Raw genomic sequence first — 57671 nt, 5'->3', positions numbered from 1 at the left:
TGGAATATTGCTGTCCACATCAAGGTCGAAGGTAAGTCCTTTTTCCTCAGCGCCTCGCTGAACCATGTTTACAAGGTCATTCAAAAGAGATACAAAGTTGTAGTCCACCTCTATGATTTCCATCTTGCCAGCTTCTATCTTAGAAAAATCAAGAATATCATTGATGATTCCAAGAAGGGTGTTTCCTGCGGTCCTGATGTTCTCAGCATAGGTTAGGGTCTCTTCTTCATGGCTGTCCCTTAGAATCATTTCATTCATGCCTATAATGGCATTCATAGGAGTTCTGATGTCATGGGACATAGTGGACAGGAATAAGGATTTGGCTTCATTGGCCTGATTTGCTGCTTTTGCTGTAACAGAGAGTTCCCTGTTGTAACTCATAAGTACAAAAATATTGAAATGAAGCAGAATCATAAGACCCACAGATACAATTCCTAAGAGGATCCAGTCGATGGACCTGTTAACCGTTAGCTCTTTTGCCGGAATATAGGCCACCAGGAACCAGGAATCCAGACCGCTCAAAGGAGTATATGCTATTATGCTGTCCTCACTCTTGGAATTACGGATATGCATGGAACCAACGCCTGTGCGGATAGTATCTATTACCTTGCTGTATTCCTGAGTGGACATGGGGTTGTAGGATTTGAAATACTCAAATAAATTGCTGTTTTTAAGGGACTTGCCGTGGATCATGTAGTCTCCATCCCAGTCTATGATGGATAACTCCACATTTTCATACTCACCCTTTAGGAAAACCAGCTTTTGCTCAAGGCGGCTTACAGGCACAACGCGGATAATAAGCCCACCTCGCATAGCCCCAGTCTCATCATCCATGACCTTTACGTTGTTAAGAAAGGCTATGGACTGAACGCCATTAAGCGGGTTGGTATAAGCCCTTGTCAGGTTTACCACACCGTCGACGTTACTGATTTCAAGATTGTCAAAAATAGATATGTGGGAATAATTAACAGAATAATCCGACGGATCTGTAGCGCTGGCTGTTGTTGAAATGCCAGACATGGAGCCGTCATCAATATAGATAAGATGTCCTGATATTTCGGGAGAAATCTTGGCTTTTCGAATATAGGATATGGCCTCTTCAACGGTCATTGGAGTTCCAGTCTCCGCAGACCTGTTGATATAGTTAGCCCAGATATCGCACAGATGCTGCTCATCCTCCAGATAGTTGGCGATGATCTGCTCTGTTGTAGTTGTCATTTTCTCAAAAGACGCAATCGAAGAACTGTTTGATTCTGACGCTCTATCGTTGGCATATTTAACGATAATGAAGAGAATCAAACCTATTATCAAAACATTAATGATGATAATATATCTTTTCTTCAATCTGTATCCCCTGTAAATCCTAATGGTTGTAAACGCATGTATATGTTGTCTTGCGTTTACAAAGTCACATATTAATACAGATTAATTTTACCATTTTACGTACATTTATATTGTAAAAAAAGTATAAATGCTTTATCTTTTTATGGCGATCGCCGTGAATTCTCCAGGAAGCATCTCGTTTTCCCAGGATGGATGCTCATCAAATCTCTCTAGAGTGAAGCCATTTCCTATGATGGAATTGATGATCTCGCTGATAGTGTACTTTCTGTAATGGCACTTTGGAATCTGCTTGCGGATCTCTTCGTCGTAGAACCTTGCATGGGCCATTTCGCCTTCAAATATGTCAGTGGAGAAATAGCTCATTGTGGGCTGCTGCAGGCCAAGTGCATCTGAGATCTTGGTGAAAGGGTGGAAATCGCTGCAGATCATCTTTCCGCCTGGTTTAAGAAGGCTGTTCATTACTTTCATAAAGGCGTTTATGTCGTGGAAATAATGCAGGATTCCGCCTTCCATGAATACTACGTCAAAGAAGCCTTTATACTTGTTCATGTCGATTTCTAAGACATCGCATACTTCGTAGCCTATTTTGACCCCTGCTGCCTCTGCAGTCTCTACAGCATACTTCTTGTTCTCTTCTGAAATGTCGAAGACTGTAACTTCTGCGCCAAGAAGTGCCAGCGGAACCGCTTTTTTACCACATGATCCGCAGATATTGGCTACTTTTACTCCCTCGTAAGAATCAAAGTACTGTGCATATTGCTTGAGCATCTTTTCAGGATTTTCCTTGTCCTTCATAGCTCTTTCTGCAGGAGTTCCTGCTGTCCTTACCCAGAAATCATATGCGTCAAATTCCCAGGCCTTCTTGTGTCCTAAACTGTATTCGTTCATGCTATTCCCCTTAAATTATCAAGCTCGTGCTTGTTCTTTTCGTTCAAAATCCTGACAAATTGTTTCTTTCTTGCCCTTGGAAATATAGTAAATGTTGCCGTAAAACTCCTTATGATCTCCGTCACAAAGAATATAGCTATCATCCGTCATATAGTAGAAATCATAGGTGTTTGACAGTTCCAGCTTATCTTCTGCGATATCTCCCATGTCATAATGAGAAAATACAGTAATATCCACGCATCCAAGGCCCTTGTATATCTGCTGTTGATCATAACCATTACTTTTTGGACAAAGAACTGTCTTTCCTAAATTCAGGGTGCCAGCACTAACTCCCATTAACACCCCTCTATGCTCTCGTAACACTTTATCCAAGCCATACTCACAGATTGAATGATATTCTGTAGGAGTGTCTCCTCCAGAAATCCACACAAAATCTGCCTCTCGGACGGTCCTCTGAGCTTCTTCATGACTCATACGACCATCCACCACTGCCATAGTCTTAAACTCAAATCCTGCTTCCACAAACTTATTATAGAAAACCTTGGCGAACTTATCTGTCAGCTCGTAAGACTCAAAATATGATGCAATTATCACAAAGCAATCGCGCTTTTTTATAACTCGTCGAAGCATTTCTACAGTTCTTTTATCAAATGGGCCTTCATACATACTGGCCAGAATATAAGTTGGGGTTGGTACTGTTATTTCTATTCCAACAACGCCGTACTTCTCAATCTGCTCTTTCGAGTAGTACTTAAGCATATCGTCAGGATCAGCCTCTTCATTTTCCTTGTAGCCTATGGATAACTTGTCGTGATTTTTGTACAGCTCTGTAAAGTCAGTATATTTATAGAGATTTTTAACACTGCAGGTTATCTTTTCTTTTGTAGTTGTATTTGTAAACTCAATAATATCGTCAATTTTAATAGCTGCTCTTTTTTCGTCATTTAGACGCATCTCGATTGTTTTCCAGCCTTCTTTGATTGCGCAAAAAGAGTCATCCCATAAATTCATGTAGTGTGTCATTTTATGCCTCCCTTTTTATGAGATTATATTGTTTTTAATCCGTTTTTCCTTATGTCGTTTAGTTCTTCTGCAGTTAAGCAGCCGCACTGATAAAGACGCATGTATTCTTTTGAAACATCTGAATCAAAGATTAGAACATCATCAGAGTTTATTGTTACGTCTACACCGCTACGGTATAGCTTTGCTATAGGGTGTGATTTTAGCTCTTTTACCCTTCCAAGAAGGAAATTGCTGGAAGGTGTGATGTTGAGTCTGATGTGATTATCTACAAGAAACTGTATTACAGAGGGATCATCAGCTGCTGCAATGCCGTGCTGAATTTCATCAAGCTCAAGGATTTCTACTGCGCGGCGCACATCCTCTGCTGTGCCCCACTCACCAACGTGAGCCTTTAACCTAAGACCTTCTGCTTTGGCGCGCCTGTAGATGGACTTGAAATTCTCTATTGGCTGCGCCAGTTCATCTCCATATAGATCAATTGAATAGAAGGCTTTGCATCCCCAGAAATGTGACAGGCAATCCTCCAAGTAATCTATGTCGCAATGTCTGGACATTCCTATCTGTAATCGGAGCTCAATCTCGGGAGCAATCTCTTTATGAGAAGTTTCAAATGCATTCACAAGTTCATCTATGTTTCCATGAAAAAACTCACCAAGTCCCCAAACGTCTTCGCCAATTTCGAGAATGGTAACACCATCTTCTTTTACCTGCTCAAATGCAGCATTTATGAGCATTCTGCGGCCTTCGCTTGAGTTAAAGTAGTCACCTATATTCTGAGCATTCCAGGCGTGCATTTCATCCATGGAACTAAGAGGCCTAGTGATTGGATTAATTTCTTTTCCCGTGCATTCTCTTAAATATCGCCTGCTGCCACCAAGTACAAAGTGGTTGTGAAGATCTGCCTTGGGCACCCTGCGCAGGGCTTCAAGGTCACCATTAATTAGTGCTGAATTCATTACAGAACTCTCATAATTCATGTATATATTCAATCTCCTCAAGTTTTCCTGTGGAATGATTTCTTTTTCCAGAAGGTGTAAATCCGTTTCTCAAATACAAACGCTCTGCACCATGATTGTTCTCCAAAATCCATAGGGTTGGCGTCAAACCAAGTTTCTGAATCTTTGATACGGCATACTCAAGCAATTGTGTTCTATATCATAATGCCATAACATATATCTGACATGGATTCCATTCATCCCATAGTGTTGGGAACACTTCGAACTCTTTAAAGCCTAGTGATTGATAAAACCTGTTTGTGGCATCATAATCCTCATACCTGCCCATCTGCACAGTTTTAACCTGCATGAATGTGTATCCACGCTGTCTTGCCACTTCCTTAGCCTGCTCAAATAGTTTTCTGCCTACGCCTTTTCTGTGGTAATCCTTGAGCACACCCATGACACAAAGTTCGACTGTTTCTTTTCCTGTCTCTTTAAGGCATAAGAATCCTACTGGCTTATCCAGATCATATGCTGCAAAAAGAGGCTGGTCTGCACTTTCTTTTATGTACTTCTCTCTGGATTCTTCTATGCCAAACCAATCAGGAAGGGCTTCAAGGATAGTGCGGACGATAGTCTGCTTTTCAGTTGCGTCGTGGACGTTGGTAAATCTTATGCTACCATGCTCATGCTTATTGTCGTTGCATTCATCTTCAAAATTGATATTAGAATCATTATCAAAGCGATATATAAGATTATAGCTGTCAGGAGCATCCTCATCGATGTAGCCTGTATCCACAAACCCTGCCTTTTCGTAGACATGGATTGCCTGAGCATCATCCATTTTAACGCAAACTTCTACATTGTCGTATTTGTGTTCATCTTTGAGCTCATTGAGAATTAGATCCAGCGCTTTAGATCCATATCCTTTTCCCTGGAAATCCTTATCGATCATAAACTGCTGAAGGTCGTAGCACGCTGGCTCCTCATCCATATCTTTTACCAGAGCAAGCCCTACAAGCTTATCATCCGCTACAATTCCGATTACCTTTGCGCGTGAAGTGCGATAAGCATATCCTCTTGCAATGATCCCAATGTTACTAGCAAGATAGTTCTTTTGACTCTCATCAACGGATAGTCTTGCAAACTCTATCCAGTTATCTTCGTTTATATCAATTAAGCTGACCATTTTTATCCCCTGTTTTTTATGAATCAATTCTCGTTAGCGCTCAATATGTCTGCAAAATTACCTTTTAAAAAGTGCCTGTAATCCGGATGATCCACTGCATTTTCGTATTCATGCAGAATTGTATTTCTAATCCATTCCTGCATCTTCTCAGATATTTCATTGTATCTTGTGATTGCGATAAGTCCTTTTTCTTCCGCCTCAAGAATAGCAGTATAGGCATCTGTGACAAACTCTACATTAGAAACTTTTACAGAAGTGCTACTCGATGCCGCATTGGGAATCATGATCTCAAATCCAGAATCAGTAATATTTTCAGCACTGTAAATATATCCTGAAACTCCCTTATACGTTTTTTCAAGCGCATTTGGATAATACTCATGAAGTTGTTGAATTCCATCCTTGTTAAACCCGTATGGTCCCCATTTCTTCCATATACCGCCATATGAAAAACCTGTTTCTTTACAGTATTTCTCGATTGCATTACTAAGATATACTAACGTGTTTTCTCTTTTGGTTGAAAAATAAACCAGCGGAATATGGTGGTCTGATTCTCTAGGTTCTAATTGTGTTATACCCCCAACTGGGGAAGCATGGTAATACATGGCACCTCCCAAAATCACGGTCGTTTCCCAATTATATACTCCACTATTTATCCTCCCATTGAGTTATCGTTCTCGATCTTGACAGCCTCGGTCTCTACCCATGCTGGCTTAAAGCCACTATTTATGGCGATTCTCTGCGAGTGAATGTTGGCAGTTGCTGTGCCGTAGAATGGAACGTCGCCCATATCAATTATCTTGTTCCTTAGAAGTGTCACAAGATATGAACCTATGCCCTTTGATCGATATTCAGGGAGCACATCAATTCCAATCTGCTGCCAGTGTGGCGCATCTTCTGAGCAACCCGCCATTCCCATTATGTTATCTCCGTCCAGGGCAATTACCGCGATTCTATCAGGGCGTACCGGACAAGGCGTAGGATAGGCAATTGCATTCGGAAAACGCTGGTCTCCATAGAATGAATTTATCTCGCTATCATAGAGCCACTTTACCTGAAAGCGCTCTTCATGACAGATTTCGCGGCATGGCAAAAACATATGATGGGTATGGTTCATCTGATAGCCATACTTTTTTACCTCTTCGTCAAGCTTAAGAAGATTGTCAAACTCTAATAACCGATGTGCATCTACATCTTTTACCAAATCCTGCAAAAACTCGTGAAGACACTCATCCGCCATTATGACAGTTCTTTCTCCAAGTGTTGCCATCTGCAGGAACGGTACTCCGGGGCTATAACTCCTTCTACCCTGGTTCAATGCTGACTTCGTGATAATTATCTTCTTTGTACGTATGTCTTCTGGGGCGCAGTTATAATCAATGGATATTTGCTCCAGCAGTCTGTCGTAATATTTTTTGAACATGGTTTTCCCCCGAGTTTAATGCGAATTTACAGTTCTTTTGTGTAGTAATATCTAGCTCCAGCATAAGGATATTCTCGTAGTGAAAACACTTCTTTGTACCCCAGCTTCTTATAAAACTCCGGTGCTTGGAATGAGAATGTATCTACAAAGGCATATTTGCAACCTCGCTTTATCGCCTCTTTTTCTGCGGCTGCGATTAGCTCTTTTCCCATACCATGACCTCGAAGCCCCTCTGCAACAAAGAGATAATGGATGCATAACCAGTTACCAAAAGTATCAGCTACAAGTCCGGCTTGTTTATTTCCATTTTCATCCTCATGATAAATCCCTAAAGGTACATCTTCTGACTTCTCACGTTTGCTAAGGTTGTACTCTTTGAGCATTTTGTAGATTTCTGCTATATCCGTTTCTTTTCCATCATTAGTAATGCGAAACTCCATGATATCTCCCGTTAATATTGTTTTTTACCTATCCTCTTTTAGCAATGCATAATAGCACGCATCTGTTTCTAATTCCTGCGTTCCAATATGATTCATTTTTAATTCCCCGTGCTATTCTTCATTCTTTGCGTAGTTCCATATAAGCATATACCGACGGATCTTCTCCCATGGCAATAACATGTTCAGGCATTTCTTTTTTTACAAAGCCTACTCTCTGATATAAAGCAATTGCTTTTGTATTATCCGGATGTGGATCCACCCACAGTGTTTCTGCTCCATTTTCAAATGCTTCCCTGATAGAGTTTTCAAGCGCCTTAGTTGCAATGCCGCGACCTCTAGCAAACTTTAACAACTTGATATCTAATGACGCACTGCGCGTAGCCTCATCTATTCGATACTGTGTTTCTCCACAATACTTACCATCCTCAAAGATAGAGTAATGATTTTGCTTAGGTTTTGAATTCAGAAATCTATCCAGCCATGTTTGAACAGCTTCTTCTGTTTCGTGTAATCCACCTGGCCAGATATATTTCATAACTTCTTCATCAGCCCAAAGGCTCTGTATATCTTTGATATCAGCATATGTTGATTCTTTTACAACTATCATTGTGTACCCCCATATGTTTCACTAATACGCCAATAGCTTGTCTAGTTCACAAAGAAGTTTTGCTTTCATATCCTCAAGTTCTTCTTTACTTGGCTTATTGTCATCTGAATACATCTTTTCACTTGGATAACACCAAGCAGGGCCTTTGCCATTGTTGCCATAATTCTCTATATCGCCGGCTCTTCTTGGAAACAAATGCCAGTGAATATGTGCACCGCCTTCACCATTTCCTAAGCATTCATAGTTCATCTTCTCTGCTCCGAAGGCGTTCTTGACTGCTTCCGCAACCAGTGTCATTTCGTATAAATGCTTCTCTCTTGTTTCTTTATCAAGATCAAACAGTTCAACAACATGGTCCTTATATAGAAAAAGAGTATATCCTCTAAAATGCTGATAATCCCCGATAACCACATAGCCAGTTTCAAGCTCTTTTACAAGAAATGGGTTCTTCCCGTCTTTGGTTTCTTTGATCCTTTCGCATACACCGCACATATAACTTCCCCTTCAACCGATTAATTATGTATAACGATCCAGCTCATTCTTTATTCCTGCGTAATACCAGTCTACATCAGGTATTGCTCTATTTTATTCTTAATTATATTAGAATTCAACGGCACTTGTGAAGACTCAAATGTTAGAATCATGTTATTTCCTGCATGATAGCCACTCTGTTCATAAAGCGAAATCTTTTTAATGTTCTTATCTGAAATAACAATTGGATTTATTAAGCATCTTCTTCCTTCATTGAACTGTTCGATCACGTTTTCGATAGGCTTGCTTCTTATCAAGCTTTCATAGGAACTTATAATACTCAATTCTTCCTTGGCAATAACCAATACTTTTTGATCGTAATCTCTTTGAGCAAGCTTAATCGCTGTTTTCATTTCACTTTTGGGAATATAAATACCATTGACATCTTGTGATTTTTTTCTCCAATAATACTGGAAGGAGTTTTTTCGTCTTAATACCCGTAGACCGCCTTTAGGTGCTACTAAGACCCCTTGTTCTAACTTTTTGATTATTCTCTCTAGCTCAATCTTATGTTCTTTAATTGCACTACAAACTGCTCGGCTTGTTTCTACTTCCTTACTATCTATCATCAATTCGCGTGGTTCTCCTTTTTCTTACTCATCTGATATTTATGTGTTTCTATTGATGCTCATTCTATGTTTCTATTGATGCTACTTCTAAACACTTCTGAACTAGTAATCATATTAGTTTGTATCTATTTGCATCTTTAATATGCATATATTCAGCTCATATGATTGTTTAAATACCTCTTTCTTTCGCAAAGTGCATATTAACTTGTCATATATAGTTTTTTCGTATGCTTTTACTCTATGATTCATTGATTTGCTTAATCATCCGACAACGATTATGCATATTAATACTTCTTAAAATAGTTCTTTAATATGCTTTTTCCATGAGAACAATCGATACACTGCCTCCACACAGATGTTTAAAGCATACTAACAGGGCTACAAATGTACACTTCATATGCCAAAACCAACTGCTTAGTCAGTACATGTCCAATCTCAATCGAAATAATAGGGTATTATAGCTATTCATGAACTAGATTAGCTATTTCAAAAGAATTCTTGAAAGAAATCTCTAGAATAATACGTGAAATACTATACACATGCTAATAGTATTTGTAAAGGGTCAAAAACAAAAGCCGCAGTAAATGCAATCTCGCATTTACTACGGCTCTATGTATTGTCATTTTATTGTCGCCACACTCCCGCGCACGTCCCAAAGCCCTGTAAATACTGGCTTTGCAGAAATGCTCGTTATCACTCCAGTTCCACAGTTCCTGGTGGCTTACTTGTCAGGTCATACATTACGCGGTTAACACCCTTAACCTCGTTGATTATGCGGCTCATGACTTTCTGAAGGACCTCGAAAGGAATCTCGGAAGATTCAGCTGTCATGAAGTCGATGGTCTCTACTGCGCGAAGGACTACGGCGTAATCATAGGTACGCTCATCGCCCATAACACCTACAGATCTCATGTTAGAAAGGGCTGCAAAGTACTGATCTGGAAGCTTAGTGATAATGCCTTCCTTGTGGGCCTGTGCAAGCTCTGTTCTATAAATGTAGTCTGCATCCTGAACGATTCGAACCTTCTCTGCAGATACCTCTCCGATAATACGGATCCCAAGGCCTGGACCAGGGAATGGCTGACGGAATACGAGATATTCTGGAAGTCCCAGCTCAAGTCCGGCCTTTCTTACTTCATCCTTAAACAGTGAACGAAGTGGCTCGATGATCTCCTTGAAATCAACATAATCAGGAAGTCCACCTACGTTGTGGTGAGACTTGATAACAACTGACTCGCCGCCAAGTCCTGACTCTACAACGTCTGGATAAATTGTTCCCTGAGCAAGGAAGTCAACTGTGCCAATCTTCTTGGCTTCTTCTTCAAATACTCTGATAAACTCTTCACCAATTATCTTACGCTTACGCTCAGGCTCTTCAACGCCCTTAAGCTTAGCATAGTATCTCTCAGCCGCATTGACGCGGATGAAGTTAATATCAAAATTACCGTTAGGACCAAATACGCCCTCAACCTCATCTCCCTCATTCTTACGAAGAAGACCATGGTCTACAAATACGCAGGTGAGCTGCTTACCAATAGCCTTAGCAAGGAGCGCTGCAAGAACAGATGAATCTACGCCGCCAGAAAGAGCAAGAAGCACCTTGCCATCTCCAACCTTTTCTCTGATCTCTTTAATAGTATTCTCAACAAAGGAATCCATTCTCCAGGTTCCGGCTGTCTCACAGATACCGCGAACGAAGTTATGAAGGATTTCCTTACCTTTAGCAGTATGAAGAACTTCTGGATGGAACTGAATTGCATAGAGCTTTTTATCTTCACAAGCAGCTGCAGCAACTGGGCAATCTGCTGTGTGAGCAATGATTTCAAATCCAGGTGCAACCTTGCTGATATAGTCGAAGTGACTCATCCACACGATGGTCTTATCCTCTACTCCTGCAAAAAGAGCTTCCTTTGAACCATCAATAAATGTCTCTGTCTTACCATACTCACGAACAGGAGCTTTCTCAACTTTACCGCCAAGAACATGCATCATGAGCTGAGCGCCATAACACAAACCAAGTACAGGAATACCAAGTTCAAAAAGTTCCTTGGTATAAGTAGGAGCGCCCTCTTCATAACATGAATTAGGACCACCTGTTAAGATGATTCCCTTTGGATTCATCTCCTTGATCTGATCAATTGGTGTGCGATAGGAGTAAATCTCACAATAAACGTTACATTCTCTGACGCGACGCGCAACCAGCTGATTGTACTGTCCGCCAAAGTCGATTACTATGACCTTTTCTTCTGCTGCCATTTAGTACTTCCTTTCATTTATGCTTATATGAACCTTCTAACACAGATAATAGATCTGTAGGTTGCTGGCGAATACTTAATTCCCGTCTTCTGGGTGCTGGCATGAACAATAGTACCATTTCCAATATAGATACCAACATGTCCACCATAATATATTACATCTCCAGGCTGGGCTTCTGAATAGGAAACCTCTCTGCCATAAGAACCCTGCGCCCAGGATGTTCTTGGAACAGATACTCCAAAGGCTTTATATACAGCCATTACAAAACCAGAGCAATCAGCTCCATCTGTAAGGCTCGTTCCACCTGGAACATATGGATTGCCTACAAATCTGCAGGCGTAATTAGCCACATTCTGGCCAGTCAGACTACCTGGAGCAGAAGTGTCCTTAGATCCGCTTCCCGAGGATCCGCCTGAGCTACTCTTTCCTCCAGAGGATCCACCAGAAGTTCCACTGGATGTCTCCGACTGATTTTGCTGCTGTTCCGCTGCCTTGGCTTCCTCAGTGGCCTTCTTGGCCTCATCCACTTCCTTCTGCTTCTGCTCTATTTGCTTCTGCAGGGAAGCAATGCTGGACTGCTGGCTCTTAACCTGGGCTGCATAAACAGCTGCATCCTGCTTAGCCTTTGCAAGCTTAACCTCGTAGTCGCTGTAAGTCGCCTTATATTCTTCAAGGAGTTCCTCCATATAAGCCTGTTCAAGCTCAAGCTCATATTCAGAGGTCTCCAGTTCTCCCTTTTCCTCTTCAAGCTGCTGACCATAAGCCTCCGCTGTCTCCTTGGCGCTTATAAACTCTGCAAGCTTCTGTCTGTCGTACTCGTAAAGCTCTTCAATGTACATTGCCTTATTGAGGGCATCTGAATAACTGGTGGCTGTAAGAAGAATCTGCACATAGGACATATTTCCCTTCTCATACATGAACTTAATACGTTCCACCATGGCAGCATACAGAGTCTCTTCCTCTAGCTTAGCCGCCTCGTATTCAGCATTGGTAACCTCTATCTCGGCTTCTTTGTTAGCTATATCTTCCTTAATCAGCTCGATATCTGCTAAAAGACCTACAAGTTCACTGTTAGTTGCATCAATGGCGTCCTTGGTCTCTCCCTGAGCCTCAGAAATATCATCAATCTGGCTATTGGTTTCGTCAAGCTTGTCCTGACTGTCCTGTTGTTGCTTCTCCAGATCCTTCTTTTGTTTCTCCAGCTCTTTTTCTTCTTCCTCGAGCTTCTTTTGATTTTCCTCTAAATCAGTACTGGTGGTAGCCCATACAGGGTCCACCACCAGTATACTCATTACAAGGGACATAGCTATAGCAACAAAGAAATTTCTTTTTTTCATACCTATCCCCCTTGTCTTAATCATTATTATTGATTGTTACACCATCATTATAGCGTTAAAGCTCACAGTTTCCAACTGTTCTTGGGAATGATTCTACATCTCTGATGTTACCCATACCTGTAAGGTACATTACACATCTCTCAAATCCGAGACCGAATCCTGCGTGACGAACGCTACCATATCTACGAAGATCAAGGTAGAACTGGTACTCGTCCTTCTTCATTCCAAGCTCATCCATACGCTGTTCGAGAAGTGCAAGGTCATCTTCTCTCTGGCTACCACCGATAATCTCTCCAATTCCTGGAACGAGACAGTCAGCAGCTGCAACAGTCTTTCCGTCTGGGTTAAGCTTCATATAGAAAGCTTTGATTTCCTTAGGATAATCTGTTACAAATACAGGCTTCTTGAAAATCTCCTCTGTAAGGTATCTCTCATGCTCTGTCTGAAGATCACAGCCCCATGAAACCTTGTAATCGAACTTGTCATTGTGCTTCTCTAAAAGCTCAATAGCTTCTGTGTATGTGATACGTCCAAACTCGTTGTTAACAACGTTGTGAAGTCTGTCGATAAGACCCTTGTCGATGAACTCGTTGAAGAATGCCATCTCCTCTGGGCAGTGCTCTAATACGTAGTTGATAACATACTTAAGCATTGCTTCTGCTGTATCACAGTCGTCCTTAAGATCTGCGAAGCACATCTCAGGCTCGATCATCCAGAACTCAGCTGCATGTCTTGTAGTGTTAGAGTTCTCAGCTCTGAATGTAGGTCCAAATGTGTAAACATTCTTAAATGCGAAAGCATAAGTCTCAACGTTGAGCTGTCCACTAACTGTAAGGTTAACTGGCTTACCAAAGAAATCCTTGGAGAAGTCAACTGTTCCCTCTTCAGTCTTAGGAACGTTGTTAAGATCAAGTGTTGTAACCTGGAACATTTCTCCAGCACCCTCACAGTCACTTCCTGTGATAAGTGGTGTGTGAACATATACGAAATCTCTCTCCTGGAAGAAAGAGTGAATAGCATAAGCTGCTACTGAACGAACTCTGAATACAGCCTCGAAGGTGTTAGTTCTAGCACGAAGATGTGGAAGAGTTCTAAGATACTCAAGTGAGTGACGCTTAGGCTGAAGTGGATAATCTGGAGTTGAAGCTCCCTCAATCTCTACTGTCTTAGCCTGCATCTCGAAAGGCTGCTTAGCATCTGGTGTTGCAACGATCTGACCAGTTACAATAACAGCAGCACCAACATTTAGCTTACTGATGCTTGCGAAGTTAGCAAGCTCATCTGAATATACTACCTGAAGAGGTTTGAAATAAGTACCATCATTCAACATAATAAATCCGATTGTCTTGGAATCGCGAATGTTTCTGATCCAACCTCCAACAGTCACTTCCTGACCAACATATTTATCCTGTTCTTGAAATAATGCTCTGATATCTGTTAATTCCATATCTCAATCCCCTTTTACTTAATTATTTCTTATTATCAGCCTTCTGTAGCAGGTTCTACTACGTTAGCATTCTCTACAAGGAAGTCCATAACCTTCTGAGCCATAAGACCCTCTTTGTACATCTCACGGTCTGTAATTGTTGCGCTGAACTCTTCAAAAGAGCTATAAGCTGTTGTTCCAGCATTGTCATAGCTCTCTTTAAGGTATGCATCTACATCCTCATCAGTTACAACAATTCCCTCTGCATCTGCGATAGCCTGGAATAATACGTACTGATTAACGATCTCTGTAGTAGCACTCTTTAAATAATCATCAGGTGTTCCTGTGTAGCCTTCATTGTTCATCATCTGATAAACGATATCGCTTGTAGAAATAGGTGTTCCCTGATACTGAGACCACATGCTTGCATAATACTCTAAGCTGTCGTTCTGCTCTACAAGGTATCTATTAAGAAGCTTCTCTGGAACTGGTGTGAAAATAGCGTTTGCTGTAACAGTATCTACAACCATAGTCTCAAGCTGTGATCTGTAGTTGCTCTCTGCATCCTCTGTAAGAGAATTTCTAAGGTAGTCCTTAAGTCCATCGATTGTAGTAACACCCTCGATACCAAAAGAAGCTGCCCACTCATCTGTAGGATCACAGCTCTCTGTGATGCTCTGAACAGTTACAGTAAAGATAACATCCTTACCAGCAAGGTCTGTTGCCTGGTAATCAGCTGGGAATGTAAGGTTAAGATCAACTGTCTCTCCAGCATTAACACCAACAAGTCCACTCTCAAATCCATCTATATAGCTTCCTGATCCAATTGTAAGTGAAGCGCCTGTAGCAGTACCGCCCTCAAAGGCTTCCTGTGTATCAGCATACTTACCAACATAATCAATGATAACTGTGTCACCTTCCTGAACAGGTCTGCCAGTAACATCCTGTGTAGGTGCATTATAGCTAAGTAAATTCTGGAACTCACTCTCCACCTGCTCATCTGTTACAACAGGCTGTGCAAGCTCAATTGTGATTCCCTTGTACTCTCCAAGAGTAACGTAATCTGATGCTGTAATCTCGCTAAGTGTCATTGTCTCAAGATTAGCAAAATCAATTGTAAGTCCGGAAACAGTCTCTGTGCTTGCAGATGCTGTAGCGGCACTTTCATTAGTATTAGAATCAAGCGGACTCTTAAGTGAACATCCAGTCATAGACGCGCATGCCACTGCGCTCATCAGGACCAAAAAAAGCTTTTTCTTCATAGTAACTCTCCTAATTAATAAACATTACAAAACAATATTTCTTATACTACCACACCTTATCATCTTATTAAAGTATTTTATTTGCTTAACTAAACAAAGAATGATACAATATCATTTGTTTTACACAATGTATTTTTATTTGGAGGTCTCATTTTGAAAGTTGGATTGATTATCTTAATAGTCGTAATTGTGCTTCTTACAGCGGCTATTATTGCTATCACTATTTGGGGTAAAAAGAAGCAGAAGCAGATGGACGAACAGCAGGCTCAGCTTGATGCTATGAAGCAGACAATGAGTATGCTCATCATTGATAAAAAGAAAATGAAATTACGCGACGCAGGTCTTCCACAGGCAGTTCTTGATCAGACACCTAAGTATCTTCGTGGAACTAAGCTTCCAATCCTTAAGGTTCGTGTAGGCGCTCGTGTTACTAACCTTATCTGTGATGATAAGATTTTTGATATGGTTCCTGTTAAGAAGGAAGTTAAGGCAACTGTCAGCGGTATCTATGTTACTAAGGTAGAGGGTCTTCACGGTAAGATCCAGGCTCCTGAAGCTAAGAAGGGATTCTTCAAGAACCTCGTTTCAAAGGCTCAGGAAAAGGCTGGCGCCAAGATGATTAAGTAATTTCCATATTAAGACAAAACAAAGCGAAGACATTAATATGTCTTCGCTTCTTTTATTTCTATCATTATCTGAGATTCTGACAAGGCCTGACCATCAAGCTCTAAGATATAGTCAGCACTGATCTCAATCAAATCCTCATCATCACTTTTTTTATATTCAAAAGAACTGGTCTTTACCTTCATCTGAAGTGAACCGTATGGAGTATTGTACTCTGTATTGCACTCCATCTTTTCACCAAAGGAAAGTCTGGACTTATTGTCTCCGCCTCGTACCAGATCCATGCTCCTTTCATCCGATGCAATCAGGAGCTTATTGTGGACCTTAATGCTCTCTCCATCTGTTTCCTGGCTCTCAACATAATCCACAACCCTGATTCCGTCATCTTTTACCTCCATAAGACCTCTGGAGGTTGTTATTATCTTTTCAGGCTCTTCACCCTGTCTGTGGTGAACTCCTGTAACATTTACACTGACGTTTTTCTTCATATTACCTCATTCGCCTGGAGTTATTGGTGCTGATAAAAAGACCTCTTTAGTAATACCACTGTTAACAACGGCCTCGTATCCTTCTTTAGCCTTTTTCTCATCATCGTAGATACCAAAGACTGTTGGTCCGCTGCCTGTCATAAAAGCTCTGATAGCACCGTTCTCCTCCATTATTGACTCAAGCTTTCCAATTTCTTCATATCTTGGAGCAGTTACTCTCTCAAGAACGTTGTCTATCTTATCACACATGTCGTAGAGATTACCATCTTCGATAGCTCTTTTTACACCATCTATATCTGGGTGGTTCTCTATGTCCTTGCTGTCCAGCTCCTTGTAGACCCAGCCAGTTGAAACGTCAATTGGAGGCTTGGCAATAAGAATATGGCAGGAAGGCATTTCTTTAATAGAAGTGAGCTCTTCGCCAATTCCCTCAGCCAGCATTGTTCCGCCAATGATACAGTATGGAATGTCTGCGCCAAGCTTAACTGCCAGTTCACACATGTCCTTTGTAGTGAGATTTAAGCCCCAAAGCTCGTTAAGAGCCTTGTAAGCTGCTGCTCCGTCTGTACTTCCGCCTGCCATTCCGGCTGCCACGGGGATTCTCTTTTCAAGAGTAATGTCTACGCCCTTAGTTACGCCATATTTCTCAGCAAGCTGTCTTGCAACCTTGCAGATAAGGTTGGAATCATCTGTAGGAATGCTTGGGCTTGAAGCCTTAAGTGTTATTTCACCGGTATCATTAGCCTCAAAGGTCAGTGTATCGTAGAGATCAACGTTCTGCATGATCATCTTTACAATGTGGTAGCCGTCTTCTCTTTTCCCTGTTACATCAAGACCAAGGTTTATTTTTGCATAAGCTCTTTTTTCTATCATTTAATCGCTCCATTTTCGAGTTTTTTGATTATTCTCATTCTATGTTCTCACATAAAAGAAAAAAAGTAAAAAATCTATAAATTTTTGTTTTCTGCTATAAAGTTTTTTTAATTAGTGACGATACGAAGATTAGGTAAACTATAGTTTTCGTTTCAGCGCGGTAAATGTAGCTAACCTGTCGCGGAAAAGGAGTTCTATATGGGCGTAAACGGAGTTACCGAGGTTACTAACAACATCGCAACCACCTATGCTTCGAGTGTGAATCCCTCCTCAGTAGAGGAGAAGAAAAAAGACTCTGAAGTATCGGCGAAAGCGGAAGCTGCTGCCGTTTTTGAGAAATCTGATGACAGTCAGAAGACAGCCACTGTTTCTCAAAAAGAAGCTGACAGAACCAAAATCATTAATCAGTTAAAGGCTGATGATGCACTCCGCCAGAAACAACTTTTGGACATAGTCCATAAGATGATGGGCAAGCAGGCCAATGCCTACGGCATCGCTAACACTGATAATGACGATGATTCTATCTGGAAATTCCTTGCAAAAGGCGATTTCACTGTAGATGCAGCTACCAAAGCTCAGGCACAGGAAGACATTGCAGAGGACGGCTACTGGGGCGTTAAACAGACCTCAGAAAGAATTCTGGACTTTGCAAAGGCCCTTGCAGGAGACGATCCGGAGAAGCTTGAGAATATGCGTGAAGCCTTCAAGAAGGGTTATGATCAGGCTCAGAAGACCTGGGGCGGAGAGCTCCCAGAGATTTCTAAGCAAACCTATGACGCAGTCATGAAGGGCTTTGATGAGCTTACCGGAAAGACACAAACTGAATAATTAGTTGCTAGTAATCAAAAAGGAAGAGAGCCAATTCTCTTCCTTTTTTGCATGTAAATGCCAGAATATGCTGTTAATGTCAGATATTATTACACAATTCCTCTGATATCATTGATCTCTTCTACGCCGTATTTGGTCATGTACTCTTCAATGCCCTCAACCACCTTAACTGTGGTATAAGGATCATGGAAGTTCATAGCTCCCACAGCAACTGCTGTAGCACCTGCCATAATGAACTCAATGGCATCCACAGCATTCTGAATACCGCCCATTCCAATAACAGGAATATTGACTGCATGGGAAGCTTCATAAACCATTCTCACAGCAACAGGCTTAATGGCTGGGCCTGACATTCCGCCGGTCTTGTTGGCAAGGGCAAACTGTCTTTTATAAATATCAATCTTCATACCGGTAATGGTATTGATAAGTGAGATCGCATCTGCTCCAGCGGCCTCTGCTGCCTTAGCCATCTCAGAAATGCTGGTAACATTTGGGCTGAGCTTCATGATGATAGGCTGCTTAGCCTTTGCCTTGATCTTGGAAGTAATATCATAGAGCGCATCCTTATTCTGACCAAAGGCAATTGCTCCCTCTTTAACATTAGGACAGGATACGTTAATCTCCAGCATATCCACCTTCTCATCTGAGAGTCTTTCCACAACCTCAAGGTAATCTTCTACACTTTTTCCACAGACATTAACAATAACCTTTGTGTCATAATCTGCTAAAAAAGCTAAATCTCTTTCTACAAACACCTCAACGCCAGGGTTCTGAAGTCCAATGGCGTTAAGCATTCCTCCATAAACCTCTGTAACACGTGGCACAGGATTTCCTGGCCATGGCACATTAGCAACGCCCTTTGTAACAACTGCGCCAAGTCTGTTAAGATCAACAAAATCTGAGTATTCCATTCCTGAACCAAAGGTTCCTGAAGCTGTCATAACCGGGTTCTTAAAGGTAACTCCTGCAATAGTAACTTCTGTATTCATGCCCTTTTCTCCTTTTCTAAATCCTTACATATCAAGATCGTCTGCATCAAATACAGGTCCATCTGTACAAATTCGTGCATTGTGTACCTTGGAATGATGATCTATCTCTTTGGTCTTGGTGATACAGCCAAGGCAGGCTCCAACGCCGCAGGCCATTCTCTCCTCCAGAGAAAGATAAGCCTTAGCTCCAATCTCTTCTGCATAAGCCTTGATTCCTCTAAGCATAGGCATTGGTCCGCAGGCAAATATCACATCGCATTTAACCTGGTCCTGTCTCATGGCATCTATAACGTTACCCTTAACTCCTGCGCTGCCATCCTCAGTTGCCATGTGCATCTGGGCATACTCCTTGAATTCATCAAAAAGAAATCCATCGCTATTCCTATAGCCCATGACTCCGCTAACGCTGTCTGGCTTGTTATCGCCTGTTTCCATGGATAATCTCTTGGCTGTTTCAAGAAGTGGTGGCACACCTATTCCTCCGCCGATAACAACCACATTCTTACCTGCTGCCTTCTCAATCGGAAATCCGTTACCCAAAGGTCCCAGAATCATAATGAAATCACCCGGCTCATAAAGAGCGAACTCTGCAGTTCCGCTTCCTACCACTCTGTATACCAGTCTTATGGCAGATCTTTCCTTATCCACCTCGCAGATACTGATAGGTCTTGGTAAAAGAGTTGACTTATTAACCGGGTACACCCCTACAAACTGTCCGGGCTTAACATCCCCTGCAATTGTTGTTTCAAGCCACATGTCAAATATTCCTTCAGCGATCTGCCTCTGGCTTAAAACCTTTGCTGCTTTTTTCACTTTGTGAGCCATTCGATTTCTCCTTAATCATTTATCTTGATAAACTATTTTGCTCTGGCAAATAGTTGCATATATCTTACCTGGAAAACGCTGTCCAAGGAACGGCGTGTTAGTGGATTTAGAGTAGCTGTTTACAAAATCCCATTCCCCATTTTCATCAAATACCACAAGGTCAGCGCTGCCTCCCTCTTTAATGCGTCCTGCATCAAGTCCATAAACTGAAGCTGGTCCAATAGTCATAGCCTTTATGAGCTGCTCTAGTGTAAGGTGTCCTGGTTTAACAAGCTCCCTTATTCCAAGCGCAAGCGATGTCTCAAGGCCTGTGATTCCACTTGGTGCGTCCTTGATGCCCTTAGCCTTTTCTTCCTTGGAATGAGGCGCATGATCTGTAGCGATCATCTCAATTGTTCCATCCTTAAGTCCCTCAATAATGGCCATTCTGTCACTTTCAAGTCGAAGCGGTGGATTCATCTTGGCAAGAGCGCCGTATCTTAAAACATCCTTTTCTGTAAGGGTGAAATGGTGAGGTGTGGCCTCAGCGTGGACCTTAACTCCCCTTTTCCTAGCCTGTCTTATAAGTTCTACAGACTCCGCTGCACTTATATGCTGAACTACAATGCTGGCTCCGGTCTTTTCTGCAATGTCGATATCTCTTTTAACCATTGATATCTCTGCTTCCCTTGGAGATCCTTCAAGTCCAAGTCTCTCTGCCACTTCGCCTGCGTTGATTCCGTTGTCCTTGATGAACTCTGGATTCTCTTCGTGAAGGCTTATCACCTTATTTCTTTTGGCTGCCTCCACGCAAGCCCTTTCCATCAGGTCCGCATCTGTTATAGGCTTTCCATCATCTGTAAAAAGAACTGCTCCAGCCCCTATAAGTTCATCCATGTCGCACAGAATCTGGCCCTTCATATCCTTAGTCACGTTACCACAGGCGTAGACTCTTATTCCTGTCTCTTTTCCCTTGGCTATAACATCCTTGATGGTTGCAGCGTTGTCCATATGGGGCTCTGTGTTACCCATCATGACAACAGTGGTAAATCCGCCTCTTGCTGCGGCCTTTGCGCCTGTTTCTATATCTTCTTTGTAAGTAAAACCAGGATCTCTAAAATGAACGTGGCAATCCACGAGACCAGGAGCAACGAATTTGCCCTCTGCATCTATGATTTCGTCAAAAGAACTATCATCTTCCCTATCAGAAGAGTCTGAAGGAATAATCTTCTCAATAAGGCTTTCCCCTATGATAAGGTCATATTTCTGATCGTTAGCTGTTTCAGGATCAATGATCCTGGCATTTTTAATTAGCAGCATCGCTCCTCCATCCGAAAATAGATTTATTTTCCTTTATATTTTTATCATTCTTTATTGCCTGTGTAAACGATGTATGTGAAATGCCTATTCCAATTTCATGATAACCATGAGAAAATAGATGGGTAAAATCAAATGAAAAGAGGCAATTACAATGATACGTACAATACTCGCATTTTTATTTGTTGCGATTTTCCTTATTCTCAGCCTTCCAATTCAACTTGTTCTTCTCATAATTGGAAAGTTTAATCCAATGATCAAAAAGAGAGCATCCCTTGCGATTGTGGGCTGGGCATTTAATGTTGTTTCCTTTATCAGTGGTGTTAAGCGCACCGTTATCGGAGAAGAGAATGTTCCAAAGGATACAGCAGTTCTCTATGTTGGTAACCACAGAAGTATTTTTGATATTGTTCTTTGCTACCCAAGAGTTCCAAATCCTACAGGATTTATTGCCAAGAAAGAGGTTCTTAAGGTTCCTCTTCTCAATATTTGGATGATCTACCTTGACTGTCTGTTCCTTGACAGAAAGGACCTTCGTAAGGGAATGGAGATGATCCTCACCGCTATTGATAAGGTTAAAAACGGCATTTCAATCTTTATCTATCCTGAAGGCACCAGAAACAAGACTGATGAGCCTCTTGGCGAGTTCCACAAGGGAAGCTTTAAGATAGCCCAGAAGGCTGGATGTCCTATCGTTCCAGTAGTTGTTAACCACTCAAGAGATATTCTTGAAGCGCATTTCCCTTCAATCAAGTCTGCTCATGTTACTATTGAGTACTGTAAGCCAATTTACTTAAACGAGCTTTCCAAAGAAGATCAGAAGAACATCGATCAGTATGTTAAGAAGATCATGGAAGAGGTTTATGTAAGAAACGATTAAAAATAAAGTCGAAGATCATTGGATATTTCCAATAATCTTCGACTTTTCTTTTTACATTTTGCTTCCCTTGGTGCCTCCACCAAGCTTAACTCCCTCTAAAACGTTAGTCTCGAAGGAATATACAACCTTGTGATTCTCTCTGTCAGCCTTAAGTGCAAGCTGGATCATGTTATCGAGAAGGTGCTCATATTTCATTCCAAGTGGTTCCCAGAGATAGAAAGAAAGGGATCCTGGAATAGTGTTGATCTCGTTAAGATAGATCTTTCTTGTCTTAGTATCCATCATGAAGTCAATTCTTGATACTCCTGAGCAACCAAGGCAGATAAATGCGTCAACAGCCATCTTTCTAACCTGGTCTCTCTCTTCGCTCGTGATATCAGCTGGGATCTTTCTCTTAAGAGAAGCCATTCCCTTGCTTCCGCCAGTCTTAGCGCCCTTGGCACTTCCCTTGGCACCACCAATATATTTATCCTCAAATGAAAGGATCTCATCTGAGTTAACAGGCTCTTCGCACTCTGAAGCCTCTGCTGACTCGTAATCACCAAGAACTGAACAGTTGATCTCTTTAAGATCTGTGATAGCGGGCTCAACAAGAATCTTCTTAGAGAATTCAAAGCCAAGATCAAGGGCTTCGTAAAGACCCTCTCTGTTATTAGCCTTCTTGATACCGATACTTGATCCAAGGTTAAGAGGCTTGATGATAACTGGATACTCAAACTCTTTTTCAATCTTGGCAACGAGGGCTTCTACGTCCTCATAGTCCTTCCAGGTATAGCACTTACAATCAAGAACAGGAATTCCGTTGTCCTTAAGAACAGTCTTCATAACATACTTGTTCATTCCTACAGCTGATGAAAGAACGTCACAGCCTACTACAGGAAGTCCAAGTGTAGCAAGGAAGCCCTGAAGTGTTCCATCCTCTACGTTAGTTCCATGAACGATAGGGAATGCAACATCAACCTCTGTGATCACGTTGTTTCCGAACATCTTCTTGTTAAATCTCTGAAGAGTTACTCTGTCGCCATCCTTAACCCAGATAACCTGTGTGCTCTTCTTGATAAGCTCTGGAATATGAGTGTACTCCTCGATCTCATCAATGCTCTCTCCAACGTAGAAATCGTTATTCTTAGTGATATAAACAGGAATAACCTCGTATTTGTCAGTATTGATGCTTCTAATTGCCTGAATCGCTGAGATAATTGAAATCTCATGCTCTGTACTCTTTCCGCCAAATAAAACTGCGACTCTTAACTTCATAATATGCCTTCTTTCACTTAATCATTATTTATAATTATCAGGAAGATCGTTCTCAAGGAGAATTACCTTTTCTCTTCCAGCATCTATCTCATACATCAAAGCTGTGGCTTCATTGAGGGTGCTCTTAACGAATACCTTCTCAGGATCAAAGCCAGCTTCCAGAACTCCCTTCTTGATTGAAGGACTGTTCTTTTCACCAACAAGGATAATGTAATCACAGACAGCTGCTGCCTGCCTACCAAATTCCTCATTCAGCTCATTCTCTTTTTCACCAAGTTCAACCATTCCTGGTGTCACAAGTATTTTAACCTCATTTTCAAAAAGTGCAAGGGTCTCAAGGGCAACCTTGGCACCATTTGGGTTAGAGTTATAGGCATCATCAAGGATAGATACATTGCCGTGTTTAACCAGCTCAAGTCTGTGTGGAACGCTCTGAAGTCTTCTAACTGCCATCTTAAGCTTGTTAAGAGGAACGCCAAAGCTATTGGCTACTGCAATGGCACCAACAATGTTCTCAACGTTGTGCTTACCAACAAGTCTTGTGCTGAACTCTTCGCTCTCGCCATTTGGCGCTGTAACTGTAAATGTAGTTCCGCCGCCGGAAACCTTGATATCAGTTGCGCGATAGTCACATCCCTCTACTGTACCGTAGGTGATGGCATCCTTATATTTCATGTTGTCTCTGATGATCTCGTTATCACCATTTACAAACTTGAGGTTCTGGCCATCCACCTTGCCATTTGTCTTCTGTTTCTCATCAACTGCATCAAGAAGCTCGTACTTGGTGCTGATGATATTCTCAAGACTGTGGAAAGTCTCTAAATGCTGATAACCAATAGAAGTTACAATTCCGTCATCAGGGTGAACAATATCTGTGATTTCTTTTATATCATGAAGGTGTCTTGCACCCATTTCGCAAACAAAGATCTGGTGAGTAGGCTTTAAATGCTCTCTAATGGTCCTTACGATTCCCATCGGAGTGTTGTAGCTCTCTGGAGTCATAAGAACGCTGTACTTCTCAGCAAGAAGTGTGGTCAGATAGTACTTAACGCTGGTCTTACCGTAGCTACCTGTAACTCCAAGGATTCTAAGTCCGGGATGTTCTCTAAGCATTCTCTTAGCATCATTGATGTACCAGTTACTGATTGATTTCTCAATTGGCTTGTTAATAAGATTAGCAAGAGCTGGCACAAGTGGCAAAAGACCTATGAAACCCAACACTCCAAAAGCTGTAAATAGCAAAGCATTTGCAGATCTCATATCTGTTTCGTCATGGGTAGCTCCCAAAGACGCCAACTTAGGAATAACATAAAGAAGCGCAAGAAGAACAGCATAGGTAACAAAAAGTCTCTTAACTCTTGCTGTTATCACAAATTTCTTCTTAGCCTTTTTAGGAAGATATGAGGCCCAAAGAGCTATGAATATAATTATGGCCCCAAACATAGCAATAAGCGCAGTTCCCCTATTAAATATATCCCATGAAAATGTCAGTATTACGCACACAATAAAGGCTAAATGCGCTATAGTCCTGACAGCATCGGTTCTAAGATGCCTAAAATATCCTTGAAACTGATAGCTTGAAAGCTGAAGCATATGAGTATGATAGCGAAGTCCAAGAACAATAAAAGACAGAACTAAAATAAATAGAACAAATGAAAGTACATAATACATCTAATAGTCTCCTCACATACTGATTCCAAGAAAGCTTCCCAGAATCTTGTTAAACAGATATGCGTTGTCAATAAAGCTGTAATGGCCTGCGCCCTCAATAACTGCAAGTCCTGCCTCTGGCATCAGCTCTTCCATCTTCTTACCATCAGAAAGTGGTGTGGCTGTGTCCTGGTCACCCCAGATCAAAAGAGCTGGCATTGTAACTGAAGGCATGTAAGGAACAAGGTCCTCATTAACCACCTTAACAAGGCTCTGTCTCATAACTGGAGAAGCTGCTGCGTAATCCGCGCTTCCAAACTTTCTCTGAAGAGCATCCAAAGTGCCTGGGAACAGCTTAACAATTCCTGTCTTGGTAATTAGATTCTTGTAGAATTTATATCTCTTAGTTCTTTTATTCTGTGATGCACTCTTAACAGGCTTAACACCTGCTGCGTCAGTAAGAATGATCCTTGGAATAGTAAAGCCTGCCTTTATTCTTCCGTCGTGAATTCCTGAAGCAAGCTTAATAATGATCCTGCCTCCCATGGAATGACCAAGGAACATGATCTCTTTTTCCTCAGGATAAAGCTTAGCTATGAAATCAAGAACAAAGGTAACATAGTCATCCACATCCATTGGCTCAGAAGGCTCATCGCTCTTACCAAAGCCCGGCATATCCATGGCCACCACGTGATATTTCTTTTTAACAAAGTTAGTCACGCTGGCAAAAAGATCTATGTTGGATCCCCAGCCATGAAGCATAACAAGAAGTGGTCCCTGTCCCTCATCTATATAATTGATATTAAGTCCATTTATATTTGTATTCATATAACACTTTCTGCGAATCTATACTACAAACCTCATACATATTATCACTACAGATATGCTCATGCAAATTCCCCATAGTGCCCTGTACTCTGTAAAAAGTGCCATTAGCTCTTTTGCTGCTGCAGAACACTTAGCATAAATATGAACAGCGCATCATTCTGAGGATCGTTCATTATTCCTGCGGCCCCGTTCTTGGAAGCGTAGGAATTCTCTGTCTCCTCAGTGACATAATTGATGGCGTTACTGTTCATTCCCATAAGGAAATGGGCGTGATTCTCGATGATAGTGGTGTATTCGTGGTTATAAATAATATGGTCTGTGATAGTCAGACACTTCATATCAGCTAAAAGAGCTGAAAAATCAGCGGTAGAACCTGAATCCGTCACCTTGTAACCATTGTTAGAGGCCTTGGCGGAAATACTCTCTGAGCGCTTCATAAGAAGCTTCATGATAACTCCGCACTGGTCCATGTCCACAGGCTGATTGGTGGACAGATATGTGATGGCGCCAGAGAAAACATTGTTATCCTCCTCAAAAAGCGCTGCAAAATCACTCTTTGCGAAATACATATTAAGGACATTCAGATAATTCTGATTGCCAGTTGCTCTGTAGAGCTGCGCTGAGGCGTTAAATGCTCCGGTGTTATCCTCAGGCTTTTGATTATTAAGGAAGCAGCTATAGGCTCTATCTGCTGCCTTAAGGCATGTTGTGGCAAAGTCAGGGTCATATTTCTGGTAAAAAAAGCTAAATCTGGCCGCCATAGCTGAAAAGCTGATGGTGGACTCTGTGGATACGCCTGTCACATACACGGGAGCGGTGAAGACATCCCCAGACTTGGATGTGTCTGTCATGGCAGCTCCATAAATTCCGCCAGTTCTTGAATCCTGCATCTTAAGAAGCCATTCAACTTCGTATCTGACCTCATCAAGGATATCCGGAATGCCATTACCACTCTCGGGGATTCCGGTTTCATCGGTAAAGGAGGAAGGGTTCATCTCATAGGCTGTAAGAAGGTTCTCTGCTATCCTGCTTCCGATATAGGTATCCCTGTCTGCCTGTTCATCCATGTGCCATCCGCCATTTACTTCTATCTGAACTGATGGATCATCCTGAAGAATGGCCATCTGGGTATGGCAGGCTGTATGGGCATTCTCTCCTGCGTAGCCCTCTGAAAGAGACATTCCGCATCTATTTATGTAGAATTCCTTACAGGCCTCGTTGAATACATCCTGATAAACATCCTCTGCTATGGAAAAAGAATAGGATTCTCCCACAATATCTGCATAGATGTAGTACTGACCAGGCTCCTTGAAGTCGTTGAATCTTCCTACAGCGTTATACTCCCCCACCTCTTCATTAAGGGAGGATCTGTCAATCTGGCCTGTGTAGACAACTTCTCCGGTTTCAAGATCTTTTACCTGAAATTCCTCCGGAAGATTCTCACCCCTAAAAATAGCTATCTTTTCAGACTCTGTATTATATCCCACCTGATCAACCAGAATATTAGGGAGCTGTTCTTTGACCTCGTAGTTAGAAACGGTCTGAGAATTACTGTCCTTAGGCGTATTGTCAGCTGTCCCTGTTTGTTCAGCAGAAGAAGCGCCGCAACCTGCGACGCTTCCTGCCATAAGTAGGGTCATAAGCCCTACAGATATTCTTTTCTTAAAATGCAAAAGACCAAACATACCTATACCCTCATATAAAACAATCATACGCGGTTATAGTTTATTAAGCAACCATCCAGAATAATCTGTCTCTCGTCATCTGTAAGATCGCCCAGTCTTAATGTGAACTCCTTTAATGTATTGTCTTTTACAGCAAATGCCTTAATCTGGCTATCCTTGTTCTCTACTGCCTTCCTGATTCCTGGGAAGAAGATGTAATCAAGATTCTTAAATGGAAGATCCTCTCCGTCAATAAGGAATGGAAGCATACCCCAGTTAATAAGGTTAGAGCGATAACGCTTTGTGGCATACTCATTGGCTATATTAGCCCATCCACCAAGCACCTTCTGACAAGAAGCTGCCTGCTCTCTTGCAGAGCCATCACCTGGCTTAACCGCAAAGATTGTTGAACCAATTCCTGTGTTCTTGGAAGAAACATCAGGATAAGTCTCCTTAAGAGTCTTAACAACAGATGCGATCTCGTCACTTGTTTCGTTAAGATCAACATTCTGTCTTCTCTTAACCTCCTGAGCATAAACCTCTTTTGCTCTTCCAACGTACTCTGGATCCTTTCTTGAAAGAGTAAACTCTGCAAGTCCAAGAGGATTAGATCTATAGGATGAAGTCTCACCAGATGGGATAAGCTCATCAGTTGTGGTTACAGGATCGTGAATCTCTGATACAACCTTAAGGATAAGGTTCTCAGGAAGCTCTACCATTTCTGGCCAGTCCTTGATGTTAGGTCCAAGCTGAAGCTCAACAGAAGGATCAGCCTTGCCCCTTGAATCAAATACACGGTTCTTATAAATCTCTGAATCGAAGTGATATTTGTATTTCTTAAGCTCACCATCAAACTCGGTTGCAGGTGTAAGAACGCCCTGATTAGCAGCTGTTGCAGCAATAGAACGTGCATCCATAAGAGCAACTGAAGCAACCTGTCCGTTCTGAACCTTAGAACCTTCACGGTTAGGGAAGTTACGAGTTGAGTGTCTGATACTGAACGCGTTATTAGCTGGTGTATCGCCTGCTCCGAAGCATGGTCCGCAGAAGGCAGTCTTAAGAATTGCACCTGTCTCAAGGATTGCAGCTGCAGCACCATTCTTAACAACTTCCATAAAGATAGGTGTTGATGCAGGGTAAACACTAAGTGTAAATCTGTCATTACCGATAAAGTGGCCCTTGAGGATATCAGCTGCTGCACAGATATTCTCAAATCCACCGCCGGCGCAACCTGCGATAATACCCTGATCTACAATGAACTTGCCATCCTTAAGCTTACTTGTAAGTGAATAGTCAACCTTATCTCCAAAGCTTACTTTAGCTCTTTTCTCAACGTCTCTTAAGATATCTGCAGCGTTTCTGTTAACCTCTGCAATCTCATATACATTACTTGGATGGAATGGCATGGCAATCATTGGATTGATTGAGCTAAGATCAACCTTAACCAGGCTGTCATAATATGCCACATTTCCAGGCTTAAGCTCTTTATAATCACCTGCTCTTCCATGGATCTCATAGAAGTCCTTGATCTCCTCATCTGTCTGCCAGATGGAAGAAAGACATGTTGTCTCTGTGGTCATAACGTCAACACCGATTCTGAAATCAGCGCTAAGGTTCTTAACTCCAGGTCCAACGAACTCCATGACCTTATTCTTAACAAAGCCGTCGCCAAATACCTTGCCGATAATAGCAAGAGCTACGTCCTGAGGACCTACGCCCTTCTTAGGCTCTCCCTCAAGGTAAATAGCCACAACTCCTGGCATATCTACGTCATAGGTCTGACCAAGAAGCTGCTTAACAAGCTCAGGTCCGCCCTCTCCGATTGCCATAGTTCCAAGAGCTCCGTATCTTGTGTGAGAATCGGAGCCAAGGATCATATTACCGCCACATGCCAGCATCTCTCTTGCGAACTGATGAATTACAGCCTGATGAGGTGGAACGTAGATTCCGCCGTACTTCTGGGCTGCTGTAAGTCCAAACATGTGATCATCTTCATTGATTGTACCGCCTACTGCACAAAGAGAATTGTGACAGTTGGTAAGAACGTATGGAATTGGAAACTTCTCAAGTCCAGAAGCTCTGGCTGTCTGAATAATTCCAACGTATGTAATATCATGGGAAGTAAGCTTGTCAAACTTAATGCAAAGCTTATCCATGTTTCCAGAGGTGTTATGCTCTTTTAATATGCCGTAGGCAATTGTATTCTGTCTTGCCTCATCTCTGGTAGTATCACTATATCCCTTAGATGCAAGAGCCGCTGACGCCTCGTGATCATCTGGGATAATAACTTCACCGTTAACCAAATAGCATCCTTTGTCTAATGTTGTTACCACTTCCTGACCTCCTACCTGATACAAATTTTAACCGCTATACATGTATACAATTTACAGGCGCTATCATACCATATTTTCTTCTATCTTTGTAGTGTCATTTTTAACGGTTATCAAGAGCCGCCTGCAATTGTCTTATAAGAGTCTCTATTCCAGCCTCTTTGAGTTTCTGTCTGAAAAGAGCTATCTCCTCTTCCGGTTCTGCCTCATACTTGCCATAGGCTATTGCTGGAACATATTTATCACAGACTGCTACCACATCTTCCAAAATCTGCTGGTCTACAGCTGCGGAGAACGGTATCTCATCCCATGGATACTCTACTGCCACCCTTTCATAATCCTCTACCAGGTCATAGTATTCCTTCCAGGAAGCGGCTGAATCCAAAAGCTCGTACTCATCACGTCTTCCCCACCAGAAATTCGTAGTCATACTGTCTCTGTCAGCGTTATAACCGCTTGGCTTTTCCAGCATTCCCTTGCTATTTACAGAATACTGCTTTCCTTCTATTCCATAGCGGATGAGCCTGTAACATTCCTCATTATTCCTAAGGAAATCATAGACCATGAGAGCTCTCTCAGGATTCTTGGACTTAGAATGTACCGCCATTGCGCCATGCAGAATACTATTCCTTATAAGATTCCCTGTATCCTTCCCAAACCAGAAGAATCCAACCTCCGCATTTGGCATTATTACATCCATTTTGGGCTTTATTTCTGTGTAGAAGTTCTGGGTGTGATGCTGGAGAAGCGCTGATTCATCAGCGTAGAACTCAATATCGTTATCCTCTGCCAAGGACAGATCCTCTCTCCAGACTCCCATCTGATCCCATCTCTTCATGAGCTTTGCATAGTTTGTGTAATCATCCCCTGTATAAAATGGGCTTACAATGGTCTTCTTGTCATGTGAATAGGCCCCAAATAAGCCATATGTGGTAACTTCGTAAATTGGAATATAATCAGACTTTGATGTAAGATAACCAAGACTCACTATAGTATTGGTACCGTCAGCATCCCAAGGAATCATTCCCGGGTAATTATAGCGAACAAACGCAAGATACGTAGTCAGATCCTCCCATGTCTTGATATCAGAAAGACCTGATTCGTCCAAAATATCTTTTCTATAGATAAAACCGTGATTAGTCCACTGGTTATATTCATTCTCCGGAATCACATAGATATTTCCATCCAGAGAACAGGCCTGCCACTGCGCGCCTGACACATTGGCATAGGTCTGCGGACAATATTTCTTTAGCATGTCCTCGGATAATGCCAGAAAATTCCCCCTCTGGACATTGGGCCACATATCCAGCCAATCCGCACCGGTTCCCACCAGATCTATGTCCACTTCTCCATTATCAAGGGCCTTATTATAATTAGCCAGATAATTGTCCCATCCAATATAGTAAATATCCAGCTTAGCATTCAGATTCTTAAGTAATAGCGCATTAATCTTTTCCATCACCTTCTCTGTCTGTCCATTAGTGGGCTTGTCCCCTATGGTCAGATAGGTTATAGTAACTGGCTCCTGGCTAAAGTCAATATATTCCTCCACGCCAGTAGTTCCTGCACCACTTCTGGAACCGCAGGAAACTGACATAATAAGCGCTGCTATTACTAATAAGATACTGATAGCTCTTTTTTTCACTAAAGATTTCCTTTCTGCTCCTTAAGAGCCTTGTTCCTGATCCTTAGCTCTGTAAAAAAATCTTTAAGTAACTTACTACACTCGTCTTGTAATACGCCTTTTTTGACCTCAACCTGATGATTAAAATCCGAATTATTAAGAATATCCATTACAGATCCTGCACAGCCCGCCTTGGGATTCTCCGCCGCCATGATAACCTGCGGAATCCTGGACTGAACAATAGCTCCTGCACACATCTGACAGGGCTCAAGGGTAACATAGAGCTTGCACTCCTCCAGTCTCCAATCCCCCATGACCTTGCAAGCCTTCTTGATGGCCGTTATCTCCGCATGAGAAAGAGCTGTCTTATCTGTATTTCTTCTGTTATAACCTCTTCCGATTATCTTTCCTTCATATACTATTACGCATCCAATAGGCACTTCACCCAGCTTATAAGCCTTCTTAGCCTGGGCTATGGCAGCCTTCATATATTTGACGTCCAATAGCTCCTCTTCTGTTAAAAGAGCTATCTCATCAGCTTTTTTCTTTGGTTCAATTTTCATATCTAAATCCGATTAATCTCATTTCATACCAAAATGGTAGTAATTGAATGTATTTTCTGTTATCATAATCAAACAAGTCTATTTTAATTATATGTTTTTTGACAATTTGTAGCAAATTAAGTGATCTAGAGGTACTTATGAAGATATCAACTAAAGGGCGCTATGCACTTAAGGTTATGCTGGATCTGGCTTCCAACGATAACGGAGGCTATATCGCACTTAAGGACATCGCAGCCAGACAGGATATTACAGTTAAATATTTAGAGCAGATCGTCAGCTCTTTAAGTAAAGCTGGCTATCTTAAAAGCATGCGTGGTAATAACGGCGGTCACCGTCTTGCCAAGGCTCCATCTGAATATGTAGTAGGGGATATTCTAAGAGTTATAGAGGGAAATTTTGCTCCTGTAAATTGCGTATCTGCAGAAACAGGCATCGACTGTCCACTTTCTGAAAGCTGTGCCTCTTTTACCTTCTGGAAAGGCCTGGACGAAGTGGTCAATGAATACGTAGACAGGTTTACTTTACAGGATCTTCTCGATAAGAAATCTGTTAATTGACACAACAATAAAAACAAAGTATATTTATATAGCGGTTTTGTGAAGGGTGTATGTAGCAGTCCTCATGTATGAGATCGGGTCTTATGCAATGGAAATCTGCGAACCGTGTCAGGTCGGGAACGAAGCAGCACTAAGTGGAATCTTCCATGTGTTGTAAGGTCGCCTGATCTTATCGGAGTCAACGTGCATGCATCCTTCACAGAACCGCTATTTTTATGCAGCGAAACTGTGAATCAATATTTATCTATTCTCAAGATACTTCATATAATTGATTACCATGAGCGCAATCTTAAATGTAAGGGCATCATCAAATTTTCTTACATCAAGTCCTGAACTCTTTTCCAATTTCTCAATTCTATAAACCAGAGTATTTCTGTGTACAAAGAGCTGTCTTGATGTCTCTGATACATTGAGGTTATTCTCAAAGAACTTATCAATTGTGATAAGAGTCTCTTCATCAAGATCGTCTGGAACTTCCTTGCCTCCAAAAATCTCATCTATGAAGATACGGCAAAGACTTTCTGGAAGCTGATAGATAAGTCTGCCAATACCAAGAGTATTGTAAGCATTAACACGTCTCTCAGCATAGAAGATCTTACCTACTTCAAGAGCCATCTTGGCTTCCTTAAAGGACTTACTAAGGTCCTTGATCTCATCAACAATTGTTCCATAGGATACGCTTACATTGAGCATAGCCTCTGTATTCATCATATCAACGATTGTTGTAGCAAGCTTCTGAACTTCATCGTAGTTCTGACCCTTTGACATGGTCTTTATCAAGATAACACTGTTCTCATCAACAGCTGTCACATAGTCACCAGAATGAGGGCCAAACATACTGGAAAGAAGTTCCTGTGCAGAATTATCCTGAACCTTGGATGTCTCCACTAGAATAATTACGCGGGGAACGTTTACATCGATCTTAAGCTTACGTGCTCTGTTATATACATCAATAAGGAGCATATTATCCAAAAGGAGATTCTGGAAGAAATTATTCCTGTCATATCTCTCCTTGTAGGCAACTATAAGGCTCTGAAGCTGACTTACTCCAATCTTACCCACCATATATGCATGCTCTGAATCACCCTTAGCTAAAAGCACATATGCAGGTTCTCCTTCATCCAGGATCTTAAAAAGATGTACATCTCCAATTACCTGGGAGTCAACTGGCGAATTCGCAAAACTGATCACTATAGAAATGTCTAAAAAATCCCTGTCAGACGTGGTAGCAATTACATCACCACTAAGATCCATCACGCAAAGATCAACTTTAGTAATGGCGCCTAATTCCTCAACACTAGATTTAATTGTTTGTGAAGATATCATGGATTTCCTCTCCTATCAGTTTTATTACCCTTAGTATACCATAATAGAGCGTATTGCATAAACTATTGCAAAAAAAGAGTCACGCCATAAGCGTGACTCCTTAAAGTTTTTATTAGTTTGTGATTGTCTTCTCTGTCTCTTTGTCGAAGATGTGGATCTTCTCAACATCGAATGCAAACTTAACCTTATCGCCAGGTCTAGCTGTTGTACGAGAATCAACTCTAGCTGTGATAGGGAACTCAGCAAGATCAAAGTACAGATAAACTTCTGCACCAAGAAGCTCGTATACGTTGATTGTTGACTCGAATACTGCCTTTGATGTGTTAACAACCATCTCTGAATCGTCAACATCCTCAGGACGAATACCGAATGTAACAGTCTTTCCAGCATAACCGCCATCGATAACCTTCTTAGCCTTAGCTGGTGGAAGCTCGATTGACTGGCCTGCGATCTTAAGGCTAGCCTTATCTCCATTAACCTCAACCTCAGCGTCAAGGAAGTTCATCTGAGGTGATCCCATGAATCCAGCAACGAAGAGGTTGCCTGGCTTGTCATAGAGGTTCTGAGGTGTATCTACCTGCTGAACAACACCGTCCTTCATAACTACGATTCTTGTACCAAGAGTCATAGCCTCTGTCTGGTCATGTGTAACGTAGATGATTGTTGTACCAAGTCTCTGGTGAAGCTTAGCGATCTCTGTTCTCATCTGAACACGGAGCTTAGCATCAAGGTTTGAAAGAGGCTCATCCATAAGGAATACCTTAGGATTACGAACGATAGCACGTCCCATAGCAACACGCTGTCTCTGTCCACCTGAAAGAGCCTTTGGCTTACGATCAAGGAGCTTCTCAAGATCAAGGATCTTAGCAGCATCTCTAACCATCTTGTCGATCTCTGCCTTTGGAACCTTACGAAGCTTAAGTCCAAATGCCATGTTATCATATACTGTCATGTGAGGGTACAGAGCGTAGTTCTGGAATACCATCGCGATATCTCTGTCCTTTGGCTCAACATCGTTAACTACTCTGTCGCCGATTTTAAGTGTACCTGAAGAAATATCTTCAAGACCAGCGATCATACGAAGTGTTGTTGACTTTCCGCATCCTGAAGGGCCTACGAAAATGATAAATTCCTTATCCTCGATCTCAAGGTTGAAATCTTTAACAGCCTCAAATCCGTTAGGATAAACTTTTGTAACATGCTGAAGTGATAAACTTGCCATACCTTACTTTTTCCTCCTAATGTGTGTAAAGCTTTTTGCTATATTTGAGTATAGCGGTAAGGGATTTTATTTACTATTCACTATTTTCACAAATATTTTATTTTTCATTAGCACATTTGCTCAAGTAAAAGCCAAGTTATCCACAAAAAAGAAATGTTGACGAAGATTTTGCTCTTTAACTGTGCAACTTGCCTATTGAACATTAATGGTAGAAGGTTATAGTTCCCTTCTGTTCACTTTTCATTCTTTCAATTGCTTTTCTTCCAGCGAATACAATTTCTTTTCCGCTTGATCCATCCTTTGGAAGAATTGCGGCTCCGACATTTAGCTTGATAGGATACTTCTCAGCCATACCTTCTTCCTTGAGATCATGTATAAACATCTGCATATCATCAGTTTGCTTTCTGATGTCCTTCTCAGTCTCTATATCTTTAAGAAAGACAAAGAACTCATCCTCTGCACTTCTACTTATGACATCTGTAATTCTAAATCGAGTCTTAAGCTCAGTAGCAATATGTAGCATTGCTTTATCAATATATTCCTCGCCCTTAGATATCCTAATTTCATCTGCTCCATCTATCGCCATAACAAATAACAATCCATTGGTTCCACCAAGCTTTAGGTATTCATCTATTGCTCTCTCAGCGGATTCTTCCTCCAAAAGACCTGTCAATTCGTCTATCTTTCTCTTTTCTCTACGTCTTTTACCAAAATATATCTCCAGACGATCAGATAGAATATCTACCAAAATGAGTAAGAGCACAAGCACTACAGTAGCTATCATGAAAACCTTAAGAAGATTTTCTGTATGTGACATTGGCACAGCGATCAGCTTATCCATGGTCTCATAGCTGGTATAAACGATAGCTCCGCCCTGAGTGATCATGGAAGGAGAAACTGTCAGATATCCATGTCCCTTTAATTCACAAGTGTATTCAATTTTGTTGGAAATACTATTTTTAATGGCTTCAACAGGCACTTCGCCAGGAAGAGTATCCCAGGCCTTTCCATCGCCTGTTCCAAGGATTCCATTACTTGATACCAGAATTGATCCATCATAGGCAACTATATAACCAAGGTCACCCTTAAAATTGTCGCCAAATATCTGATTTGGAAGATTCTCTGTATCAATATATGAAATGACGTATCCTCTGGATCCATCCACAAACTCTGTGGAAACTATGTATGCCACCTGATAGCTGTCATACTCGGCATAGATTCCAAGGAAAATCATTCCATTTCCGCCATTGCCAAAGTAGGAAACCATATCATCAAAAAATGGCTCACCCACTATAGACGTCATCTTTCCACTTTCGGAATAGCCATACCCCTCGCTGTCGCATAATACAACAGAGGAAGCATAGGACTTGTCTATAATGTAAGAAAGCCATTTACATATCTTGTCGCTGTCCTGCTTGAAATCATAATCCTCGCAGTACTCAGCGACCATTTTTGTGACATCCTGGACAGCCTTAATGTTTACATCTGCTTTGTACAGTGCTCTATCAATTTCGTTAACCTGTGTCTGCCATGCATCATGAATAGCAATGTTTCTGGCGCTTGTTTTAAAAACGCCAAGAACCGTTGCAACAAACACAGAGTATAGAACCACTGGTATCAGCCATCTTAAAAATGTTCTTCTCACAAATACCTCTTACTGTTCTTCATCTTCAGCTTCATCAATCTTCTTGATAGCGTTATCAAGTTCCTCTTCTTCTGTAAGGGACTCTTCTTTAGGCTCGAAACGCTTAAATGTGCCGTTATATAAAAGAGCACATAAGAAACCAGGTCCAGCTATTCCAAACAGAATAAGGATTGGAACAGATCTTACATCAAAGAAATAAAGGATAAGCGCTGGAAGAGCTGTACAAAGTACCATAACTACAGTCTTAGGAAGCGCAAGTATTGATAAAGAAAATGCATTCTTAAGTGTGCCAATATTAGTGTTAACAAACTTGGCAAGCACTGGGAATATGTACAAAGAAACCATGTAGAAAATGAAGCCTACGCCGATGATGACGTAAGTAAATATCTTACCCTTTCCTAACATGATGAAATAGTCTAAGATCAGAATTCCGCCTACAAAAAACTGAATGATCTGAAGCACTGCAGCCTGCTTAAAGTTCTCTTTAAATGATTTAAAGAAGGCCTTTACAATGTAGCTTTCCTCATCTCTTACAATCTTAAGTAATACGTAGTGCATTCCTGTAAGTGCTGGTCCTACTGGAATAGAAAAAAGAAGTCCTGCAACCCATGCCCAGAAAATATAACCAAGTGCAAATTCCGCATCTCCAAGCATCATAGGAGCAAGGAAAAAGGCCAACTCAAGAATGAGCGGAAGAAAAAACAAAAGTGTCACGAGGTTGAGGATCATAATGTCAGCCACCTTGGTAAGCGCACGCATAAGTGGGCTGTCCAGATCAAAAAGTTTACCCATAGTTCTTAATACCTATCTTTCTAATTTCTTTTACTTCTTAAGTCCAGTTCCATCGGAGTGAATCTAATTCCATCAGCCGTAGTCTCAGGGGCAGTGTCCTTAAACCCTATCCTGTGATAAAAATTACAGGCATACGGAGAAGAATTAACAGATAAGCTGTCAACTCCCACTTCCTCTACTGCATACTTGGAAGCATATCTGACTAACGCAGTAGCGATTCCATTGTGATGGTAACTACTATCGACAAAAAGAAGTGATATATGCTTCTTGTCACGTATCGAAAGCATACCAACAATTTTGGTCCCTTCAACGGCAACAAAAAGCTGATAATGACCTGCAAGGAACATATTCCTTAACATGTCATCATTAACAAATTTGTGGAAATTACGTATTCCCTCTTCACAATAGTCAGGGGCGTCGAACTTGACAAAGGTATCCCATGCCAATTTCATCGCCCCGTCCCATTCAGAATGATAAGCAAATCTTACCATTATTTTTGAAGTGTCAATCTTTTGCAACTTTATCGATCACTTTCTTAAGCCATGCATACTGATCTTCGTAAACCTTAGATCTGTCAATCTCCTGCTGAAGTTCATGACGCATGCCATCATAGAGCTTAAGCTCAACATCGGTTATCTGAAGCTGATCCTTGTAGATGTGATAAAGCTTCTCTGGAGCCTGTCCATAATCACCTACTGGATCCTCTTTACCTGCAGTGATGAGAATTGGAAGATTCTTAGGAATATCTTCCATCTTGTCTGTATCCTGAACTCTTCTAAGGAATTCAGCCATAGTCTTAAATCCATTGATTGTAAATACAAAATTATCTGCTGGATTTGCGATATATTTATCTATGCTTTCTTCATTGTGAGAAAGCCAGTCAAATTTGGTTCTAGGATTTGGAATATTCTTAAGGTATCCTTTGAAAGCCATGTTGTTGACCATGTCAGAACGATGCTTCTCTCCAAAGATAACTCCAAGAACATTAACAAGGCCGCTAAGAGACTTGATTGTTCCATTTGGCATAAACGCTGTACCCTGAATGATGGCGCCCTTAATACCTGTGCCATAACGGGTAATATACTCTCTTGCAACAAAAGAGCCGAAGCTGTGTCCAAGGATAAATACTGGAATACCAGGATATTCTTCCTGAACCATCTTCTTAAGTCTGTGGGCATCTCTCACAAGAACAGTTGCTGGATCATTCTTGCAGAAATAACCATAGGTAGTGCCCTTTCCGCCTACTGATCCACCATGTCCGAGGTGGTCATTACCCATTACAAGAATGCCCTTTTCTGCCAGGAAAGTGGCAAACTCATCATATCGATCGATAAACTCCTGCATTCCATGGATAATCTGTAAAATAGCTACAGGCTCTCCTTCGGGGATCCACTTAATAGCGTGGACCATGGTCTGTCGGTCTCTTGATTTGTAGGTCAATTCCTCTTTGCGTACCATTTGAAATCCCTCCCCATAATTGAGTTTTCGTGACTAGATTAATTATATAATAATACGGAATCCTACGCTACTAGCTAGCAACTCCATCATTATTAACAAATCTCTGCGCCAGATGGCATCTCTTTTTCAGGAGTCATAAGTGCAAGGTTGCCTTCTGCATCCTCAGCACAAAGAAGCATTCCCTCAGATAACACCCCTGCGAGCTTAGCTGGCTTAAGGTTAACAAGAACCATAACCTTCTTTCCAACCATCTCTTCTGGAGAATAGTACTTCCTTATTCCTGAAACGATCTGTTTAACCTGACTTCCAATCTTAACCTGAGAGCAAAGAAGTTTCTTAGATTTCTCTACTGCTTCGCACTTAATGATCTCGCCCACCTGGAACTGCATCTTCCCGAAATCATCAAAAGAAATCTCTTCCTTAGCAGGAATATCAATTGCCTGCTGTGAAGCTTCGCTCTTTTCCTCTGCCTTAGGAGCTGGTGCTGGAGCAAGTCCTGCCTTAGCAAGATTCTCAGCAGCCTTTCTCTGATTCTCTTCGTATTCAGCCTTCTGCTTCTTGGTTATCTCAGCAGCCTTTTCAAGAACATCCTTTAAGTCCTTACGTGCGAAAAGCATCTCAGGGCTCTCAGAAACCTTGCTTCCATTAGGATAAAGGCCAAACTGAGTAAGAGTATCGAAATCTCTCTCTGGAGCAGCAATCTGCTCTCTGATCTTCTGAGCTGTCTCTGGCATAAATGGATCAAGAAGAGCTGCTCCAATTGAGATAGACTCAACAAGATTGTAAAGAACTGTTGAAAGTCTGTCCTTCTTGGCCTCATCCTTACCAAGTACCCATGGCTCTGTCTCATCAATATACTTGTTGCATCTCTTAAAGAGAGTAAAGATCTCTGTAAGAGCATCTGCAACTCTAAGTTCATCCATCTTGGCCTCAACCTTGTTATAGCAGCCTGTTACAACTGCCTTAAGATCGTCATCAACATCCTCTTTAACGCCCTTATCCTCAAGAACGCCACCAAGATACTTATTGCTCATAGCAATAGTACGGTTAACCAGGTTGCCAAGTGTATTAGCAAGATCAGAATTATATCTCTCTACTAAAAGCTCCCATGTGATAACACCATCATTTTCAAATGGCATCTCATGAAGAACGAAATATCTAACTGCATCTACTCCGAAAAGACTTACAAGGTCGTCAGCGTAAATAACGTTACCCTTAGACTTACTCATCTTCTCGCCGCCCTGTAAGAGCCAAGGATGACCAAATACCTGCTTAGGAAGTGGCTCACCAAGTGCCATAAGGAAAATAGGCCAGTAAATTGTATGGAATCTGATAATATCCTTACCGATAAGGTGAAGGTCAGCTGGCCACCACTTCTTGTATTCCTCAGAGCTGTTTCCCTCTGCATCATAACCAATACCAGTGATATAGTTGGTAAGCGCATCAAGCCATACATATACTACGTGCTTGTCATCAAAATCTACAGGAATTCCCCACTTAAATGAGGTTCTTGAAACACAAAGATCCTGAAGGCCTGGAAGAAGGAAGTTGTTCATCATCTCATTCTTACGTGATACAGGCTGAATGAATTCAGGATGTGTGTTGATATGCTCAATAAGTCTGTCTGCATACTTGCTCATCTTAAAGAAGTATGCCTCTTCCTCTGCAGGATGTACTGGACCACCACACTCAGGGCACTTGCCATCTACGAGCTGACCTTCTGTATAGAAAGCCTCGCACTCTGTACAATACATTCCCTTGTATGATCCCTTGTAAATATCACCCTGATCATAGAACTTCTTGAAGATTTTCTGAACTTGCTTAACATGATCCTCATCAGTTGTTCTGATGAATCTGTCATATGAAGTGTCCATAAGGTTCCAAAGACCTTTGATTGTATCTGAAACCTGATCTACAAATTCCTTAGGAGAATCGCAACCAGCCTCGATTGCTCTTGTCTCAATCTTCTGACCGTGCTCATCTGAACCAGTCTGGAAATGTACATCAAATCCATCTCTTCTCTTATATCTGGCAATAGCATCTGCCAAGACGATTTCATAACTGTTGCCTATATGAGGCTTGCCTGATGTGTAGGCAATGGCAGTTGTGATATAGTATTTACCTTTATTCTGCATCTTAAAACATCCTTCCTATTTGTGATTACCAGCAAAGAAGCTCATAGCCAGTCTCAGTAACAAGAAGCTCTACTTCCCACTGCGCTGATGGCTTAAGATCTGCTGTGTAAACTGTCCAGTCATTATCTTCGTCAATGAAGATTTCATTAGTGCCCATGTTGACCATAGGCTCAATAGTAAATACCATTCCTGGAACCATAAGCATTCCAGTGCCTGGCTTACTTACAAAGCTTACAAATGGCTCCTCGTGGAAAGCATTACCGCATCCATGGCCGCCAATCTCTCTAACTACGGTATAACCGTTCTTAAGGGCGTGCTGATGAACTGCATGTCCCATATCTCCAATTGGAGTCCATGGCTTAACAGCCTTAAGGCCTTCCTCAAGGCACTCCTTGGTTACATCAACAAGTCTCTTTTTTTCAGGTGAAACATCTCCTATACAAAACATTCGTGATGAATCAGAAAAATAACCGTTAAGAATTGTGGAACAGTCCACATTGATAATATCTCCATCCTTAAGAATAATGTCCTTGGATGGAATTCCGTGGCAAACCTCTTCATTGATAGAGGTACATACACTCTTAGGGAATCCTTCGTAGTTAAGGTCCGCAGGGATTCCTCCCATCTTGGTAGTAACATCATTAACGATGTCGTCGATATCCTGTGTAGACATGCCTGCTCGGATCTTGTCGCCAACCTCATCAAGTACAGCCATATTGATAACTGCACTCTTCTTGATTCCTTCAATATCCTCAGCAGTCTTAAAAAGGCTTCTGTCAGGAACCTTTATTCCCTGGCTCTCAAATTTAATAATCTTATCATCGAAGGCAGCGTGGCAGCTTTTGTACTTCTTGCCGCTTCCACACCAGCATTCGTCATTTCTTTCTAATCTAGTATACATCTCATTCCTTCTTATAAAGTCGTAATTTCACAAATATAGTATGCCTTCAATATGAGCAAATGTCAAACTAATCCGCTATTTTAGAGGACTTTCAAAGGCACGCAAAATCAGCATTTCTGATTTCTCCGAGTGGAGAATTCTTTCTGATAAAATTGATCAAAAGATCTGGCATCTCATCGGAAAAGGATTTATGGCACTTACACTGACCTATGCACTCGTATCCGCCAGTTCCTGTAGCTCTGTAGTTGCTGGTAACAAGAGTATACTCTGTATCATCAGACAGCTCCGTTCCATCAAGCTTTTGTAAAAGAACTACTCTCTCACCCACCTTTTTAGAAAGGTCGAATCTGTACTTAAGTCCTGCATAGTAGTCGTAGTTGTAATGCTCAACCTTAGGCTGAAGGAAAACCTTTGAAATACTGATCTCTCCAGTCTGTGTATCCTTCTCAAAATACTCAGCACATCTTTCAAGAGCCTGTTTAAGGACAGCCTTTGTAACCACCTTAACCTCAACAGTGTTAGAGAACTGATATATTCCAAGGACATCTCTTACAGTAATATCCTTTTTAAGGCCCAGTGGCTCATTAGAAAGGCTGGTGCAGGAAAAATCTGCCCCTGTATAATCCAGCTGAACCTGATTGAAGATAGCTGCAACCTTACTTCCATGAATGGCTGCATCAAGCTTTGGCTCAGGAAGGATCTCTTTTGCCAGGCTGCCGATAGGCTCATCAAGCCAGGTCTGAAGTTTAGCGTTAAGATCTTCCATGAAGGAGTGCTCAGCAATTATTCTATCGCAGGCTTCACCTGGTTTATCCAGTGCCACAAGTCTTGAAGTAATGTCAAAGCCTTCACTCTTCTTATCTGCAATGATTTCGCAGTAGCTCATGGCCTTATCTGGTGGCTGAACTCCAACTGTTCCGTCGATAACTGTATTCTCAACTGCCATGTGCTGATGACCGGTAAGAAGAATATCGAATCCAGTCTCTCTGGCAATCTTGCAGGCCTGATTCTCTGTAGATTCTGAAAGGACCTTACCTGTAGAAAGATCTTCCTCAAAACCGCCATGATAGATGCAAACTGTAATGTCGCACTTATCCTTAAGCTCAAGATACTGCTCCTTAAGGCATTCAACTGGATCCAATACCTGAAGCTCAGACAGGTTCTCTTTTTGCTCCCATACATTAACGTATCCTGTGACTGCACCTGTGATTCCGACCTTTGTGCCGTCTCCAAGTGTGTGAATGACATTCTTCTTGATTCCAAGGGCACCTCTAAGATCCACAACATTGGCGCAGATGAGAGTAGCCTTCATTGCGCTCACATAGTCAAGAATTGCATCATAGCCAAAGTTAAAATCATGATTGCCCAGAGTGTAGTAATCAAGACCCATGGCGTTAAAGCCCTCTGCCATAGGATTGAAGTCATATTCATCCCTGTGCTCTAAGTAGTATGTCAAAAGAGGTGTTCCCTGAAGAGAATCGCCTCCGTCTATAACCAAAGTATTTTCATCCTTGCTAATCTGTGCAGAAACACAAAAAAGCCCCGAAGTCTCAGGGCAGTTTTTTGCGTAGTTAACAGGATATAAATGACCGTGGGTATCTGATGTAAAAATGATACGCATATATTATTATCCTCTTGTAAGCTTTACTCGAATCTTGGTTGAAATGAACTCAATAATAAGAATCAGAACAATAAGTCCGGCAAGAATAGCTCCTGCTTCATTCCATCTGTAACCATTCATGGCAAAGATAAGTGGAGCACCGAAACCACCGGCACCTACCATACCAAGAATTGTAGCATCTCTTAAGTTAATATCAAACCTATAAATAGCTGTTGATGCAAAGTTAGGCATAAGTTGTGGAAGAATACCATATCTGATCTTCTGCCAGGAGTTACATCCTGCTGCATCCAAAGACTCCACAACATGAACATCAAGATCCTCGATGGCCTCGATATACATCTTACTTACCATACCAACAGAGCATACACCCATTGTCAAAAGACCTGCAAATGGGCCAGGGCCTGAAACTCTGATGAATGCAAGGGCATAGATAAAGTTAGGCACTGTTCTGATGGCCATAATAAGCATACGACCAATGAAAGCAATTGGCTTAGGAGCAAGTGTTGACGCTGAAATGAAAGCCAGCGGAACAGAAATGATAGCTCCGACAATTGTTCCAAGGAACGCAATACAAAGGGTCTCAAGCATAAGGTAAGGAACACCTGATGTTGAAAAATCGAAAAGGAATTTAAGATCAGGAGTAAAGAGTCCCTTAAGGACATTACGGGCGATCTGTCCGCCGCCTGCTGTTGAGCCACTTGTCTCAACTACACCAGCACTCCAGATAATAAGTCCAATAGTTATCACTGCTAAAACAGTGTTATATACCCAGTTCTTAGGGCGTTTTGCATAAGCTTCTTCAATTCTCTTATTCACTTTAGCGCCCTCCTTAAACCAGTTTCTTTCTGAAATATCTACTGATGCTCTCGATAATGAATACTGTTATCAAAAGAGATATCAGCATCATTCCCACGCTGGAATAATCCTTAAGTGACATTCTCTCATTAAGAAGAATACCGATACCACCGGCTCCTACGTAACCAAGGATTGCAGCATATCTTACATTTCCTTCAAAGTTGAAAAGACAGTTTGAAAGGAAGAATGGAAGAACCTGTGGGATAATTGCTGTAATAAAGGCTCTTGTCTTGGTAGATCCCATAGCCTCCATAGCTTCGAAGGATCCCATATCAACAGTCTCAATCTCTTCATAGGTAAGTTTACCGATATATGCAAAAGAGAATACTGCAATAGCAATAGTTCCTGCCAGTGTTCCAAGTCCGAAGAAAAGTGTTGCAATAAGGGCTGTAACGATAGTAGGAAGTGTTCTAACGATACTGAACATAAGTCTTACTATAGATACAACAACTCTGTTCTTGCAAACGTTGGTACTTGCAAGCATTGCAAAAGGAACTGACAATAAAGAACCAACAAGTGAACCAATAAGTGACATCTTAACTGTATCAAATAGAGGCTCCCATACTGCGCTCATAATCTCTTTTTTAGGTGGGATCATTCTTTGAAATATTACAAAGAACTGTCCGATTCTTGTAACCAGAATCTTCATATCAAATCCTGTTATCTTTACAGAAACAGCACACATAATAAGGACGATTAAGGCATAGAAAGGTGCTCTTGAAGCCTTCTTCTCAACACTCTTTCCGTTAGGAAGCGTATATACAGTTGGTCTAAAAATCTTATCGTATAATTTCAAGACTCTCACCCCTCTTCTTCCTGAACGTTACCTTCGTTATCAACTTTGCCCTTATAAATCTTAGTAAGAACTTCTTCATTAACATCAGAAGCTGGACCGTCATAAACGATCTCACCCTCTCTGATACCAATTACTCTGCTAGCGTACTTAAGAGCCAGATCAACATGGTGAATATTGATAAGGACAGTGATCTTCATGTCCTCATTGATTCTCTTGAAATCATCCATAACCTGCTTAGCTGTCACAGGGTCAAGAGCTGCAACTGGCTCATCAGCAAGAATGATCTGTGGATCCTGAGCAAGAGTTCTGGCAAGAGCTACTCTCTGCTGCTGTCCACCAGAAAGCTGATCTGCTCTAACAAAAGCCTTATCAAGAATGCCAACCTTATCGAGGCACTCTAAAGCCTTGATCTTCTCTTCCTTGTTGTAAATACCAAAAGTAGATCTGTACCATGGCATATCTGGAACAAAGGCAGTCATAACGTTCTTGATAACTGTTGTTCTTGTGATCAGGTTGAAGGACTGGAAAATCATGCCAATCTTTCTTCTGAACCTTCTGAGCTGCTTACCATACAGACTCATCACATCAACATCATCCACGGTGAGCTTACCACTTGTTACATCGTGCATCCTGTTAATGGTACGAATAAGTGTGGATTTACCAGCTCCAGAAAGGCCAATAATGGCTACGAATTCACCCTGCTCGATTGAGAGATTAATGTGCTTAAGTCCCTCAAATCCGTTGGGATATCTTTTTCCTACATCTTCAAACTTGATCATCTGATTTCTCCTGATTCTAATTCAAAAATAAGGGAAGATATTGTTACATATCTCCCCTCGTTATTTAAGATGAATGTCCAAGCCACGCATCTAGCGACTTAGAACTAAGTAATTCGCCAAGCGATTACTATTACTGCATTGAAAGGATAAGCTCCTGAGCTGCTCTCTCTGCATCGTAATCTTCAGGCTTAGCAACAACATAACCGTTGTGGCTGTAGATTGAGATTACTTCCTTACCAGCATCTGTGTTACCAATGTTGATAAATGCCTGTGTTACAGCAGCCTTGAGACCCTCGTCCATTGACTTTGTTACGCTGATTGTATCGTTGTAGATACCCTCTGTAACACCAATAACGTTTGTCTCATCCCAAATGCTAGCTTCTCTGCCATATTCAGCTGTCCACTTCTCTTCCTGATCACGTCTTGCATCAGCGTATGTTACAAGTACGTCAACCTGGCCTGAAGCAAGTCTTGCGAATGCTGTACCATAGTTGTCTGAAAGAGATGTATGTGAAAGGTCTGTGATGTGCTTATCGAAGTTCTCCTGAAGCCAGAGAGAAGGATAAACATATCCAGCAGGTGATGAAGAGCTCATAACGCTCCAGTTAAGTCCATCAAGATCTTCCCATGTAAGCTCTTCGCCGTTGTTAACCTTAGCTGCAACAGCCTGACCAGCCTCTGAAGGACCAGCGATAATAAGAGCGCGATAGTAAGTAACCTGATCTTCAACAGCCTCTGTTGGCTTGTTGTCGTTCCAGTCCTTAGCAGAATCGCTGTCGATTGAAAGACCATTTCTTGTTGCTGTAAGGATTACATCGCAATCCTCATCGTAAAGAACATAAGTTGATCCAGGAATAAGTCCAATGTCGATAGTACCAGCTGAAAGACCCTCTCCTACTGCCTCAAAGCTTGTACCAACTGTGATCTCAACTTCACCAACCTCATAGCCAAGTCCAGCGAGCTCAGTTGTGAGCATCTCCTTAAGTGGCTCAGTTGCTGTTACGATCTCATCAGGCTCACGTGATGGAACGAATCCAATAGTAAGCTTGTCGACCTTAACTGGTTCTGCAATATCAGTAGTATCTGCAGTTTCTGTTGATGCTACAGAAGCCTCGTTGTTTGACTCTGTACCAGTTTCTGTTGATGCACTGCTACCGCAGCCTGCAAGCATTACTACACATGAGATGCCTGCGACCATCATTGCAAAAAATCTCTTCATAATTCCTCCTGCCTATATAGGCCCTATTTAATTTTACTCAGCAAAAAACTCATGTGGTATCCACATGAGTTCTTCACTTAATACCTCGGAAAGTATAAATTATATGTAAACAATTGTCAATGAATAAATCATTAATGTCAGTTTCCCATGATTCTAAGGAATTCCTTGGTATTATCCGTTATATTTCCTTTAAATATGCCGGAACCAGAAACAATTACATTGGCACCCGCATCCAAAATATCCTTAAGATTTCCTGAATATATTCCACCATCAACCTGGATATCTGTATCAAGGCCCTTTTCTGTAAGCATCTGACGAACTCTTCTGATCCTGTCATAGCTCTCTGGAATAAGTGACTGTCCTCCAAAGCCAGGCTCTACTGTCATTACAAGGATCATATCTACTGTCTCAAGATATGGCACCAATGTCTCTACACTTGTACCAGGCTTAATAGCCAGTCCTGCCTTCTTGGAAAGGCTGTGAATCTTGTCTATTACTGCCTGCGGGTCATCTGTTGCCTCAAGATGAAAAGTTATTATATCTGAGCCAATCTCAGCAAACTCTTCAATATATCTGATGGGATCCTTGATCATAAGGTGTACATCAAATACCTTGTCAGTAGCCTTTCTGATACTTTTAATAACTGGCATACCATAGGAAATGGATGGCACAAAAATGCCATCCATAACGTCGATATGAATATACTGGGCTCCTGCCCTATCTGCTTCCTCTATTTGTTGACCAAGAATAGTAAAATCTGCTGATAGAATTGAAGGACTTAAAATATTCATTACTTTAAAAATTCCTTTACTGATGCATATACACCATCGCCATCAAGGCCATACTTCTTAACAAGATCTGCTGCTGATCCAGACTCACCGAATCTGTCCTGCATACCGATCTTCTTAACTACTGTAGGGCACTCCTCAGAAAGAACGTCACAAACTGCACTTCCAAGACCACCGATTACTGAATGCTCTTCAACAGTAACAACCTTACCAGTCTTCTTAGCAGTTGCAACAATAAGCTCTCTGTCGATAGGCTTGATTGTGCAAATATTTACAACCTCAGCACTGATGCCATCTGCAGCAAGCTTCTCAGCCGCCTCAAGTGCAGCACCAACACCAATACCTGTTGCAATAATACTAACATCAGTACCCTCTCTAAGTACAGTACCTTTTCCAAGTTCAAACTTATAATCTGGTCTGTCGTTAACTACAGGGCAAGCTGCACGGCCAAAACGGATATAAACAGGGCCAACATGCTCTGCTGCAGCTCTTACACAAGCTCTTGCCTCGATATCATCAGCTGGGCACATAACAACCATGCCTGGGATTGTGCGCATAAGTGCAAGATCTTCGTTACACTGATGACTGGCTCCGTCCTCACCTACAGTGATACCAGCGTGAGTTCCACCGATCTTAACGTTAAGGTGTGGATAACCAATTGAGTTACGAACCTGCTCGAAAGCACGTCCTGTTGCAAACATAGCAAATGTACTAACAAATGGGATCTTACCTGTTGTAGCAAGTCCAGCAGCGATACCCATCATGTTACACTCAGCGATACCGCAGTCAATGTGACGATCTGGGAATTCCTTTTTGAACCAACCTGTTCTTGTAGCAGCAGCAAGGTCTGCATCAAGAACTACAACCTTATCATTAACTTTTGCAAGTTCTATAAGTTCTTTACCGTAGCTATCTCTTGTAGCTATTTTCTTTACTTCGCTCATTTTAACCTCCTACTTACGCTTCTAATGCCTGTCCGATTTTTTCGAGATCTGCCATAGCAATAGCGTACTCTTCATCATTAGGTGCTACACCGTGCCATGAAACCTGGCCTTCCATAAAGGATACGCCCTTACCCTTTAAGCTGTGTGCAATGATTGCTGTAGGCTGACCCTTAGTCTCTCTAGCCTCCTTGAAGGCTGCTCTCAAAGCATCAAAATCATGTGCATCAACATTGATTACATGGAAGTTAAATGCCTCAAACTTCTTATCAATAGGATATGGTGAACATACCTGATCAACTGGTCCATCAATCTGAAGACCATTGTTATCTACGATAACTACAAGGTTATCAAGCTTGCGGAATCCGGCAAACATAGCTGCTTCCCAAACCTGTCCCTCTTCGATCTCACCATCGCCAAGGAGTGTATATGTTCTGTAGTCCTTGTTATCAAGCTTAGCAGAAAGAGCCATACCACAAGCTACAGAGATTCCCTGGCCAAGTGATCCACTACTCATATCAAGGCCTGGAAGGTACTGCATACTTGGATGTCCCTGAAGTCTTGAACCAAGCTTACGAAGAGTCTTAAGCTCCTCTACTGGGAAATAACCCTTCTGAGCCATTACTGAATAAAGACCAGGAGCTGTATGTCCCTTAGAAAGAACGAAACGATCTCTGTCTGGATCTGCTGGGTTCTTAGGATCTACGTTCATCTCCTCGAAATACAGATATGTGAAAATATCTGCTGCTGAAAGTGATCCGCCTGGATGTCCTGCCTTAGCTGCATGAACAGCTGTGACAATTCCCTTGCGGACTTCGTTTGCGATTTTCTGCAATTCTTTGTTTGTCATAATTCCTCCAATCTATAACTATAACTATTAAAAAATAATGAAGTTCTGCTCTCACTTCGCTCGCCAGAACAAAGTAGTACACTAAGCTCGACTTCGTCTCGCTAAGTGATTACTTTTGACCATAGTAAGCATTCGCGCCGTGCTTACGATAGTAGTGCTTATCCTGAAGTTCTGCTGGTGCTGGCTGAACCTGAGGATTGATCACCTCACATCTGTAAGCCATCTTAGCAACTTCCTCAGTAACTACTGCATTATGAACTGCCTCATGAGCATCCTTGCCCCAAGCGAATACGCCGTGGTTCTTGCAAAGAACTGCTGGAACAGCCATAGGATCCTTGCCCATACGATTAAACTCGTTGACAATAAGATGTCCTGTGTTCTCCTCATAAGCGCTTTCAATCTCATCCTTGGTAAGACATCTTACACATGGAATGTCGCCATAGAAGTAATCTGCATGAGTTGTGCCATAGCATGGAATATCTCTTCCTGCCTGAGCCCAGCTTGTTGCATATGAAGAGTGTGTATGAACAACTCCTCCAACTTCCTTAAAAGCTTTGTAGATCTCAACATGTGTTGGTGTATCAGATGAAGGATTAAGCTTACCCTCAACCTTATTACCATCAAGATCCATAACCACCATATCATCTGGTGTCATAGTATCATATTCCACACCACTTGGCTTAATAACAAAGAGACCACTCTCTCTGTCGATGGCACTTACATTACCCCATGTAAATGTTACAAGCCCATACTTAGGTAAAAGAATATTTGCTTCATAGACTTTTTTCTTAAGTTCTTCTAACATATTCCCTCACTTTCCAAGTAATATTTTATTTTCAAAGAAACTATAATTCCTCTCAATTAATGCGCAGCTTTTACCAAATTGATACGGCTAAAAACTGCGCATTGAAATTACTTAAGTGAATCTACAGCAGCTCTTTCTACAGCAAGACCTGCGTTGTAATCCTTCATAAATTTATCAAAGCCCTCTGCGTCTTCCTTGATAGGCTCGAAGGTCTCAACCTTACCAGATACGAATACCTTCTCGTTAAGGAACTTCTCTAAAGTCTCACCCTCAGACTTCTGAAGCATAAAGCCTGCAAGAATAGCCTGGCCCCATGGTCCGCCTTCTCCAGCAGTCTCCATAAGCTTGATAGGAGTATTAAGTGCTGCTGCCATTACTCTGTCACCAACACCGCGAACCTTGAAGAATCCGCCCTGTCCAAAGAAGAAGTCAGCCTTTACATTCTCTTCCTTCATAAGGATATCGTTTCCAGCCTTAAGAGCTCCGAGAGCTGTATAAAGATGCGTTCTCATAAAGTTAGAGAGATTGAACTTGTCATCAGGTCTTCTTACAAAAAGAGGTCTTCCTTCGTTAAAGCCTGTAATGCTCTCGCCTGAGAAATAGTTATATGCAAGAAGTCCGCCGCAATCCGCGTCGCCTTCCATAGCCTTTCTGTAAAGAGTTCCGTAAAGAGTATCATCGTCTACGTCCTTGCCGATGGCACCAGCAAACTCTCTAAAGAGGCCAACCCATGCGTTAAGGTCAGAAGTACAGTTGTTGCAGTGAACCATAGCAACCTCTTCTCCGCTAGGAGTTGTTACAAGGTCAAGCTCTGGATATGCCTTTGAAAGGCTGTGCTCAAGAACAACCATTGAGAATACTGATGTACCAGCTGAGATGTTACCTGTTCTAACTCCAACAGAGTTAGTAGCAACCATACCTGTACCAGCGTCGCCCTCTGGAGGACATACTGGAATTCCAGCAGCAAGTGTGCCTGTAGGATCAAGCTTTCTAGCGCCCTCTGCAGTAAGTGTACCAGCAGAAACACCAGCTGGAAGAGACTTAGGAAGGACATCTCTGATCTTCCATCCAAGATTCTTACCAGCGATCAGCTCATCGAACTGATCCAGCATCTTCTCATTATAATCACAAGTCTTGGAATCAATTGGGAACATACCTGAAGCATCGCCTACACCAAGAACCTTCTCTCCGGTAAGCTGCCAGTGAATGTAACCTGCAAGAGTTGTAAAGAAATCAATCTTAGAAACATGTTCCTCGCCATTAAGAATTGCCTGATAGAGGTGAGCAATGCTCCATCTCTGAGGAATGTGATATCCGAATACTTCTGTAAGTTCATCAGAAGCCTTTTCTGTAATAGTATTTCTCCATGTTCTGAATGGAACAAGAAGATTGCCCTCCTTATCGAAGGCCATGTAACCATGCATCATAGCTGAGAATCCCATTGCGCCGATCTTCTCAAGCTTAACGCCAAACTTACTCTCTACATCTGCAGCAAGATTCTTGTAGCAATCCTGAAGTCCTGTCCAGATATCATCAAGAGTATATGTCCAAATGCCGTTATCCAGTCTGTTCTCCCAGCCATGTGAGCCAGAAGCCAGTGGATTGTAGTCATAATCTGTAAGAACTGCCTTGATTCTGGTAGAGCCGAACTCTATACCAAGTAATGTTTTCCCCTCTGTTATCAAACTTTTTACATCACCCATTTTTCCTTCTCCATCCTCTTATATAAAAATTTGAATCATAATAATCAAGTAGCTTAACTTTACCATTCCTTAGCCCATGAAACAAGGTGTATTTATAGGTTTTCATTCCTTGAATAAAAGAAAAGATATTGCTGCATCACCCCGTTGTATGGCGCATACCTTTCAAAGTCAAAGCCCTTCTGGTATCTGTTCTCAAGAACCCTGTTGATCCACACATCCCTCGGAAAGGCATCTAGCCTGTGATAACCAAACAGAATCTCGCAGTTGGCAACCTTAACTCCAACTCCGTATAATCCCAGCAGATTATCCATCAGCCCTTTATCGTCGCACTTCTCCCATTCAAAAAGATCTATATCCTTATGAGCTACCGCTTCTGCTGCCCTAAGCACATACTTATCTCTGTAGCCCAGGCTGCATCCAGACAGCTCCTCTAAAGAAAGAGCTGCAATATCCTCCGCTCTGGGAAAAGAGAACTTATCTTTCCCTATCTCTTTTCCAGCCAATCTGCACAGCTTCTCAATAGATGCTTTGATGGCAGGAATGTTCTTACGCTGGGATATGATAAAAGAAATTAGCATCTCGAAAGGGTCCTGTCGTAGGATCCTTATGCCTTCCCCATAAATAGAAGCCTTGAATAGATACGGATCCTTCTTGGGATCAATGCGACCGCGAATCTGTCTGTAATCTGTATCAATGTCGAAGTAGGAATACCAGAAATCATCAAATTCTTTCTGTGTGCAATCAAATTCGTACTCGCATTCACCAACCTGTTTTACAAAAACATGCTTATCCAGAGAAAAGACGCTATACCCGTCCCCCTCTTTGTTGAATCTAAAGCACTGTCCGCTATCTGCTATTTTCTGAAGATCAAAATCATCCTTTATAGTTACTTTCATATCTCTTCCTTGTCTTGTTAGCTCTTTTCCATGCCATCAACATAGCCCCTGTCCCAGAGCATTATGTTGAGTTTCTGCGCCATGTCCACTGCGGGCTGGGTGAAGTACTGGTTAGTCATTACAACTCCCACCATCTTGCCGTAGAAGTCCCTTCCGGCGTAGACCTCCATAACAGCCTTGACGCCGATTGGCTTGTCGTAACACTTGCACTGAACAGCATAGGTCACTCCGTCCTTCTCAGCCAGGATGTCCACTCCAAAGTCTCCACTTCCCTTGGTGACCTCAACCTCCATGAACCCATTGGCCTTAAGCAGGTCTGCGCAGTAATACTCAAAGTCATGACCCTCCATCTCGTCCATGGGCAGTGGTTTTTGCTTGATTTTCTTAATACAGTAGAATATAAAAACAGCAATCATTACGATTGCTGCTCCTATAATCATGTAAAGTATTGATTCTTTTGCCATTTATATTAACCCGTCTTCTTATCTTTTGATGATGCCAGCTGCCTGTTGACGTAGGTACGCACCTCAGCAGCATGCCTGTCCCAGGACTCCCATTTATCAAGTCCCCGTCTGTCAGGAATATCATAGCTATTCTTTATATTTTTGGCAAGATAACTTGTGTATTTGCAGCTTCCAAAATAATTAAGATGTGAATCATCATTAAAATCCGTCTTGAAGTTAAGGCCCATCTCCTCGTAGCTGTAATTAGAACTGTCAAAGTTAAGACCCTGTTCATCCGCGATCTCATGGATCCTATTGTAAACAAGCTCATCCTCGTTACTGGTGAGGTATGGAGTAACTGTAAGGTAAAGGTCCATCCCTTCTTGCCTGCAATAATCAATTATTTTCAAAAGGTATTCCTCTGACTTGGCAGTAAGTCCACCAGACGCATCGCAGTCCCATTCAGGCTCTTTCTGGGGTGAAACCTTAAAGTAAGGAGTATAGCCCTTAAAGCTTGACCTGTCCTCTGTTGAAGCCAAAAGATACTCAAAATCCTCGTCTTCAAGCTCGGAATATCTTGAATGATATGTCACTATTGATGGGAAATAATCAAAAAGATTCTGTGGCTCACAGCAGCTATTCAGCATTTTAACCTTGTTAAGAGAAAACTTCATGCCGTTTAAGCTATCAGTAAGATAGTAATATTGATAGTCGTCCTTGAACCTGGCAGGACAATAAAGATCTAAGACAATTAACTGGGGATTCTGATATTTGCAGATTTCTTGGAGATAGTAGTAGGTAACCCACAGGGGCTGTTCCGCAGAACTGTAATCGTAAGACGCAATACCGTATTCCTCCCACATCTGGGCGGTATTGATATTATAGTGTACATGACTAGAGCCCATAAACACCACATCTATGGTATTCTCCGGCTGAGCGTACATGTCTCTGGCCTGGCAGATACCATGCAATGTTTTTAGACTCAACAGTCTGTCACTGAAGAAATACGTGACGCCAATTGCAATTAAGAGTATTAGTAACCTCAGTCCCTTTAACAGATTCCCCTTCATCTGTACCCCCTAGAACTGCATGTAAATGAGCCTTGACCCCATGTCTGGCCCATATATCCCCAATATCATAATAGTTACAAATAACAGATAAAATACAACGCATCTGACGGATTGCTTTTGCTTTGCCACAAGCTCAGGAATGCTAACCCCCCGGTTATACGAGAACCTGTCTAGCAAAGTTATCGCAATCGTCAATACTATTATAACAATAATTTCGATATTTTTTAACTCAATTCTGGCCAAATCCACAGAAAGATTCTCGATTCCAAGCCCATTTCTAAACATCGAAACAAAATACTTAAGACCGCTCATCAAAGACGTGGATTTAAAGAACACCCAAGCAAAAGAAACTTCTATGAAAGTAATGATCCTGCCTAGCCTTCCAGACCTTATAAAGGTCACGCCCCTACTCTTAAGGATGCTGTCTATGGCAGAATAGGTTCCATGTAGACACCCCCAGAATATGAACTTAATCCCAGCCCCGTGCCATATTCCGCAGATTACGAACACAATCATGGTGTTTATAAGCTTTCGCAAAAGGCCTTTCCTGTTGCCACCAAGTGGTATATAGAGGTAGTCAGTGAGCCAACTGCTGAGGGACATATGCCAGCGCCTCCAGAACTCAGTAATATTATTGGCTGAATAAGGCATGTCAAAATTCTTTACTATTTCTATTCCAAAGGCCAGGCCCGCCCCTATGGCTATATAGGAATACCCTGCAAAGTCGCAATAGATCTGGATTGTATATGCAAGCGCCGTTGCCAGAAGGATGATAAATCCATACTGGTGGTAGCCATCAAACACCCTGTCCACGTAGATTCCAAGCCTGTCTGCTATTACCAGCTTCATGAAGGCCCCGTAAAGGAGATAATAGATAGCTCTTTTCCATCTGGTTACATCTGTAATCCTGACATCCGGAAGGGCCTTTATCTGGGCTTCAAACCTTCCAAATCTCTCAATTGGGCCACTTACGAACTTGGGAAAAAAGCTAAGATATAACAGGACGTCTATCGGATTCCTGGAGGGTTCTGTGGTTCCTCTTTTTACATCCACGATGTAGCTAATGACCTGGAATACGTAGAATGAATAACCGAAGGGCATGATGACCTTTGTCAAAAGAGATCCCTCTGGGAATAAAGAACTGCTGTAGGCAAGGATGTATTTGAGAAGAAGAAGGCTTAAGGAAAACAAGGCGACAAGTGAGTATGTCACTACCTTTAGGCCTATTGTCTTTTCCTTAATTCGAAGTTTTTGGATAATAAGCGCCCCAAGATAAGCCAGAACGCCTGTGATCAGAACTGATATAAAAGTAAGTGCGCTGAGCTTAATCCCATAGGCCAAGCTTACAGCGCACAAAAAGTACTTCCTAAATCTCTTAGGAACCACGTAATATACTATGACTGCACAGATCAAAAAAACTAGCGAAGCAATAGTGACTGTCATCCCCAAATTCCCCTCAAAACTAGTAAAACACAATACGCTACTGTACTATTCGCCTCTTCCCCCCAGAACAACCGAAAATACTATTTAATTATAATATAAAAACCGTGATAACGCCTATCATTTATTGACATTTTTACAGTATTTCGAACGCCATGTCATACATTGCTCTGGCGTCTTTGGTATTCCTGATGTAATTTTCCTCATCTGGCTCGTATCTAACGTATTTTTCCACCTCTTCAATCAGTGCCAGAAGACACACCGCAAATGCATATCTTCTTTCTGTCTCTTCAGAGAGAAGAATCTTTTCTTCTGCCACTTCATTATATATTTCTAGCTCTTTCTGTTTTGCAGAAAGTAGTGATTTCTGGCCAGGGCCCAATGTTATAAAGTCAGCCACAGGGTCTCCCCAGAATCCACGCTCTGGATCTATCCAGCAGATCTTACCATCGCTGTATAAGACGTTGCTGTCCCACAGGTCAAAGTTGACCATTCGGCATGGGACGTCCCTTAACAGATCTTCGTGCTTGTCGATGAGCTTAATAAACTTCTCACCATCAGGTGTTTCATATCCCAATTTCTTATAGTCAGAAACAAGGTTTGAAGCCATTGCTTTTAATGCTTCATACCATGTAGCATGAAGTCCTGACTGGATATAGCCGAACTCATCATTCTTTATTCTGTGTATCTTGGCAAGCATTCCAATTTTCTGCTTCTGGACGTTTTCATACTCTTCATCTGTGAATTTAACTGCCCAAAGAGGCTCGCCCTCCATGAGCTCCATGATAAAGCAGTTGCTCTTAATAATGCTCTTTGAAAAATCAAAGACGTATACTTCTGGGCAAAGAATATCTGTATTCTCGTGCATCTTGGTATACCAGAAGACTTCTGACTCCATCATGTTCTTTTCATATGTCAGGACTGTTGCGCCATCGGGAGGTGCGATTTTTAACGCATAGCTATTGCCGTTATCACAGGTAACCTTGTATGCAGCGTTGAATTCACCATTTCCAAGAGCTTCGATTCTAGTTACGTTTCCCACATTATGAGCCTTAAACAGCTCTTTTATTTCATTCTCAGTCGCTTCATATTTTGTTTTACTCTTTATCATTTCTTTATACCTCCTACTGCTTCCCCAAAATAAAAGACATGTGCTTTCAACCCTTGAAAACACATGCCTTTATCATACCATAGCCAATGCCAGTCATACACTGCATTTACCGCTATATCATACTAATTTTTCAAATTCAGAAAAGACTTCTTCTTTACTCCAGCCTTTAAGCTGTCCCAGCATAAACTGTAGTTTGCCATCTATCCAATCTCTGGTGTAGGTTCCCATGTTACGCGCTGCAATATCACCATAGCTACGAACTACTTCTTTGGAATCCTTTTTGTTTACTTCAGAACAGAATTCTACATATTTATCAATTTTCGCTAATAGCTTCTTCCATTCCTCAGCAGCCTTTTCTGGCTTATCATT

At 41.7% G+C, this 57671-nt stretch carries 55 protein-coding genes and 1 other RNA gene (2 of these 56 running past the window's edge); 5 read left to right on the top strand and 51 right to left on the bottom strand.

The window, feature by feature from the left end; all coding sequences use genetic code 11:
* The 15 genes from T541_RS20535 to tig all read right to left on the bottom strand — a co-directional run.
* A protein-coding gene (locus tag T541_RS20535) for a response regulator (RefSeq protein WP_051538089.1) crosses the window boundary here: on the bottom strand, positions 1-1344 show its 5' portion. The gene continues 1164 nt to the left of window position 1, outside the view; 1344 of the gene's 2508 nt are visible here — the first part of the coding sequence; it begins with the start codon at positions 1342-1344; its stop codon lies beyond the left edge, outside the window.
* Between the two features lie 132 nt (positions 1345-1476).
* A complete protein-coding gene (locus T541_RS0104485) occupies positions 1477-2232 on the bottom strand; it encodes a class I SAM-dependent methyltransferase (protein WP_026651553.1) in 756 nt (251 codons plus the stop codon).
* 18 nt (positions 2233-2250) lie between these two features.
* The gene (locus tag T541_RS21595; protein ID WP_197025137.1) at positions 2251-3255 is read right to left on the bottom strand and encodes a Type 1 glutamine amidotransferase-like domain-containing protein; all 1005 of its coding nucleotides are present in this window, start codon (positions 3253-3255) and stop codon (positions 2251-2253) included.
* A gap of 23 nt (positions 3256-3278) precedes the next feature.
* Complete coding sequence (locus T541_RS0104475; RefSeq protein WP_026651552.1) at positions 3279-4211, bottom strand: hypothetical protein; 933 nt, start codon at positions 4209-4211, stop codon at positions 3279-3281.
* A gap of 199 nt (positions 4212-4410) precedes the next feature.
* Entirely contained in the window at positions 4411-5382 is a 972-nt protein-coding gene (locus T541_RS22045) for a GNAT family N-acetyltransferase (protein ID WP_081779846.1), read from the bottom strand.
* 23 nt (positions 5383-5405) lie between these two features.
* The gene (locus tag T541_RS0104465) at positions 5406-5984 is read right to left on the bottom strand and encodes a hypothetical protein (protein ID WP_026651550.1); all 579 of its coding nucleotides are present in this window, start codon (positions 5982-5984) and stop codon (positions 5406-5408) included.
* Positions 5985-6031: 47 nt separating this feature from the next.
* Entirely contained in the window at positions 6032-6802 is a 771-nt protein-coding gene (locus T541_RS20530; RefSeq protein WP_051538088.1) for a GNAT family N-acetyltransferase, read from the bottom strand.
* 26 nt (positions 6803-6828) lie between these two features.
* Entirely contained in the window at positions 6829-7242 is a 414-nt protein-coding gene (locus T541_RS0104455; RefSeq protein WP_026651549.1) for a GNAT family N-acetyltransferase, read from the bottom strand.
* 118 nt (positions 7243-7360) lie between these two features.
* The gene (locus tag T541_RS0104450) at positions 7361-7849 is read right to left on the bottom strand and encodes a GNAT family N-acetyltransferase (RefSeq protein WP_034465989.1); all 489 of its coding nucleotides are present in this window, start codon (positions 7847-7849) and stop codon (positions 7361-7363) included.
* Positions 7850-7870: 21 nt separating this feature from the next.
* A complete protein-coding gene (locus T541_RS0104445) occupies positions 7871-8341 on the bottom strand; it encodes an HIT family protein (RefSeq protein ID WP_026651547.1) in 471 nt (156 codons plus the stop codon).
* A gap of 71 nt (positions 8342-8412) precedes the next feature.
* Positions 8413-8949, bottom strand: coding sequence for a hypothetical protein (locus T541_RS0104440; RefSeq protein WP_026651546.1), 537 nt, complete (start codon positions 8947-8949; stop codon positions 8413-8415).
* Between the two features lie 693 nt (positions 8950-9642).
* On the bottom strand, positions 9643-11205 hold the full coding sequence (gene guaA, locus T541_RS0104435) for a glutamine-hydrolyzing GMP synthase (RefSeq protein ID WP_026651545.1): 1563 nt from the start codon (positions 11203-11205) through the stop codon (positions 9643-9645).
* 23 nt (positions 11206-11228) lie between these two features.
* Entirely contained in the window at positions 11229-12542 is a 1314-nt protein-coding gene (locus T541_RS0104430; protein WP_026651544.1) for an NlpC/P60 family protein, read from the bottom strand.
* A gap of 55 nt (positions 12543-12597) precedes the next feature.
* Positions 12598-13989: an asparagine--tRNA ligase gene (gene asnS / locus T541_RS0104425; RefSeq protein ID WP_026651543.1), complete on the bottom strand. Its 1392-nt coding sequence runs from the start codon at positions 13987-13989 to the stop codon at positions 12598-12600.
* Between the two features lie 35 nt (positions 13990-14024).
* Entirely contained in the window at positions 14025-15230 is a 1206-nt protein-coding gene (gene tig / locus T541_RS0104420; protein ID WP_026651541.1) for a trigger factor, read from the bottom strand.
* Positions 15231-15383: 153 nt separating this feature from the next.
* Here tig and T541_RS0104415 point away from each other — a divergent pair, with 153 nt between their 5' ends.
* Entirely contained in the window at positions 15384-15857 is a 474-nt protein-coding gene (locus T541_RS0104415) for a hypothetical protein (protein WP_034465986.1), read from the top strand.
* A 32-nt stretch (positions 15858-15889) separates the two neighbouring features.
* On the opposite strand, the gene T541_RS0104410 is transcribed toward T541_RS0104415, so the two are convergent.
* Together T541_RS0104410 and ispE are read right to left on the bottom strand one after the other, a co-directional pair.
* Positions 15890-16342 carry a DUF1934 domain-containing protein gene (locus T541_RS0104410; RefSeq protein WP_026651539.1) on the bottom strand — a complete coding sequence of 151 codons (453 nt, stop codon included), beginning with the start codon at positions 16340-16342 and terminating at the stop codon, positions 15890-15892.
* 6 nt (positions 16343-16348) lie between these two features.
* A complete protein-coding gene (gene ispE / locus T541_RS0104405) occupies positions 16349-17215 on the bottom strand; it encodes a 4-(cytidine 5'-diphospho)-2-C-methyl-D-erythritol kinase (protein WP_026651538.1) in 867 nt (288 codons plus the stop codon).
* A gap of 198 nt (positions 17216-17413) precedes the next feature.
* On the opposite strand from ispE, the gene T541_RS0104400 reads away from it, so the two are divergent.
* The gene (locus T541_RS0104400; RefSeq protein WP_026651537.1) at positions 17414-18043 is read left to right on the top strand and encodes a hypothetical protein; all 630 of its coding nucleotides are present in this window, start codon (positions 17414-17416) and stop codon (positions 18041-18043) included.
* An 89-nt stretch (positions 18044-18132) separates the two neighbouring features.
* Here the strand turns inward: T541_RS0104400 and T541_RS0104395 are convergent, their stop codons facing one another.
* From T541_RS0104395 to T541_RS0104385, 3 genes are read right to left on the bottom strand one after another with little or no spacing between them, the layout of a single operon-like run.
* Positions 18133-19032 carry a dihydroorotate dehydrogenase gene (locus tag T541_RS0104395; RefSeq protein WP_026651536.1) on the bottom strand — a complete coding sequence of 300 codons (900 nt, stop codon included), beginning with the start codon at positions 19030-19032 and terminating at the stop codon, positions 18133-18135.
* 24 nt (positions 19033-19056) lie between these two features.
* Positions 19057-19857, bottom strand: a complete 801-nt coding sequence (locus T541_RS0104390; protein WP_026651535.1) for a dihydroorotate dehydrogenase electron transfer subunit — start codon at positions 19855-19857, stop codon at positions 19057-19059.
* A gap of 15 nt (positions 19858-19872) precedes the next feature.
* Positions 19873-21156: a dihydroorotase gene (locus T541_RS0104385; protein ID WP_026651534.1), complete on the bottom strand. Its 1284-nt coding sequence runs from the start codon at positions 21154-21156 to the stop codon at positions 19873-19875.
* Between the two features lie 151 nt (positions 21157-21307).
* Here T541_RS0104385 and T541_RS0104380 point away from each other — a divergent pair, with 151 nt between their 5' ends.
* Complete coding sequence (locus tag T541_RS0104380) at positions 21308-22033, top strand: lysophospholipid acyltransferase family protein (protein ID WP_026651533.1); 726 nt, start codon at positions 21308-21310, stop codon at positions 22031-22033.
* Between the two features lie 51 nt (positions 22034-22084).
* On the opposite strand, the gene T541_RS0104375 is transcribed toward T541_RS0104380, so the two are convergent.
* The 7 genes from T541_RS0104375 to tadA all read right to left on the bottom strand — a co-directional run bounded on the left by T541_RS0104375 (position 22085) and on the right by tadA (position 31949).
* A complete protein-coding gene (locus T541_RS0104375) occupies positions 22085-23290 on the bottom strand; it encodes a D-alanine--D-alanine ligase family protein (protein WP_026651532.1) in 1206 nt (401 codons plus the stop codon).
* A 24-nt stretch (positions 23291-23314) separates the two neighbouring features.
* Positions 23315-24961, bottom strand: coding sequence for a Mur ligase family protein (locus T541_RS0104370; RefSeq protein WP_026651531.1), 1647 nt, complete (start codon positions 24959-24961; stop codon positions 23315-23317).
* A gap of 12 nt (positions 24962-24973) precedes the next feature.
* Positions 24974-25768 (bottom strand): alpha/beta fold hydrolase, encoded by a 795-nt coding sequence (locus T541_RS0104365; protein WP_026651530.1) that lies wholly within the window; start codon positions 25766-25768, stop codon positions 24974-24976.
* A gap of 104 nt (positions 25769-25872) precedes the next feature.
* Positions 25873-27453: a glycoside hydrolase family 9 protein gene (locus T541_RS0104360; protein WP_026651528.1), complete on the bottom strand. Its 1581-nt coding sequence runs from the start codon at positions 27451-27453 to the stop codon at positions 25873-25875.
* A 23-nt stretch (positions 27454-27476) separates the two neighbouring features.
* Positions 27477-29765, bottom strand: a complete 2289-nt coding sequence (locus T541_RS0104355; protein WP_026651527.1) for a hydratase — start codon at positions 29763-29765, stop codon at positions 27477-27479.
* A 100-nt stretch (positions 29766-29865) separates the two neighbouring features.
* Positions 29866-31407, bottom strand: a complete 1542-nt coding sequence (locus T541_RS0104350) for an extracellular solute-binding protein (RefSeq protein ID WP_026651526.1) — start codon at positions 31405-31407, stop codon at positions 29866-29868.
* A complete protein-coding gene (gene tadA / locus T541_RS0104345; protein WP_081779844.1) occupies positions 31407-31949 on the bottom strand; it encodes a tRNA adenosine(34) deaminase TadA in 543 nt (180 codons plus the stop codon). The genes T541_RS0104350 and tadA overlap by 1 nt, the downstream gene beginning before the upstream one ends.
* A gap of 137 nt (positions 31950-32086) precedes the next feature.
* Between tadA and T541_RS0104340 the strand changes: the two genes are divergently transcribed.
* Together T541_RS0104340 and ffs are read left to right on the top strand one after the other, a co-directional pair.
* Positions 32087-32506, top strand: coding sequence for an RrF2 family transcriptional regulator (locus T541_RS0104340; protein ID WP_026651524.1), 420 nt, complete (start codon positions 32087-32089; stop codon positions 32504-32506).
* 9 nt (positions 32507-32515) lie between these two features.
* Positions 32516-32721: signal recognition particle sRNA large type (gene ffs / locus T541_RS21040), an RNA gene on the top strand.
* 25 nt (positions 32722-32746) lie between these two features.
* Here ffs and T541_RS0104335 read toward each other — a convergent pair.
* The 24 genes from T541_RS0104335 to T541_RS0104220 all read right to left on the bottom strand — a co-directional run.
* The gene (locus T541_RS0104335; protein WP_026651523.1) at positions 32747-33832 is read right to left on the bottom strand and encodes a PucR family transcriptional regulator; all 1086 of its coding nucleotides are present in this window, start codon (positions 33830-33832) and stop codon (positions 32747-32749) included.
* A gap of 112 nt (positions 33833-33944) precedes the next feature.
* On the bottom strand, positions 33945-35054 hold the full coding sequence (locus tag T541_RS0104330; protein ID WP_026651522.1) for an ABC transporter ATP-binding protein: 1110 nt from the start codon (positions 35052-35054) through the stop codon (positions 33945-33947).
* A 202-nt stretch (positions 35055-35256) separates the two neighbouring features.
* Entirely contained in the window at positions 35257-36699 is a 1443-nt protein-coding gene (locus T541_RS0104325; protein ID WP_026651521.1) for a GGDEF domain-containing protein, read from the bottom strand.
* Positions 36700-36708: 9 nt separating this feature from the next.
* Complete coding sequence (locus T541_RS18805; protein ID WP_051538087.1) at positions 36709-37491, bottom strand: YesL family protein; 783 nt, start codon at positions 37489-37491, stop codon at positions 36709-36711.
* A 20-nt stretch (positions 37492-37511) separates the two neighbouring features.
* A complete protein-coding gene (locus T541_RS0104315) occupies positions 37512-37943 on the bottom strand; it encodes a GNAT family N-acetyltransferase (protein WP_034466080.1) in 432 nt (143 codons plus the stop codon).
* Positions 37944-37995: 52 nt separating this feature from the next.
* Positions 37996-38949, bottom strand: a complete 954-nt coding sequence (locus tag T541_RS0104310; RefSeq protein ID WP_026651519.1) for an alpha/beta fold hydrolase — start codon at positions 38947-38949, stop codon at positions 37996-37998.
* Positions 38950-39041: 92 nt separating this feature from the next.
* Positions 39042-41084 carry a methionine--tRNA ligase gene (metG, locus tag T541_RS0104305; RefSeq protein ID WP_026651518.1) on the bottom strand — a complete coding sequence of 681 codons (2043 nt, stop codon included), beginning with the start codon at positions 41082-41084 and terminating at the stop codon, positions 39042-39044.
* A 25-nt stretch (positions 41085-41109) separates the two neighbouring features.
* A complete protein-coding gene (locus T541_RS0104300) occupies positions 41110-41985 on the bottom strand; it encodes a methionyl aminopeptidase (RefSeq protein WP_026651517.1) in 876 nt (291 codons plus the stop codon).
* 91 nt (positions 41986-42076) lie between these two features.
* Positions 42077-43606: a bifunctional metallophosphatase/5'-nucleotidase gene (locus tag T541_RS0104295; protein ID WP_026651516.1), complete on the bottom strand. Its 1530-nt coding sequence runs from the start codon at positions 43604-43606 to the stop codon at positions 42077-42079.
* Positions 43607-43612: 6 nt separating this feature from the next.
* Positions 43613-44422: a phosphonate ABC transporter, permease protein PhnE gene (gene phnE / locus T541_RS0104290; protein WP_026651515.1), complete on the bottom strand. Its 810-nt coding sequence runs from the start codon at positions 44420-44422 to the stop codon at positions 43613-43615.
* Positions 44423-44435: 13 nt separating this feature from the next.
* Positions 44436-45257 carry a phosphonate ABC transporter, permease protein PhnE gene (gene phnE, locus T541_RS0104285; RefSeq protein ID WP_026651514.1) on the bottom strand — a complete coding sequence of 274 codons (822 nt, stop codon included), beginning with the start codon at positions 45255-45257 and terminating at the stop codon, positions 44436-44438.
* A 5-nt stretch (positions 45258-45262) separates the two neighbouring features.
* Positions 45263-46036, bottom strand: coding sequence for a phosphonate ABC transporter ATP-binding protein (phnC, locus tag T541_RS0104280; RefSeq protein WP_034465980.1), 774 nt, complete (start codon positions 46034-46036; stop codon positions 45263-45265).
* Between the two features lie 130 nt (positions 46037-46166).
* Positions 46167-47255 carry a phosphate/phosphite/phosphonate ABC transporter substrate-binding protein gene (locus tag T541_RS0104275; RefSeq protein ID WP_026651512.1) on the bottom strand — a complete coding sequence of 363 codons (1089 nt, stop codon included), beginning with the start codon at positions 47253-47255 and terminating at the stop codon, positions 46167-46169.
* A gap of 137 nt (positions 47256-47392) precedes the next feature.
* On the bottom strand, positions 47393-48046 hold the full coding sequence (gene rpe, locus T541_RS0104270; RefSeq protein ID WP_026651511.1) for a ribulose-phosphate 3-epimerase: 654 nt from the start codon (positions 48044-48046) through the stop codon (positions 47393-47395).
* Positions 48046-48987, bottom strand: a complete 942-nt coding sequence (locus tag T541_RS0104265; protein WP_026651509.1) for a transketolase family protein — start codon at positions 48985-48987, stop codon at positions 48046-48048. Before T541_RS0104265 ends, rpe begins: the two co-directional genes overlap by 1 nt.
* A gap of 13 nt (positions 48988-49000) precedes the next feature.
* Entirely contained in the window at positions 49001-49834 is an 834-nt protein-coding gene (locus tag T541_RS0104260; protein WP_026651508.1) for a transketolase, read from the bottom strand.
* A gap of 109 nt (positions 49835-49943) precedes the next feature.
* Positions 49944-50639, bottom strand: a complete 696-nt coding sequence (locus tag T541_RS0104255) for an L-ribulose-5-phosphate 4-epimerase (RefSeq protein ID WP_026651507.1) — start codon at positions 50637-50639, stop codon at positions 49944-49946.
* A 107-nt stretch (positions 50640-50746) separates the two neighbouring features.
* Positions 50747-52342, bottom strand: a complete 1596-nt coding sequence (locus T541_RS0104250; protein ID WP_026651506.1) for a xylulokinase — start codon at positions 52340-52342, stop codon at positions 50747-50749.
* A gap of 92 nt (positions 52343-52434) precedes the next feature.
* A complete protein-coding gene (locus T541_RS0104245; RefSeq protein WP_026651505.1) occupies positions 52435-53238 on the bottom strand; it encodes a DNA-3-methyladenine glycosylase family protein in 804 nt (267 codons plus the stop codon).
* A gap of 17 nt (positions 53239-53255) precedes the next feature.
* Positions 53256-53702 (bottom strand): restriction endonuclease, encoded by a 447-nt coding sequence (locus T541_RS0104240; protein WP_026651504.1) that lies wholly within the window; start codon positions 53700-53702, stop codon positions 53256-53258.
* 5 nt (positions 53703-53707) lie between these two features.
* Positions 53708-54751 (bottom strand): hypothetical protein, encoded by a 1044-nt coding sequence (locus T541_RS0104235; RefSeq protein ID WP_155839460.1) that lies wholly within the window; start codon positions 54749-54751, stop codon positions 53708-53710.
* Positions 54752-54760: 9 nt separating this feature from the next.
* Positions 54761-56194, bottom strand: a complete 1434-nt coding sequence (locus T541_RS18800; RefSeq protein ID WP_034465976.1) for an MBOAT family O-acyltransferase — start codon at positions 56192-56194, stop codon at positions 54761-54763.
* A 133-nt stretch (positions 56195-56327) separates the two neighbouring features.
* Positions 56328-57302 (bottom strand): aminoglycoside phosphotransferase family protein, encoded by a 975-nt coding sequence (locus T541_RS0104225; RefSeq protein ID WP_026651502.1) that lies wholly within the window; start codon positions 57300-57302, stop codon positions 56328-56330.
* A 117-nt stretch (positions 57303-57419) separates the two neighbouring features.
* Positions 57420-57671, bottom strand: partial view of a helix-turn-helix domain-containing protein gene (locus T541_RS0104220; protein ID WP_026651501.1) — the end only. It continues 906 nt past the right edge of the window; only the last 252 of its 1158 coding nucleotides appear in the window; its start codon lies off the right edge, out of view; its stop codon occupies positions 57420-57422.

The sequence above is a fragment of the Butyrivibrio proteoclasticus P6B7 genome, assembly GCF_000622085.1.
Taxonomy (GTDB): domain Bacteria; phylum Bacillota; class Clostridia; order Lachnospirales; family Lachnospiraceae; genus Butyrivibrio; species Butyrivibrio proteoclasticus_A.
This window is presented reverse-complemented; position numbering and strand designations above follow the sequence as displayed.

Bases quoted from the DNA above. Each gene is read 5' to 3' on its own strand.
- T541_RS0104380 (WP_026651533.1), top strand. From the start codon at position 21,308: ATGATACGTACAATACTCGCATTTTTATTTGTTGCGATTTTCCTTATT.
- T541_RS0104395 (WP_026651536.1), bottom strand. From the start codon at position 19,032: ATGAATACAGAAGTTACTATTGCAGGAGTTACCTTTAAGAACCCGGTT.
- T541_RS0104335 (WP_026651523.1), bottom strand. From the start codon at position 33,832: ATGATATCTTCACAAACAATTAAATCTAGTGTTGAGGAATTAGGCGCC.
- T541_RS0104315 (WP_034466080.1), bottom strand. From the start codon at position 37,943: ATGAAATTGGCATGGGATACCTTTGTCAAGTTCGACGCCCCTGACTAT.
- T541_RS0104485 (WP_026651553.1), bottom strand. From the start codon at position 2,232: ATGAACGAATACAGTTTAGGACACAAGAAGGCCTGGGAATTTGACGCA.
- T541_RS0104445 (WP_026651547.1), bottom strand. From the start codon at position 8,341: ATGTGCGGTGTATGCGAAAGGATCAAAGAAACCAAAGACGGGAAGAAC.
- T541_RS0104250 (WP_026651506.1), bottom strand. From the start codon at position 52,342: ATGGGTGATGTAAAAAGTTTGATAACAGAGGGGAAAACATTACTTGGT.
- asnS (WP_026651543.1), bottom strand. From the start codon at position 13,989: ATGGAATTAACAGATATCAGAGCATTATTTCAAGAACAGGATAAATAT.
- phnC (WP_034465980.1), bottom strand. From the start codon at position 46,036: ATGATCAAGTTTGAAGATGTAGGAAAAAGATATCCCAACGGATTTGAG.
- T541_RS0104225 (WP_026651502.1), bottom strand. From the start codon at position 57,302: ATGATAAAGAGTAAAACAAAATATGAAGCGACTGAGAATGAAATAAAA.
- T541_RS0104255 (WP_026651507.1), bottom strand. From the start codon at position 50,639: ATGTTAGAAGAACTTAAGAAAAAAGTCTATGAAGCAAATATTCTTTTA.
- T541_RS0104330 (WP_026651522.1), bottom strand. From the start codon at position 35,054: ATGGCAAGTTTATCACTTCAGCATGTTACAAAAGTTTATCCTAACGGA.
- T541_RS0104370 (WP_026651531.1), bottom strand. From the start codon at position 24,961: ATGTATTATGTACTTTCATTTGTTCTATTTATTTTAGTTCTGTCTTTT.
- guaA (WP_026651545.1), bottom strand. From the start codon at position 11,205: ATGGCAGCAGAAGAAAAGGTCATAGTAATCGACTTTGGCGGACAGTAC.
- T541_RS0104365 (WP_026651530.1), bottom strand. From the start codon at position 25,768: ATGAATACAAATATAAATGGACTTAATATCAATTATATAGATGAGGGA.
- T541_RS0104475 (WP_026651552.1), bottom strand. From the start codon at position 4,211: ATGAATTCAGCACTAATTAATGGTGACCTTGAAGCCCTGCGCAGGGTG.
- T541_RS0104400 (WP_026651537.1), top strand. From the start codon at position 17,414: ATGGGCGTAAACGGAGTTACCGAGGTTACTAACAACATCGCAACCACC.
- T541_RS0104375 (WP_026651532.1), bottom strand. From the start codon at position 23,290: ATGAAGTTAAGAGTCGCAGTTTTATTTGGCGGAAAGAGTACAGAGCAT.
- T541_RS0104265 (WP_026651509.1), bottom strand. From the start codon at position 48,987: ATGAGCGAAGTAAAGAAAATAGCTACAAGAGATAGCTACGGTAAAGAA.
- metG (WP_026651518.1), bottom strand. From the start codon at position 41,084: ATGCAGAATAAAGGTAAATACTATATCACAACTGCCATTGCCTACACA.
- T541_RS0104455 (WP_026651549.1), bottom strand. From the start codon at position 7,242: ATGGAGTTTCGCATTACTAATGATGGAAAAGAAACGGATATAGCAGAA.
- T541_RS0104295 (WP_026651516.1), bottom strand. From the start codon at position 43,606: ATGCGTATCATTTTTACATCAGATACCCACGGTCATTTATATCCTGTT.
- T541_RS0104360 (WP_026651528.1), bottom strand. From the start codon at position 27,453: ATGTTTGGTCTTTTGCATTTTAAGAAAAGAATATCTGTAGGGCTTATG.
- tadA (WP_081779844.1), bottom strand. From the start codon at position 31,949: ATGAAAATTGAACCAAAGAAAAAAGCTGATGAGATAGCTCTTTTAACA.
- T541_RS0104410 (WP_026651539.1), bottom strand. From the start codon at position 16,342: ATGAAGAAAAACGTCAGTGTAAATGTTACAGGAGTTCACCACAGACAG.
- T541_RS20530 (WP_051538088.1), bottom strand. From the start codon at position 6,802: ATGTTCAAAAAATATTACGACAGACTGCTGGAGCAAATATCCATTGAT.
- T541_RS18800 (WP_034465976.1), bottom strand. From the start codon at position 56,194: ATGACAGTCACTATTGCTTCGCTAGTTTTTTTGATCTGTGCAGTCATA.
- T541_RS0104310 (WP_026651519.1), bottom strand. From the start codon at position 38,949: ATGGTACGCAAAGAGGAATTGACCTACAAATCAAGAGACCGACAGACC.
- rpe (WP_026651511.1), bottom strand. From the start codon at position 48,046: ATGAATATTTTAAGTCCTTCAATTCTATCAGCAGATTTTACTATTCTT.
- T541_RS22045 (WP_081779846.1), bottom strand. From the start codon at position 5,382: ATGGTCAGCTTAATTGATATAAACGAAGATAACTGGATAGAGTTTGCA.
- T541_RS0104300 (WP_026651517.1), bottom strand. From the start codon at position 41,985: ATGTATACTAGATTAGAAAGAAATGACGAATGCTGGTGTGGAAGCGGC.
- T541_RS18805 (WP_051538087.1), bottom strand. From the start codon at position 37,491: ATGGGTAAACTTTTTGATCTGGACAGCCCACTTATGCGTGCGCTTACC.
- T541_RS0104275 (WP_026651512.1), bottom strand. From the start codon at position 47,255: ATGAAGAGATTTTTTGCAATGATGGTCGCAGGCATCTCATGTGTAGTA.
- T541_RS0104430 (WP_026651544.1), bottom strand. From the start codon at position 12,542: ATGAAAAAAAGAAATTTCTTTGTTGCTATAGCTATGTCCCTTGTAATG.
- T541_RS0104245 (WP_026651505.1), bottom strand. From the start codon at position 53,238: ATGAAAGTAACTATAAAGGATGATTTTGATCTTCAGAAAATAGCAGAT.
- T541_RS0104390 (WP_026651535.1), bottom strand. From the start codon at position 19,857: ATGGCTCACAAAGTGAAAAAAGCAGCAAAGGTTTTAAGCCAGAGGCAG.
- T541_RS0104340 (WP_026651524.1), top strand. From the start codon at position 32,087: ATGAAGATATCAACTAAAGGGCGCTATGCACTTAAGGTTATGCTGGAT.
- T541_RS0104465 (WP_026651550.1), bottom strand. From the start codon at position 5,984: ATGTATTACCATGCTTCCCCAGTTGGGGGTATAACACAATTAGAACCT.
- T541_RS0104240 (WP_026651504.1), bottom strand. From the start codon at position 53,702: ATGGCAAAAGAATCAATACTTTACATGATTATAGGAGCAGCAATCGTA.
- ispE (WP_026651538.1), bottom strand. From the start codon at position 17,215: ATGATAGAAAAAAGAGCTTATGCAAAAATAAACCTTGGTCTTGATGTA.
- T541_RS0104440 (WP_026651546.1), bottom strand. From the start codon at position 8,949: ATGATAGATAGTAAGGAAGTAGAAACAAGCCGAGCAGTTTGTAGTGCA.
- T541_RS0104235 (WP_155839460.1), bottom strand. From the start codon at position 54,751: ATGAAGGGGAATCTGTTAAAGGGACTGAGGTTACTAATACTCTTAATT.
- T541_RS21595 (WP_197025137.1), bottom strand. From the start codon at position 3,255: ATGACACACTACATGAATTTATGGGATGACTCTTTTTGCGCAATCAAA.
- T541_RS0104450 (WP_034465989.1), bottom strand. From the start codon at position 7,849: ATGATAGTTGTAAAAGAATCAACATATGCTGATATCAAAGATATACAG.
- T541_RS0104260 (WP_026651508.1), bottom strand. From the start codon at position 49,834: ATGACAAACAAAGAATTGCAGAAAATCGCAAACGAAGTCCGCAAGGGA.
- tig (WP_026651541.1), bottom strand. From the start codon at position 15,230: ATGAAGAAAAAGCTTTTTTTGGTCCTGATGAGCGCAGTGGCATGCGCG.
- T541_RS0104385 (WP_026651534.1), bottom strand. From the start codon at position 21,156: ATGCTGCTAATTAAAAATGCCAGGATCATTGATCCTGAAACAGCTAAC.